This is a genomic window from Fulvimonas yonginensis (assembly GCF_037137055.1).
GTDB classification, from domain to species: Bacteria; Pseudomonadota; Gammaproteobacteria; order Xanthomonadales; family Rhodanobacteraceae; genus Frateuria_A; species Frateuria_A yonginensis.
Map to the genome: position 1 here is coordinate 225,970 of NZ_JBBBNY010000002.1, position 54,040 is coordinate 280,009.

The following is a 54,040-nucleotide window of genomic DNA, read 5'->3' on the forward strand; positions in this document are numbered from 1 at the left end:
GTCGAGCTGAGCTCGCTGCTGTTCGAGATGGAGCTGTCGATCGGGGATTTCCTGCGGCTGCGCCCGGGCGACGTGATCCCGGTGCAGTTGCCCGAGCTGTGCACGGTGTTCGCCGAGGACGTGCCGGTGTTCCGCGGCCGCTACGGCCAGGCCAACGGCCGCGCCGCGATCCAGTTCCAGACCCAGGTCGGCCGCCGCGAGATGCGCGCGCCCGGCGATTTCACAGAGAAGAAGAGCGCATGACTGCCAACGATGCCGCGGTCGCCGACCGCATCGAACCCGACGCCCTGACCGGCCTGGCCGCCGACGCCGGCGACGTCAACCTGGACATGATCCTCGACGTGCCGGTGACGCTGGCGATGGAGGTCGGGCGCACCCGCATCAGCATCCGCAACCTGCTGCAGCTGAACCAGGGCTCGGTGGTGGAGCTGGACCGCGCCGCCGGCGAGCCGCTGGACGTGTTCGTCAACGGCACGCTGGTCGCGCACGGCGAGGTGGTGGTGATCAACGAGAAGTTCGGCATCCGCCTGACCGACGTGGTCAGTCCGGCCGAACGGGTGCGGAAGCTGCGCTGATGGGAGGGAACGGGGAACGGGGAACGGGGAACGTGCAGCGCTGGGCCTGCGCCCTGGCGCCTGTCGCCTCCTCGCCCGACATCAACGTCGGCGGCGAGCTGCTGCGGGTGCTGCTCAGCCTCGCGGCGGTGATCGCGCTGATCTTCGTCGCCGGCTGGATGAGCCGCCGCCTGCAGGCGCGCACCCCGCCGGGCGGCCGGCGCATCCGCTGCGTGGAAACCCTGGCCGTGGGTGCGCGCGAGCGCGTGCTGCTGCTCGACGCCGACGGCAAGCGCCTGCTGGTCGGCGTGGGGCAGGGCGGCCTGCGCACGCTGCACGTCTACGAAGGCGCGGCTCCGGCCGACGCCGCCCCTCCGTCCGACGCACCGGCGGCCCCCAACTTCGCGCAACTGCTGTCGCGCTGGAAACGCAATCCGTGAAAGTCCGTCCGTTCCGCCGCTGGCGGCCGCTGCTCGTACTGGTGCTGATGCTGCTGCCGCTGTTCGTCTTCGCCGCGCCGCAGGCGGCTTCCGCACCGGCCGCGCCGGCGCTCGCCATGCCGGCCAGTCCCGCCTCGCCCGGCGGCATCCCGGTGCTGACCGTGCACGACGCGCCCGGTGGCGCGAAGAACTGGACGCTGTCGCTGCAGCTGCTGGGCCTGATGACGGTCCTCACGCTGCTGCCGGCGATCCTGCTGATGATGACCTCGTTCACCCGCATCATCATCGTGCTCGGCTTCCTGCGCCAGGCGCTGGGCACGCAATCGACGCCGCCCAACCAGGTGCTGCTCGGGCTGGCGCTGTTCCTCACCCTGTTCGTGATGGGGCCGGTGTTCAACAAGGCCTACGGCGATGGCGTCAAGCCGTACATGGACGGCCAGATGACCGCCGAGCAGGCGCTGCCTGCCGCCAGTGCGCCGTTCAAGCGCTTCATGCTCGACCAGACCCGCGACGCCGACCTGCAGCTCTTTACCCAGCTGGCCAGGGAGAAGCCCTACGCCGGCAAGGACGAGGTGCCCTTCCGCGTGGCGATGCCGGCGTTCCTCACCTCGGAGCTGAAGACCGCGTTCCAGATGGGCTTCCTGCTGTTCATTCCGTTCCTGATCATCGACCTGGTGGTGGCCAGCGTGCTGATGTCGATGGGCATGATGATGGTCTCGCCGATGATCATTTCGCTGCCGTTCAAGATCATGCTGTTCGTGCTGGTCGATGGCTGGACGCTGCTGATCGGCACGCTGGCCGGGAGTTTCTACACGTGAACGGCGGCACCGCTTCTGCACCCTCTCCCCGCCGGGGAGATGCGCACATTTTCCGTTCCTCCGGCACGCGCCGCCCATGACTCCTGAATCCGTCATCGAGTTCGGCCAGCACGCGCTCTACGTGGCGATGCTGATCGCCGCGCCGCTGCTGCTGACCGCGCTCGCGGTGGGCCTGTTGGTCGGCGTGATCCAGGCGGCCACGCAGATCAACGAGATGACGCTCTCGTTCATCCCCAAGCTGATCGCGATGGCGGTGGTGGCGCTGGTGACCGGGCCGTGGATGCTGCGCACGTTGGTACAGTTCACGCGACAGCTGATCGAGGGCTTGCCGGGGGCGGTGAAGTGACGCTCGACCTGGCTGCCATCGAGGCCTGGTTCGGCGGCCTGCTGTGGGCGCTCGGCCGCGTCGGCGGCCTGTGCCTGGTCGCGCCGGTGCTGGGTGCGCCGATGATCCCGGCCCGCATCCGCGTGGGGCTGGTGTTGCTGCTGACGTTGGTGCTGGCGCCACTGGCGCCGGCCGCGGTCGATCCGTTGAGTGCCGACGGCGTGGCGACCATGGCCGGCCAGGTCGTGGTCGGGGCCGCGGTCGGCTTCGTGCTCAAGCTGGTGTTCGAGGCGGTGGCCTTCGGCGGCGAGCTGGTGGGGCAGGGCATGAGCCTTGGCTTCGCCGAGGTGGTCAATCCGGCCGGCGGCGGCAGTACCCCGGTGCTCAGCCAGTTCTACACGGTGCTGGTGACGCTGCTGTTCCTCGCGCTGGACGGCCACCTGAAGCTGATCGCTCTGCTGGCCGACAGCTTCCACACGCTGCCGCCGGGGCCCTCGGCCCTGGGCACGGAAGGGCTGCATGCGGTGGTGCTGTTCGCCACCCATCTGTTCGCCGGCGCCGTGCGCGTGGCGCTGCCGGCGGTGACCGCGCTGCTGGTGGTGAACGTGGGCTTCGCCGCGATCAGCCGTGCCGCGCCTTCGATGAACCTTTTCGCGGTGGGCTTTCCGATCACCCTGTGCCTGGGCTCGATCGCACTGTGGCTCGGGCTGCGTGCGCTGCCGGGCGCGTTCGACACGCTCCGGGAGAGCGCCTGGTCGCTGATGCGCGAGCTGCTGGGAGCCTGAGCCCATGGCCGGGAACGACGACCAGGAACGCACCGAACAACCTTCCGAAAAACGCCTTCGCGAAGCGCGCGAAAAGGGCGACGTCCCGCGATCGCGCGACCTGTCCGGCGCGCTGGTGGTGATGGCCGGCGTGGCGGCCCTGCTTTCCGGCAGCACGCGGGCGATGGCGCATGCGCGCGCGATCTACCACCTGGGCCTGGATTACCCCCGCGAGGCACTGTTCTCCGATGCCCTGCCGGCGCGCGCACTGGGTTTGGCGTTGCGCGAGGCATTGCTGCTGTTCGCGCCGGTGGCCCTCGCCACGCTGCTGGCCACCTTCGCCGCCCCGATGCTGCTGGGCGGAATCCGATTCAGCGGGCAGGCGCTGCAGCCGAAGTTCGACCGGCTCGATCCGGTGGCCGGCCTCGGCCGCCTGTTCTCCATGCGCGGCCTGGTGGAACTGGGCAAGGCGTTGCTCAAGCTGCTGTTCATCGGCACGGCGCTGGCGATGCTGCTCAAGCATTCGGTGGACGAGCTGCAGGCCCTAGGCCGCGCCGACGTGGCGCTCGGCGTGGCGCGTTCGCTGTCGCTGATGGGGCGCTCGGCGCTGCTGTTCGGCGCGCTTCTGGCGCTGATCGGCGGCGCCGACGCGCTGTACCAGAAATTCGACCACGCCAAGCGCCTGCGCATGACCCGGCAGGAACTGAAGGACGAGGCCAAGGAGACCGAGGGCAATCCCGAGCTCAAGGGTCGCATCCGCCAGGTGCAGTTCGAGATGTCGCGCCGGCGCATGATGCAGGAGCTGCCCAGGGCCGACGTGGTGGTGACCAACCCCACCCACTTCGCGGTCGCGCTCAAGTACGACGAGCACGGCGCCGGCGCGCCGCGCGTGATCGCCAAGGGCGTGGACGTGCTGGCCCAGCAGATCCGCCTGGTGGCGGGCAGCCACCGCATTCCGATGGTCGAGGCCCCGCCGCTGGCACGCGCCTTGTATGCCACCACCTCGCTGGGCCGGGAGATCCCGGTCGCCCTGTACGTGGCGGTGGCGCAGGTGCTGGCCTACGTCTACCAGTTGAAGCAGGCGACGGCACGCGGCGACACGCCGCCGCCGGCGCCGCAGCCCGAGGTCGATCCCGACCTGATGGGTCCCTACAAGCTCTGACGAGGAATGCAGATGGCCGCCGTGGGCGCAATGGAGAACCTCAAGCAGCTCGGGCGCCGCGGCGCCGGTGCGCCGGTGGTCATGCTGGCCATGCTGGCGATGGTGATGCTGCCGCTGCCGCCGTTCCTGCTGGACATGCTGTTCAGCTTCAACATCGCGCTGTCGCTGGTCATTCTGCTGGCGGTGATCTACGTCATGCGGCCGCTGGAGTTCGCCGCTTTTCCGACGGTGGTGCTGATGGCGACGCTTTTACGTCTCGCCCTGAACATCGCCTCGACCCGCGTGGTGCTGCTGCACGGCCATGACGGCCCGGGGGCGGCCGGCAAGGTGATCGAGGCGTTCGGCGAGTTCGTGATCGGCGGCAACTTCGCGGTCGGCCTGGTGGTGTTCGCGATCCTGACCATCATCAACTTCGTGGTCGTGACCAAGGGCGCCACCCGCGTGTCTGAAGTGACCGCCCGCTTCACCCTGGACGCGATGCCCGGCAAGCAGATGGCGATCGACGCCGATCTCAACGCCGGCCTGCTGACCCAGGAGCAGGCCCGCGAGCGCCGCCAGGAGGTACGCGAGGAAGCGGACTTCTACGGCTCGATGGACGGTGCCTCGAAGTTCGTCCGTGGCGACGCCACCGCCGGCATCCTGATCCTGTTCATCAACATCGTCGGCGGCTTCTTCGTCGGCATGTTCCAGCATGGCCTGGGCGCCGGCGAATCGGCCAGGACCTACACCCTGCTGACGATCGGCGACGGCCTGGTCGCGCAGGTGCCCGCGCTGATGCTGTCGATCGCCACGGCGGTGATCGTCACCCGCGTGTCCAAGGCGCAGGACATGGGCAAGCAGGTGATCGGCCAGGTGTTCGGCCAGCCGCGCGCGCTGGCCGTGGCCGGCGCGGTGCTGGGCGTGATGGGCCTGATCCCGGGCATGCCGAACATCGCCTTCCTGCTGCTTGGCGGCTGCTGCGGCGGTGCCGCCTGGCTGATGCTCAAGCGCGAGCGCGAGACCCGCGAGAAGCTCGCCGAGACGGTGGCTGAGCCGGCGGTGGCCGCGCCGGTGCCGGCCGAGCGCGTGGAACTCAACTGGGACGACGTGGCCAGCGTCGACCCGCTGGGCCTGGAGGTGGGCTACCGGCTGATCCCGCTGGTGGACACCCACCAGGGTGGCGAGCTGATGGGCCGCATCAAGTCGGTGCGGCGCAAGCTGTCGCAGGAGTTCGGCTTCCTGGTGCCCTCGGTGCACATCCGCGACAACCTGGACCTGGGGCCCAACACCTACCGCATCACCCTGATGGGCGTGCCGATGGGCGAGGCCGAGGTGCACAACGAGCGCCTCCTGGCGATCAACCCCGGCCGCGTGCACGGCCCGCTGCAGGGCATCCAGACGCAGGACCCGGCGTTCGGCCTGGAGGCGGTGTGGATCGAGCAGGGCCAGCGCGAGATGGCGCAGAGCCTGGGCTACACCGTGGTCGACCCGGCCACCGTGGTCGCCACGCATCTCTCGCACATCGTGCAGAGCCACGCGCACGAACTGATCAGCCACCAGGACGTGCAGCAGCTGCTGGACCGTCTGGCGCAGACCGCGCCGAAGCTGGTCGAGGACCTGGTGCCCAAGCGCCTGGCGCTGGGCGTGGTGGTCAAGGTGCTGCAGAACCTGCTGGCCGAGCGGGTGCCGATCCGCAACATGCGCACGATCGTCGAATCCTTGGCGGAGCACGCCGGGCAGAGTCAGGATCCCGGCGTCCTCACCGCCGCCGTGCGCGTGGCCCTGGGCCGGCAGATCGTGCAGGAGATCACCGGCCTGGGTACCGAGGTGCCGGTCATCACGCTGGCGCCGGAACTGGAGCAGATCCTGATGAACTCGCTGTCCGGCGGCGGCGTGGCCGGCGCCGCGGTCGAGCCGGGCCTGGCCGACCGCCTGCAGCAGAGCGTGGCCGACGCCGCGCGCCGCCAGGAAATGAGCGGCGAACCGGCGGTGTTGCTGGTGCCGCCGCAGCTGCGTCCGTGGCTCGCGCGCTTCACCCGCCACGTGGCACAGAACCTGCACGTGCTCGCTTACAACGAGGTGCCTGACAACCGCAGGGTGCGGCTGGTGCAGGCGCTCGGACGGTAAGGCGAGGAGACGGGTTATGGCGTTGTCGAAGCGGGAACGGGAAACGGGGAACGGGGAACGTGCAGTTCGCCGGGCGCGCGCGGGCGCCCGCCTGGCTTGCCTCGGGGATGACGTTCGCCGTGCCCTGTTCGCCGTACCCCGCGTGCGGAGCACGCGCGCATGAAGATCAAGCGTTTCGTGGCGCCGGACATGCGCCAGGCGATGCGCCAGGTGCGCGAGGAGCAGGGCCCGGATGCGGTGATCCTGTCCACCCGCCGGCTGGACGAAGGCATCGAGATCATCGCCGCGGTCGACTACGACGAGGCGCTGGTGCGCGAGGCGGCCCGGCACGGCGTGGCGCCGGCCGCGGCCCCCGCCGCATTGCCGCCCGAACTGCCGCCGCGTGCGGCGGGTCCGGCCGTGCCGCCGCCCCCGCCGTTGCCGCGCGAGCCGCGCGTCGAAACGCCGGCGGCCGCCAATCGTCCGTCGCTCGCGACGCCCGAGGGCGGGGTTGCCGCCGCACCGCGTCCCTCTGCGGCAAGCCCGGGGCGGAGTCCGCCCGCGGCGGTGCCGGGGGAGGGCGAGCAGGAACAGGCACGCCCCCGGCTGCGCGCTGCGCCTGCCGCCGCCGAGCCGGACACCGCGGCCGAGCCCCCGGTGCATCCGCTGATCGAGCGCGCCGCGCAGGACACCGTGCGCATGCGCGCCGAGCTTTCCAGCCTGCGCGAGATGCTGCAGGTGCAGCTCTCCAGCCTGGCCTGGAACGACATGGAACGGCGCCAGCCGCTGCACGCCCGCGTGCTGCGCGAACTGACCCGGCTGGGCATCGAGGCCGACGTGGCCCGCGCGCTGGCCGAGGAGCTGCCGGCGCAGATGACGCCCGAGCAGGCCCGCTACCTGCCGCTGGGCATGCTCAGCCGCGGCCTGGCGGTGAGCGGGCGGGGCCGGTCCGACGAAGGCGGCGTGACCGCGCTGGTCGGGCCGACCGGGGTGGGCAAGACCACCACGCTGGCCAAGCTCGCGGCGCGCGCGGTGGTGCGCCACGGCGCCTCGCAGGTGGCGCTGGTCAGCACCGACCACTACCGCATCGGCGCCGCCGCGCAGCTGGAACACTACGGCCGCCTGCTCGGCGTGCGCGTGTACCCGGCCTACGACGCGCAGAGCCTGCGCCAGGTGCTGGACCTGCTGAAGGGTTGCCATACGGTGCTGGTCGATACCGCCGGCCTGGCCGGCAACGACCCGCGGCTGAAGGAACAACTCGAGGTGCTGGGCGACGCCGGCGGGCTGCGCGCCTGCCTGGTGCTCGCCGCCAATGCGCAGGCGCAGTCGCTGGAGGAGGCGGTGCGCGCCTACCTTCCGCTGAAGCCGCATGCGGCGATCCTGACCAAACTCGACGAGGCGCCGAGCCTCGGCGGGGCGCTGTCGGTGCTGATCCGCCACCGGCTGGCGCTGGACTACACCACCGACGGCCAGCGCGTGCCCGAGGACATCGCAGCGGCCGATGCGCGGCTGCTGGTCTGCCGTGCGGCGCAGGTGCTCAAGGCCGGCGCGCCGGCGGCGGACGAGGCGCTGCTGGCCGAGCGCTTCGGCGCCATGGCGGTGCAGGCATGAGCGGAAGTCTTGCAATGAACCAGGCGTGGGGTTTGAAGGGCATGTTCAACGCGACGACGGGTGGGCGCGACGGCGCGCCCCCCGCACCGCACCGGCCGCACCAGGCGGCCCAGCTCGGCGCCGCGCGCCGCCGTTGCCGCGCGATCGCGGTGGCCGGCGGCAAGGGCGGCGTGGGCAAGACCACCGTGGCGGTCAACCTGGGCATGACGCTGGCCATGACCGGCCGCGACGTGATGCTGCTGGATGCCGACATGGGCCTGGCCAACGTGGACGTGCTGCTGGGCCTGGCGCCCTCGCGCCACCTGGGTCACCTGCTCGACGGCACCGCCACGCTGGAGGAACTGGTGCTGGAGGCCCCGCACGGGCTGAAGGTGATCCCCGGCGGCTCCGGCGCGCGGCGCCTGGCACAGCTGGGCAACGGCGAGCACGCCGCGGTGATCCGCGCCTTCGACGAGCTGCCCCGGCCGCCGGACTACCTGCTGGTCGACACCGCCGCCGGGCTGTCCGACAACGTCGCCATGTTCGCCGCGGCGGCCGACGACGTGGTGCTGGTGGTGTGCGACGAGCCGGCCTCGCTCACCGACGCCTACGCCCTGATCAAGGTGCTGTCGCGCGATTTCGGCGTGCGCCGGTTCCGCTTCGTGGCCAACCTGGTACGCAACGCCGGCGAGGCCCGCGCCCTGCACCAGAAGCTCGCCAAGGTGAGCGACCGCTTCCTGGACGTGGTGCTGGATTTCATGGGTTTCGTGCCGCAGGACGAGCGCCTGCGCCAGGCCATCCGCCGGCAGAGCGCGGTGGTGGACCTGTGGCCGGCGGCGCGGTCGTCGCAGGCATTCAAGCAATTGGCCGGTGCGGTCGATACATGGGAGGAACCCGCGCGCGCCGGCCTGGACCGTATCGCCTTCTTCGGCGGTCAGGCCGTACCGGCAGCGGGGTGGTGAGATGAGCGTGGCATCGGAATATCTCCAACTGCAGCGACAGAGCGCAGAAGAGTTGGTGCGTCAGCACGCGCCACTGGTGCGGCGTATTGCCTATCACCTGATGGGCCGGCTGCCGCCGAGCGTGGACGTCGGCGACCTGATCCAGTCCGGCATGATCGGCCTGCTCGAGGCCGCCCGGCACTACGCCACCGACCGCGCCGCCAGCTTCGAGACCTACGCCGGCATCCGCATCCGCGGCGCCATGCTGGACGAGCTGCGCAAGACCGACTGGACCCCGCGCTCGGTGCACCGCAAGGTGCGCGAGGTGGCCGAGGTGGTGCGCCAGATCGAGATCGAGACCGGCGCCGACGCCGAGGACGCCGAGGTGATCAAGCGCCTGGGCGTGAGCGCGGAGGAGTACCACCAGATCCTCGCCGACGCCGCCAGCGCGCGCCTGCTCAGCCTCACCGCGCCGGACGACGGCGACGGCGCGGCCGCCTTCGACGTGGCCGACCAGACCAGTCTGGGGCCGCAGGAAAGCATCGAGCAGGACGGGCTGCGCCAGGCGCTGATCGACGGCATCTCCAGCCTGCCCGAGCGCGAGCAGCTGGTGATGTCGCTCTACTACGAGCAGGAACTCAACCTGAAGGAAATCGGCGCGGTGCTCGGCGTGACCGAGTCGCGCGTGTGCCAGATCCACGGCCAGGCGATCGTGCGCCTGCGCGCGCGCCTGGGCGACTGGCGCGAGGGCGAGGCTGCGCCGGAGCGCAAGAACAACAAGAAGGGGCGGGCGACGGCCGGCGAGGGCGCACGGCGCTGATCCGCGGCATCCGGATCCCGCCCCGCCACCCGCACCTCATCCCCCGCCCCCAGACGGAGAAAAGCGTTGGACAAGAACATGAAAATCCTGGTGGTCGACGATTTCTCCACCATGCGGCGCATCGTGCGCAACCAGCTGGTGGAGCTGGGTTTCACCAACACGTTGATCCAGGAGGCGGACGACGGCAACAGCGCGCTGACCATGCTGCGCGCGCAGCCGTTCGACCTGGTGGTCACGGACTGGAACATGCCCAACATGACCGGCATCGACCTGCTGCGCACGATCCGCGCCGAGGCGTCGCTGAAAGGGCTGCCGGTGCTGATGGTCACCGCGGAGAACAACCGCGACCAGATCATCGCGGCCGCCCAGGCCGGCGTGAACGGCTACATCGTCAAGCCGTTCAACGCCGCCACCCTGAAGGAAAAGCTGACCAAGATCTTCGAGCGCATCGCCGCGGCAGGGGCAGGGGCATGAGTGCCGCTGCCCTTCCCCTGGTCAGCGCCGAGCAGCTGCCGCCGGAACTGCACGATCTGCTCAACAGTGCCGATGGCGCCGCCTTCGAGCAGGCGCTGGACGCGTTGGTGCGCCAGCGCGAGCAGCACCTGTTCCGCGCGCTGGGCCAGCTCGCGCGCGACCTGCACGACGCGGTACGCCGGCTCGGCAACGATCTGGCGCAGGAGGGCGTGCCCGGCCGCGTGGCCGACGTGCGCAAGCACCTCAACGACGTGCTGGAGATGAGCGCGCAGGCAGCCCATCGCAGCATCGACTTCGCCGAACGGATGAGCCCGGAAGCGGATGCGCTGGCGCAGAACGCCGAGCGCGTGCTCGACGCCGTCGCCGCCGATGCCCCGGCCGCGGCGCTGGCGCGTCAGGCCGGCAGCTTCGCTGCGAGCTGCCGCGACGGCCTCAACGACATGGTGATGGCGCAGTCCTGGCAGGACCTGTCGGGCCAGCGCATCAAGAAGGTGGTCAACTTCATCGAAAGCGTGGAATCCTCGCTACTGGAGCTGGTGCACCTGACCGGCGCGCTGTCCGGACGGGAGCCGCCGCCGGTGGTGGAGAAGATCTCCGGCCAGGACGAGGCGGACCGCCTGCTCAGCGAATTCGGCTTCTGACGGGCGAGGAGAGCCTGCCCATGGATCCCTCGCTGGACAGCGAACTGCGCGACGATTTCCTGGTCGAGGCCGGGGAACTGGTCGAACGGCTGGCCGAGCAGCTGGTCGAGCTGGAAGCGAGCCCGCGGGATGCGGAGCTGCTCAATGCCGTGTTCCGTGCCTTCCATACGGTCAAGGGCGGCGCCGGCTTCCTCGCGCTCGAGCCGATGGTGCAGCTGTGCCACCACGCCGAGGACCTGCTCAACGCCGCCCGCAATGGCGCGCTGGTGCTCGATTCGGCGCAGATGGACGCGTTGCTGGAGGCGCTGGACCTGCTCAACGCGATGATGGAGGCGCTGCGCCGCGGCACGGCCATGGCGATCCCTCCGCCGGCCCTGCTCGGGCGGCTGATGCCCGGCCCCCGGCCTGCGCCCGCACCCGTCGCCGCACCTGCGCCCGCGCCGGCACCCGCCGCGGGCGGCAGCATCGACGACAGCGAGTTCGAGGCCCTGCTGGACACGCTCTACGGCAACGCCGCCCCGGGCACCGTGGCCCCGGCGCCGCTGCCGGCCACCTCCGCCACCATCGACGACGACGAATTCGAGGCGCTGCTGGACAACCTGCACGGCAAGGGCGGCGCACCCGGCGCTTCGGCCGGCAACGGCATCGGCGAGGACGAGTTCGAGGCGTTGCTCGACAGCCTGCACGGCAAGGGCGGTGCCCCCGGGGCCGGACCGGCGGCGCCCGCGCCACCGTCGCCGCCCGCGCCCGCTCCGGCGCGTGCACCGGCCGCGGAGACCAGCGTGCGCGTCGACACCGGTCGACTGGATGCGCTGGTGCATCGCGCCGGCGAGCTGGTGCTGGTGCGCAACCGCTTGCAGAGCCTGGCGCAGCGCAGCGGCGACGAGGCGCTGGCGCAGGCGGCCGGCGAGCTCGACCGCGTCGCCGACGAACTGCAGGGCGCGGTGCTGTCGATGCGCATGCAGCCGGTCGGCCGGCTGTTCCAGCGCTTCCCGCGCATCGTGCGCGACCTCGCGCGCCAGCTCGGCAAGGAGGTGGAGCTGGTGCAGGAAGGCGAGGGCACCGACCTGGACCGCAGCCTGGTCGAGGCACTCGCCGATCCGCTGATCCACCTGTTGCGCAACGCACTCGACCACGGACTGGAAATGCCCGAGGAACGCGTCAAGGCCGGCAAGCCGCGCAAGGGTACGGTGCGCCTCGCCGCCGCCCAGCGCGGCGAGCGCATCGTGATCTCGGTGACCGACGACGGTCGCGGCATGAACCCGGAGGTGCTCAAGCGCAAGGCGGTGGAGAAGGGCGTGATCGACGCGGCGCAGGCCGGGCGCCTGAGCGAGAGCGAGTGCTACGAGCTGATCTTCCGCCCCGGGTTCTCCACCGCCGCGCAGATCTCCGACATATCCGGCCGCGGCGTGGGCATGGACGTGGTCAAGACCCGCGTGGCGGAGCTCGGCGGCACCCTGCAGGTGCGTTCGAGGCTCGGCCAGGGCAGCGAGCTGGAACTGACCGTGCCGCTGACGCTGGCGATCCTGCGCGTGCTGATGGTGCGCGTGGGCGACCGGTTGTTCGCGCTGCCGCTGGCCAACGTGGAGGAGGTGTTCGAGCTGGCCGCGGGGCAGGACCGCATGCTCGACGGCCGCCTGGTCGCGGCGCACCGCGGCCGCGCGCTGCCGCTGGGCGACCTGGCTGGCTGGGCCGGCGTGCCCGGCACCGCCGCGCGCCACGTGGTGGTGCTGCACATCGGCCACCTGCGCCTGGGCTGCCTGGTGCACGAGGTGATCGGCCGCGAGGACGTGATGGTCAAGCCGCTCGGCCCGCTGTTCGAAGGCGTGCCGGGGGTGGCCGGCGCCACCGTGACCGGCGACGGCCGCCTGGCGCTGGTGCTCGACCTGGCCGGCCTGGCCGACGACGGCGGCCAGCTGCTGCCGTCCCTGCGCGCGGCGGGCTGACATGGATCTGGTGAGCCTGCTCGGCACCATCCTGGCCTTCCTGGTCATCATCGTCGGCACCATCCTCAAGGGCTCGACGCTGGAGGCGCTGCTCAATCCGGCGGCCTTCGTGATCGTGTTCTGCGGCACCGCCGCGGCGCTGCTGGTGCAGACGCCCGGCCCCGTGCTCAAGCGCGCGCTGGCGATGCTGCCGATGGTCTACCGCCCGCCGGTGCACCGCCCGTCCGAGCTGATCGAGCGGATCGTCGGCTGGAGCGAGATCTCGCGCCGCCAGGGCCTGCTCGGGCTGGAGCCGCAGATCGACGGCGAGAGCGACGGCTTCGTGCGCAAGGGCCTGCAGCTGCTGGTCGACGGCAGCGAGCCGGATGCCTTGCGCGGCGTGCTGGAAGTGGAGCTGGAGGCGCGCGAGCACAACGAACTGGTGGCCGCCAAGGTGTTCGAGAACGCCGGCGTGTACTCGCCCACGATGGGCATCATCGGCGCGGTGATGGGCCTGATGGCGGTGATGCAGAACCTGGCCGACCCGAGCAAGCTCGGCCACGGCATCGCCGCGGCCTTCGTCGCCACCATCTACGGCGTGGCGCTGGCCAACCTGCTGATGCTGCCGATGTCCGCGCGACTGAAGAGCCTGGTGCGCCGGCAGACGCAGATGCGCGAGATCTTCATCGAAGGGCTGGTGTCGATCGCGCAGGGTGACAACCCGCGGCAGATCGAAGCCAAGCTGCAGGGCTACCTGCCATGAAGCGCAGGCACCACGAGGACCACGTCAACCACGAGGCCTGGGCCATCCCCTACGCCGACCTGATGACGCTGCTGCTGGCGTTCTTCGTGGTGATGTATGCGGTCTCGGTGGTGAACGAGGGCAAGTACCGCGTGATGTCCGAGTCGATCATCGAGGCGTTCAACGGGTCCAGCCACGTGATCGCGCCGCTGCCCCCCGAGCGCGCCCGGCCGCACAACGTCGACCCCGCGATCGCCACGCCGCCCGGCCAGCCCGGCGCCGCCGCCGCGCCGGTGGCAGTGCCGTTGCCGCTGCGCCCGGCGCCGGTGCGCACGGTCGCGCAGCGCGCCCCGCACGAGACGATGGACGCGCAGGCCCGTCGCCAGGCCGACCTCACCCGCATCCAGAACGAGGTGCAGCAGGCCCTGCAGCCGCTGATCGACCGCAAGCTGGTGGTCGTGCGGCGCAACCCGAACTGGCTGGAGATCGAGATCCGCACCGACATCCTGTTCCCCAGCGGCGTGGCGCAGCTCTCGCGGCCCGCCGACGCGGTGCTGAGCCGCCTGGCCGGCATCCTGGCGCCGTTCGGCAACCCGCTGCGCATCGAGGGCTACACCGACGACAAGCCGATCAGCACGGCGGTGTTCCCGTCCAACTGGGAGCTCTCCGCAGCACGCGCCGCCAGCGTCGCGCGGCTGTTCACCGAGCACGGGGTCAGTCCGGCGCGGCTGGGCATCATCGGCTGGGGCCAGTTCCGGCCGGCCGCGGACAACGCCACCGCGGAGGGACGCAACCGCAACCGCCGCGTGCTGGTGGTCGTGCTGAGCGACCATGCCACGCCGACACGCTATTCCGACGACGCCGAGCACGTGAGCCCACTGGCCGATACCACGGCGACGCCCCCATCCGCGACGGGCGCCGACCCCACGCGGCCGGCCATCGGCCTGCGCCAGCCGGCGGCGCGGGCACAGGCCCATGCGGCCGCGCCGGGCTCCGACGCGCCGCTGATCGTCACCCCGGAGCGCGGCAAATGACGCGCGCCCCTTGCCACGGAGCATCCCGATGAACGCGGCCCCACCGGCCCAGGCCGGCCAGCACTGGCTCACCTTCCATCTCGACGGGCAGGCCTATGCCGCACCGCTGGCGCAGGTGAGCGAGGTGATCCGGTTCGGCGAGGTGACGCCGGTGCCGGGCGCCGCGCCCGACCTGCTCGGCGTGCGCCATTTGCGCGGGCGCGTCGTGCCGGTCCTCGACGGCCGCCGCCGGCTCGGCCTGCCGCCGCAGGACGCCGACGGCGAGGGCGTGCGCGTGGTGATCCTCAGCCACGGCAGCCATTGGGTGGGCCTGCGCGTGGACGGCGTCGGCGAGCTGTTGCTGCCCGGCGACGATACCGCCGCGGCGCCGCCCCCGCCCGGTCGCGCCGCGCGCAGCGACGATCCGGTCACCGGCGTGCTGCCGTGGAAGGGCGGCTTCGTCGCCCTGCTGGACGTGCGGCGCCTGTGCCGGCTGCCGGCCGACGAGGCGGCGTAGCCCGGCGCTATTCCGGCTCCTTGGGCACCGGCCCGTAGCCGGCGGCCTGCAGCTCCTCGCGCGCGGTCAGTGCCGACAGCGCCAGGGTCATCCCGGGACGGATGTTGGAGGCGACGAAGTTCTGGTGGCCCAGCGCCTGGCCGCAGACGATCATCGACACGTTGGCCTGGCGCAGTTGCCTGATCAGGGACGCGTTCGGGTTGGGATGGCCGAATTTCTGCTCGTAGGCCTGGTCGGACAGCGCCAGGTCAACGCCCTTGCCGTAGAACAGCACGACCAGGTGCACCTTGTCGTTGGGCACGCCGGCGAGGGCATACAGGTTGAGCAGCTTGGCGGCCGTGTGCAGGCGCGTGTTGACGCCGTCGCGGGTCGGCTGGTCGCTGTCGACGTCGACGTACAGGCGGTGGTCCGCGGTGACCGAGGGCATCAGGGCGTGCGGGCCTACCGGGAGCACGCCGCCGGCGCCGTGGATGCGCGGATAGGTCAGGCGCGGGTCGGGATGCGTCTGCGTGCCGAGGAGGGCGACGGCGGCACCGCACGCCAGCAGTAGTGCCAGCGCGATACCGGCCCAGGCCAGCACGCGGCGTGGATTGGAGGGTGCGAGCTCGGCGTCAGGCGGCATCGTGGTCGCTTTGTCATAGGACATGGTGCGCTCTCCATCGGGCCGGAGCCCGGGCGTACAGCGGGTTCGAGTGTAGGAACGGCACGTGAAGCACCTGGACAGGAATCGTGACCGGGTCTGCGGCTGTGACGGCGATCACGGTTCGCCCCCCGGTTCCACCGCGGGCTGTGCGCCGAGCAGCCGTCCGTTCACGCGCCGCCCGTACAGCGACATCGGCGTGTCGTGGTAGGCCTTGCGCGTGGCAGCCAGGTCGCCGTTGTAGCGTGGGTCCTGCGGACGCTCGTGCGCGTCCATGAACATCGCCACGTCCCAGGCTTCCTGGTCGCTCAGCAGGCCGCCGCGGCCGAGCGGCATGTTGGCCTTGATGAAGGCCGCGGCCTTGTCCAGCTCGTGCATGCCGGCGCCCCAGTTGAAGGAGTCCGGCCCCCACAGCGGCGGGAACACGTAGCGTCCGCCTGCCTTCTGGCCCAGCCCGTCGGCGCCGTGGCACAGCGCGCAGTCGCGTTCGAACACCGCCTGGCCGCGCGCGTAGTCCGGCGCCCTGGCCGGATCGGGCACGCGCGGGTAGCCGGCACCCGCCAGCTTCGCGCCCAGCGGCGCACCCTGCGCCATCCAGTACGAGTAGGTCTCCAGCGCCACGATCACCTTGTCGTCCAGCGGTGGCGCCTTGCCGTTCATGCTGTACATGAAACAGCCCTGCAGGCGCTCGCCGTAGCTGTTCACGTGGCCGTTCTTCTTGCGGTACTGCGGGTACATGCCGTAGGCGCCCCACAGCGGCGCCGAGTCGGCCAGGCGGCCCGCGTCCAGATGGCAATCGGCGCAATCCAGCCCATTGCCCACGTAGGCGGGCGCGTTGCGCCGCGTGTGCAGGAAGATCTCGCGGCCCTGGCGCACCATGTCGCCGTAGGGCCCGTCCGGGATGGCGGATTCGGGCGGCGGCGCGAATGCGGGCGTGGCCTTGGCGGACGTGGCCTTCGCCGGCGCCGGTGCCTGGGCGGCGGCCGCATCGAGCGGGGTGCGGCCGGTGCAGGCGGCCAGCGCCAGGGCGCCGGCGAGCAGGGCGGGCAGGCGCAGGCTCATGGGGTGTTTCCTTGCGGGCGCTGCGCGGCGAACCAGTGCGCCACGGCGGAGACGTCCTGCGCGCTCAGCGCGCGACTCAGGTGCTGCATCAGCTGCAACGGGTCGTTGCGCCGGCGGCCCTGCTGCCAGGCCTGCAACTGGGCCTCGAGGTACGCGGCCGGCTGGCCCGCCAGGGGCGGGAAGTTCGCGCCCACGCCGATGCCCCCCGGCCCGTGGCACTGCTCGCACGCCGGCACGCGCTGCGACCAGCGCCCGCGGGTGGCGAGCGTCGCGCCCACGCCGTCGTCCGCGGGCACGGGACCGGAGGGTGGGGGCGGTACCGGCAGGCGGCTGTAGTACGTAGCCACCGCAGTGCGCTCGGTCGCGCCCAGGGCGCGGGCGATCGGCTGCATCACCGGATGTTCGCGGGTGCCTGCGGCATAGTCGGTCAGCTGCTTCTCGAGGTAGCCCGCCGCCAGCCCGGCCAGCCGCGGGAACCCCGCCGCCGGCTGGCCGCCGCCGTCGGCGCCGTGGCAGGACTGGCACGCGGGCGCCCCGCGGCCGTTGCCCTCGCGCACCAGCGCCGGCGCGTCGGCGGCGTGCACCAGCCACGGCCACGCCAGCACGAGCACCGTGCCGAGAACGTGCATCGTCCGCCTGCTACGCACCTTCGCCTCCCCTCGCTGGTCCGTCCGCCCGGCAAGCCCCTGCCGCCAGAAGCTCAAGAAATAGCGACGTCGGCGTGGAGGAAACGTCAGCGTGCCCGACCGTGGCGTGACCGTGCGATAGCGCTCAGGCGGGTGCGTCGGCAGCGTCGTAGACGCTGGCCAGCACGGCGGCCGCGGCGGCGTACAGCAGCACGGGAACGTCCTCGCGCAGGCGCAGCGCGGCGAGCACGGCGGCGATCTGCGGTTCGTGATGCAGCGGCAGGCCCAGCGCGCGGGCGCGGGCGAGCAACAGTTCCAGCGCCTCGGGCGGCAGCGGCGGGGACTTGCCCTCGGGGCCGGCCAGACGCAGGGTCACGCGCCGCTGGGGCGGCGGCAGGCTCGCGCTCATGCGGTGGCCTTCAGCAGCAGCGCGCCGGCCTGGCCGTTGCCGTGCGGCAGACCGGTCTGGCAGGTGAGCTGGTCCAGTTGCAGGCCGCTGGCAGCCAGCCGCTGGCGCAGCGGAGTGAACTGGCGCTCCAGCCGTTCGGCGCTGGCGCTGCGCTCGGCCCACAGGCGTACGTTCAGGCGCAGGTCGCGCAGTTGCAGCTCGCCCTGCAGGGGGCCGAGCGCGGGCAGGTCGAGCGCGAAGCCGAGGGTCCACTGCGGGCTGCCGGTCTCGCCGTCCTGGCCGTACTCCAGGTGGATCTGCAGCACGTCCCGGCCGTGCGCGCCCTGCAGGGGGATCTCGATCATCCAGGCCTGGCCCGCGGCGGCGTCGAGCTGGGCGATCTCGAGGCGGGCCAGTGCCGCGTGCACGTCGCTTTTGAGGCGCCCGAGCAGGCGGTCGACGTCCTCGGCGTCCGGCGACTCGCCGGCCCGCGGCGCGGCGGCCGTCGCGCGCGGTTGCGCCTGCAGGCCGCGCTGGCGCAGCGGCGGTGGCGTGTCGGCCCCGGCGGGGGGCGCAGCCTGCGCCAGCCGCGGCTGGCGATCGAGCAGCGCGGCCAGGCGCAGCAGCGTGCCCTTCCAGTCCTCCTCGCGCAGCGGCAGGGGGTTGGTCTGCGGCCGGGCCAGCTGCGATTCCAGGAACAGCCCGCTGCGGACGACCGCCTCGCGCAGGCCTTCGGCATGGGTGATGTCCTGCGGCGTGCGCACGCCCTGGTCGAGCTGGGCGAGCGCGGCACGGATGTCCGGCGGTAGCTGCCGCAGCACCGGCCGCTGCGCCAGCGCGCCGAGCGTGGCGAGCAGGGACGCGTAGCCGTTCTGCTGTGGCAGGCGCTCGCGCAGGGCACGCTGCACCAGCGGATCGCCGGCGCCCTGCGCCAGGATCTCCAGCAGCGGCGGGTTGCCCATGGCCAGTACGCGCACCTGGAACTGCGAGGGCAGGGGGACGCCGAGCGGATCGGTTTCCACGGTAAGCGCACCGATCTGCAGCACCATGCGGCCCTGTTCGCCCATGCCCAGTGACCGTGCCGGCAGCACGCTGCCCACGCGCCAGCTTTCCGCGGCGGCACCCGTGGCGGCACCCGCCCACGTCATGGCGGCCAGACTGGTGGGTTGGATGATCACATGGCTCTCCTGCCTGCCGGACGGGGCAGGGCCGGTTCCGTGCAGTCGCCAAAGGCATCGGCCGCGGCAGCGATAACTTGAGCTGCCGATGCCGGGAACGAGCTTGCCCGCGATGCCCTCGGCTCTCCCAAAGGCAGAAAAGCGTCGCGAGCAAGCTCGCTTTCACAAGGTCATTGACGCTAAAGCCCCCAACCCTGCCGCCGATAAAGCCCATGCAGGGGCCCGGTACGAGCGGAGGCAGGCATGGGCAGTAAACGAGGACGCGGCGAGCCGACGGTGCTGGAGATCGGCTTGCCGGCCGATTGCCGGATGGCGGCGCAGACGGCGCTGCTGGCCGATCTGCTCGGCGCGCTGGACGCGCCGGCGGCGCGCATCGACGGACGCGCGGTCGAGCGCGTGGACACGGCGGCGCTGCAGCTGCTGACGCTGTTCCGCCGCGAGGCGCTGGCGCGCGGCTGCGCCGTGAGCTGGCAGGGCGCCAGCACGACCTTGCGCGAGGCGGCCGATACGCTGGGCCTGGCCCAGGCACTGGATTTGCCGGCCCTGATGCCGGCGTAAGCAGACGACAGAGGAAAGACGATGGCAAAGATTCTTGCGGTGGATGATTCGGCATCGATGCGCGGCATGGTGGCCTACACCCTGCGCGGCGCCGGCCACGAGGTGACCGAGGCGGAGAACGGACAGCTGGCGCTGGACGCGGCGAACGCGGGCGCCTTCGACCTGGTGCTGGCCGACGTCAACATGCCGGTCATGGACGGCATCAGCATGGTGCGCGAGCTGCGCGCCCGCCCGGCCTACAAGGGCGTGCCGATCCTGATGCTGACCACCGAGTCGCACACGGACAAGAAGATGGAAGGCAAGGCCGCCGGCGCCACCGGCTGGCTGGTCAAGCCGTTCGATCCGGAGCAACTGCTGGCCACGGTCAAGCGCGTGCTCGGCTGAGCCGGAGAGAAGCACTGATGAGTACGGGCGGCCTGGCGCAGTTCCAACAAGTGTTCATCGAGGAGAGCCTGGAAGGGCTCGACACGATGGAGTCCTCGCTGCTCGCGCTGGACGAGGGTGGTGACGCGGAACTGGTACATACCATCTTCCGCGCGGCGCACTCCATCAAGGGCGGCGCGGCCACCTTCGGCTTCCCGGACATGGCCTCGTTCACCCACGAGGCCGAGTCGCTGCTGGACGAGGTGCGCAGCGGCAAGCGCGCAATCGACAAGCCGATCATCGAGCTGCTGCTGCGCTCGGTGGACTGCCTGCGCGCCATGTTCGCGCGCGCCCAGGCGGGCGCGCCGCTCAACGACGCCACCGCCGACGGCCTGCGCAACGAGCTGGCCGCGATGATGGGCCGGCCCGCCCCGGCGGCTCCCGCGCGGCGCGCCGGCGACCAGGCCGAGGCCTGGGTCGTCCGGTTCCGGCCGCACGCCGGCATGCTGGCCGGCGGCAACGATCCGCTGCGCCTGATCCGCGAACTGGCCGGGCTCGGCGAGCTGGCGGTGGAGGCCGACCTCTCGCGCCTGCCGGCGCTGGACAGGCTGGACCCGACCGAGTGCCACCTGGGCTGGACGATCGAACTGAAGGCGCCGGCCCGGCGCGAGGACATCGCCGCGGTCTTCGACTGGGTCGTGGACGAATGCGACCTGGACATCGCGCCACGGCCGGGCGCCGAGGTCGCGCCGGTCGCCGCCCCGGCGCCCGCGGCGCCCCCGCCGGCGCCGGCCAGCCTCGCCGAGGCCGCCGTTGCCCGCGGCAGCCGCGAGGCCAGCGCCGAATCGAGTTCGGTCCGCGTGGCGATCGACAAGATCGACGGCCTGATCAACCTGGTCGGCGAACTGGTGATCACCCAGGCCATGCTCGACACCTTCCGCGAGGAGTTCGACCCCTCGCGGCTGGCTTTGCTGCAGCAGGGCCTGACCCAGCTTGCCCGGCACGCGCGCGAGCTGCAGGAAAGCGTGATGGGCATCCGCATGCTGCCGATCGCCTCGGTGTTCAACCGCTTCCCGCGGCTGGTGCGCGACCTGAGCCAGAAGCTCGGCAAGCAGGTCAGGCTCGAACTGCACGGCGAGCAGACCGAGCTGGACAAGACGGTGCTGGAGAAGATCGGCGACCCGATGGTGCACCTGGTGCGCAACGCCATCGACCACGGCCTGGAGATGCCCGACCGGCGCCGCGCCGCCGGCAAGCCGGAGACCGGCACCTTGCGGCTGGAGGCCTACCATCGCGGCGGCAACATCGTGGTGGAAGTGTCCGACGACGGCGCCGGCCTCAACCGCGAGGCGATCGTGCGCAAGGCGATCGAGCGCGGGCTGATCGCCAGCGGCGACGGGCTGAGCGACGAGGCGGTCGCCGAGCTGATCTTCCAGCCGGGCTTCTCGACGGCGGCAGTCACCACCGACCTGTCTGGCCGTGGCGTCGGCATGGACGTGGTCCGCCGCAACGTGGCCGACCTGGGCGGCTTGGTGACCATCCGCAGCAGGCCGGGGCAGGGCAGCACCTTCACCATCACCCTGCCGCTCACCCTCGCGATCATCGACGGCCTCACCGCCGCGGTGGGCGAGGAGCGCTACATCGTGCCGCTGGTATCGATCGTGGAGTCGGTGCAGCTCAAGCCGGAGGCGATCAAGACCGTGGCCGGCGGCGGCGAGCTGTTCCGCTTCCGCGGCGAATACCTCCCGGTGCTGCGCCTGCACGAGCTGTTCGGCTGTGCCGGGGCCACGCGCGAGATCGAGCGGGGCCTGGTCATCGTGGTCGAGGGCGAGGGCGCGCGGGTCGGCCTGTTCGTCGACGGGCTGGCCGGCCAGCAGCAGGCGGTGGTCAAGTCGCTGGAGGCGAACTACCGCCGCGTGCAGGGCGTCTCCGGCGCCACCATCCTGGCCGACGGTTCGGTCGCGCTGATCATCGACATCCCCGGCCTGGTGCGCCTGCACAGCCGCCGCCAGGCGGCGTGACCGGACGCGCGGATCGGGACGTTTCCGCGCCTGGCGACGGGGCCGCTGCGTGCGGCCCCGCGCGCTTTCCGCGCCTGCACAAGCCCGCCGCGCCGGCGCGTCGTACCCGCTCAAGAACGGTTCGCCGCGGCCGATAGCCACCTTGGACCGGTATCTCACCGCGGAACATCCATGACCCACCCAGCGAACCCCGTCGCCCCTGCCGCGGATGCGGCTGCGGCGGCGCAGTACCTCACCGTCAATCTCGCCCACGAGGAGTACGCGATCGACATCCTGGCCGTGCGCGAGATCCGCGGCTGGACGCCGGTCACCCGCATCCCGCAGGCGCCGCCGTACGTGCTCGGCGTGCTCAACCTGCGCGGCGCGATCGTACCGGTGCTGGACCTGCGCCTGCGCTTCGGCCTCACCCGCGAGGCCTACACGGCGACCACGGTCACCGTGGTGGTGACGGTGGCCGGGCGGCTGTTCGGGGTGGTGGTCGACGCGGTTTCCGACGTGCTGGACGTGCAGCCGGACCAGGTGCGCCCGGTACCCGACATGGGCACCGCCGTGGATACCGAATATCTGAAGGGATTGACTGCCGTCGAGGAGCGCATGGTGCTGCTGCTCGACGTGGACAAGCTGTTGCAGCCGCAGGACGCGCAGATGCTGGACGCCGCCTTGCCCGCGGCCGCCGACGTGAAAGCCGTGGCCTGACAGGAACCACCCATGAAAATGCCGAAGTTGAAATTCAAGATCCCCTCCCTCACCGTGCGCGGCCGCCTGCGGCTGGTGCTCGGCATGCTGATGCTGATGCTGGTGGGTGGTGCCGTGATCGGCATCGGCTCCATGCAGCTGCAGAACGAGGGCATGCGCACGATGTACCAGGACGAGCTGGTGCCGGCGCAGACCGCCCAGCGCATGCGCGCGACGTCGCTGATGCAGTTCATCGTGCTGGGCGAGGCCGCCCGGCTGGTCAAGCAGCCGACGCAGCTGCAGCAGAAGATGGGCGAGTACGCGGAGCTGGAGAAGAACTTCCTGGCCCTGAAGAAGGACTTCGACGCCGCGCCCAAGAGCGAGGTGGTGGCGGCGCAGTACAAGAAGTACCTGGCCGACGAGGACGACTACGTCAGTGGCCTGAAGGACATGACCGATGCGCTCAACCAGCATGACGAAGCCGCCGACGACGTGCTCGACATGCAGGTGCGGCCGCTGATGATGATGCGGCTGGAAGTGCTGGACAAGCTGGTGAACATGCAGCGGGCCGAGGCGCTGCAGGCGTACCAGGCGCAGGTGTCCCGCTTCAAGCTGATCCGCGCGGTCAGCATCGCGGCGCTCGCCGCGGGGCTGCTGCTCGCCGCCTGGATGGCGCTGTCGCTCAGCCGCTCGATCCTGGGCACGCTCACCTACGCCGGCCGCGTCGCCCGCGAGATCGCGCAGGGCAAGCTCGGCCACGCGATCAAGGTCAAGCGCAACGACGAGCTCGGCCAGCTGCTGGATGCGTTCCGCAGCATGGACGAGCGTCTCTCGGCCATCGTCGGCGAGGTGCGCCACGGTTCCGGCGCGGTGAGCACCGCCGCGCAGCAGATCGCGCGCGGCAACGACGACCTGTCGCAGCGTACGCAGGAGCAGGCCTCCAGCCTGGAGGAAACCGCCTCCTCGATGGAACAGATGACCTCCACGGTCAAGCAGAACGCCGAGAACGCCAGTCACGCCAACCAGCTGGCCCGCGGCGCCCGCGAACAGGCCGAGCGTGGCGGCGAGGTGGCGGCACAGGCGGTGATCGCGATGAAGGAGATCAACGCCTCCAGCCGCAAGATCTCCGACATCGTCAGCCTGATCGACGAGATCGCCTTCCAGACCAACCTGCTGTCGCTCAACGCGGCGGTCGAGGCGGCGCGTGCCGGCGAGCAGGGCCGCGGTTTCGCGGTGGTCGCCACCGAGGTGCGCAACCTGGCCCAGCGCTCGGCCGGTGCCGCCAAGGAGATCAAGGCGCTGATCAACGACAGCGCCGAGAAGGTCAAGGCAGGCTCCGAGCTCGTGGACCAGTCCGGCAAGGCGCTGGCCGAGATCGTGGACAGCGTGAAGAAGGTCACCGACATCGTGGCCGAGATCGCCGCGGCCAGCCAGGAGCAGTCCGCCGGCATCGACCAGGTGAACCATGCGGTGTCGCAGATGGACGAGATGACCCAGCAGAACGCCGCCCTGGTCGAGGAGGCCGCCGCCGCTGCGCGTGCCATGCAGGAGCAGGCCGGCGAGCTGGCCCGCCAGGTCGCGTTCTTCCGCCTCGAGGGCGATGCCGCGCAGGCCGCGCCACTGGCGCCGCGCGCCAGCAACGTGGTGGCCGAGGCCGAGGCGGTGTTCGCCGCCGTGCGCAACACGCCGCCGGCGCGCACCGTGCGCATGGCCGAGCCGGCCGTCGCCGAAGCCGACGCCGGCGTCTGGAAGGAGTTCTGAGCATGAACGCGGTCGCCGACCACGATACGGCGATGGTCGCCGGGCCCGTGCTCGGCGACGGCGACTTCCAGTTCCTGCGCGGTTTCGTCTACCAGTATTGCGGCATCGCGCTGAGCGAACAGAAGCGCCAGCTGGTACAGGGCCGCCTGGCGCGGCGCCTGCGCGCGCTGGGCATGCGCGGTTTCGGCGAATACTGCGAGCTGCTGCGGCGCGATCCGGGCAGCGAGCTGGACGAGCTGTCCAGCGCGATCAGCACCAACGTCACCGCGTTCTTCCGCGAGGCGCATCATTTCGACCTGCTCGCCGGCGAGCTGCTGCCGCGCTGGCTGGAGCAGAAGCGCGAGGGTGGCCGCCTCCGCATCTGGTCAGCCGGCTGCTCCAGCGGGGAGGAGCCTTATTCGATCGCCATGGTGCTGGCCGAGGCGCTGGAGCGCTGCGGCCGCACCGTGGACGCGAAGATCCTCGCCACCGACCTGTCGCCTGCCGCGCTGGCGGCGGCACGCAAGGGCGTCTATCCGCTGGAGCGGCTCGAGGGTGTCAGCCCGGAGCGACGCCGGCGCTGGTTCCTGCGCGGCGAGGGCGAGTACGCGGGCCTGGCCTGCGTGCACCCGCGGTTGCGCGAACTCACCGCCATCCTGCCGCTCAACCTGCTGCACGAGTGGCCCATGCAGGGGCCGTTCGACGCGATCTTCTGCCGCAACGTGGTGATCTATTTCGATCAGCCGACCAAGCAGAAGCTGTTCCGGCGCTATGCCCGGCTGCTGCCCGATGGCGGCCATCTGTTCCTCGGCCACTCCGAGTCCATGCACGGTCTTTCCGACGAGTTCGAATTGATCGGCCGTACCGTCTACCGGAAAAAACCCGCATGACCACCGTTGTCGCGAGGCTGCCCGCCATCGCACCCGCGTTGCCCGGTTTCGAGCACCTGCGCCGGTTCTGGGATCCTACCCACCAGTGCGTCACCGCCAAGGTGCTGCCCGGCGAGTTCTACGTGAGCACGCAGGAGGAGATGATCTCCACCGTGCTCGGCTCGTGCATCGCCGCCTGCATCCGCGACAAGCGCCGGCGCGTGGGCGGCATGAACCATTTCATGCTGCCCGAGCCGGTCGGCGAGCGCGACGCGTGGTCCTCCGCGGTGGGGCGCGCCGCGCGCTACGGCTCGGACGCGATGGAACAGCTGATCAACGCGATCCTCAAGGCCGGCGGCCAGCGCGAGGACCTGGAAGTGAAGGTGTTCGGCGGCGGACGCGTGCTGGCGCAGATGACCGACGTGGGCCGGCGCAACATCGAGTTCATCCAGCGCTACCTCGCGACCGAGAAGCTCGAGCTGGTGGCCTCGGACCTGGGCGACGTGTACCCGCGCCAGGTGCAGTACTTCCCGGCCACCGGCAAGGTGCGGGTGCGCCAGCTGCGCGGTACGCGCGACGCGGCGCTGGTGGACGGCGAGCGGTCCTACCTCAAGCGTTTGGCAAACGATCCGATAAAGGGAGAGGTGGAGCTCTTCTGACCCGGTGGCACCGGGCCGTGGGGGCGTGGCGTCCGCCGTACCGGCGGCGGCGTCCCTGGCGCAGGCGGATCAGCGCCCTCACGACCCGGTGCCACCGCTCCACCTTCACAAGGCAAGCTTCGAGACATACGGCATGGAAAAAGTGCGTGTTCTGGTGGTCGACGATTCCGCACTGGTGCGCAAGCTCCTGTCGACCATGCTTGCCTCCGATCCGCAGATCGACGTGGTCGGTACCGCGCCCGACCCGCTGGTGGCGCGCGAGAAGATCAAGCAGCTCAACCCGGACGTGCTCACGCTCGACGTGGAAATGCCGAGGATGGACGGGCTGACCTTCCTGGAAAACCTGATGCGGCTGCGGCCGATGCCGGTGGTGATGGTGTCCTCGCTGACCGCGCAGGGCGCCGACGTCACCCTGCGTGCGCTCGAGCTGGGCGCGGTGGACTTCTTCACCAAGCCGTCCAGCGACCTGGCCGGCACCTTCGCCGACAGTGCGCAGGACATCTGCGCCAAGGTCAAGGCGGCCGCCCGCGCCCGGCCGCGTGCGCGTACCGTCGTGCGCAAGCTGGAGGTGGCGCCACGGCTGAGCGCCGACGCGGTGCTGCCGCTGTCGCAATCGGCCGGCAGCCGCGGCGGCAGCCCGATCATCGCGATCGGAGCCTCCACCGGCGGCACCGAGGCGATCCGCGCGGTGCTCGAGGCGATGCCGCCCGACGCGCCGCCGATCGTGATCACCCAGCACATCCCTGCCGCCTTCAGCGGACCGTTCGCCGCGCGCATGGACAACTGCTCGGCGATGCGCGTGTGCGAGGCCCGCGACGGCCAGCCGATCCAGCCGGGCCACGCCTACATCGCGCCCGGCAGCCAGCACCTGCTGGTGATGTGGGACGGCGCCAAGCACGTCTGCCGCCTGCATGACGGTCCGCCGGTGAACCGGCACAAGCCCAGCGTCGACGTGCTGTTCCGCTCGATGGCTGCCAGCGTGGGCAAGGCGACGGTGGCGGCGCTGCTCACCGGCATGGGCGACGACGGCGCGCGCGGCCTGCTGGAACTGTCCCAGGCCGGGGCCGCCACGCTGGTGCAGGACGAGGACAGCTCGGTGGTGTGGGGCATGCCCGGCGCCGCCTGGAAACTCGGCGCCGCGAACGAGGCGCTGCCGCTGGACCAGATCGCCGCGCGCCTGCTCCGGCTCGCCCGTCTCCCCCTCGACAGCGCCCAGCGCGTTGCCGCCCACTGACGAGTCACGGAAGAAAGCCCATGGCTGCCATCCTCTCCTTCTTTCACATCCGCCATCTGGTCGGCTTCTCCGCCAGTGCGGCGGCGCTGCTGCTCAGCCTGATCTGGCACCCGGCCTGGCTCGCGCCGGTACTGGTGATCGCGCTGGCCGCCGCCTGGATCGTCGAGACCCGCCGCGGCGCCGCCTCCACCGAGGCCGCCGAGCCGGAGACCGTGGATCCCACGCCGGTGCGCGAGGCGCTGGAAGACGTGCGCAGCGCGCTGGTCGACGAGCTCGGCCACGCCACCCGCGAGCTGCACCAGGCGCTGGACCTGCTGCGCGACGCGGTGTCGGAACTCGGCGGCGGCTTCGACGGCCTGTCGCAGAAGACCGGCCTGCAGCAGTCGCTGCTCAAGCAGATCATCGACGTGCAGAACGGCGGGGTGTCGGTGCAGGATTTCGCCGCGCGCACGGGGGACCTGCTCGAGCACTTCGTCGGCATGGTCGTGCAGATGTCGCGCGAGAGCCTGCGCATCGTCTACCGCATCGACGGCATGGCGAAGGAAATGGATGCCGTGTTCGGCCTCCTCAAGAACGTGAACACCATCGCCGAGGAGACCAACCTGCTGGCGCTCAATGCCTCGATCGAGGCCGCGCGCGCGGGCGAGTCCGGCCGCGGCTTCGCGGTGGTCGCCGGCGAGATCCGCAACCTGGCCAGCCACTCCAACCAGTTCAACGAGCAGATCGGCAGCCACGTCGAGCGCGCCCGCGCCGCGATGGAGCAACTGCGCGGCCTGGTCGGCACCATGGCCTCGCAGGACCTCAACGTGGCACTGTCGGCCAAGGGCGGCATCGACGCGATGATGGCGCACGTCACCGAGAGCGACGCGCGTACCAGCGCGGTGGCCGACCAGGTGGTCGAAATCAACCGCGGCCTGGGCTCGGACGTCTCCACCACCATCCGCTCGCTGCAGTTCGAGGACATCCTGAGCCAGCTGCTGCACCAGACCCGCACCCGCCTGGTGGAGCTGCAGGAAATCACCGCCGACTGCACCCGCGACATCGAGGAGCTGGCCTGCAGCCGGATCGACGCCGAGACGCTGGAAGCCCGCGCCCAGCGCGTGCGCGCCCGCCTGGCCCTGCAGCGCGAGAAGGCCCGCCTGCGCTCGCGCGGCCCGGCGCTGCAGAGCTCGATGGACGCGGGCGAGATCGAGCTCTTCTGAGGACCGGCCATGAGCATCAATGTCCACCACGACAGCGACACCGACTGCCTGACCCTGCACCTGGGCGAACACTTCGACTTCAGCGTGCACCGGGATTTCCACGACGCCTGCCTGGCTTCCAGCGTGAAGGCGCGCAGCTACGTGATCGACCTGGGCGAGGTCACGCGCATGGACAGCTCCGCGCTGGGCATGCTGCTGCTGCTGCGCGAACACGCCGGCGCGGACCGGGCCGAGATCCGCATCGTCAATGCACGCGACGAGTTGCGCGGCACCTTGCGCGTGGCCGGCTTCGACAAGCTGTTCGTGCTGCACTGAGGCTTCGCTTTCCCCTGTCGGGGACGGGGTCGCCTTGCTCCGGTCGGGCGGCGGGGGCGCCGGCGCTGTGGCGTACCTTTTGCCGCCTCCCTCCCCCGCCGGGGAGAGGGAGGGGTGAGGTGCTCGCGGTTCTGGCTACCTTGTGCAGGGTCCGCCTTCGATTGCCGTTGCTGTACGACCCTCCCGTGACTGGCTCACACGCGAGGTTGTTGCCGCGACCACTTGCTGCGCCTGTGTGGAGCGAGCTCGCTCGCGATGTTCTTTTTCTTTGTGCTTCGCTGGCCTGCTTGCGGGGGGCGTTTTTGTGTGGGCTCTCCGCGATCGGGCTCGCCTGCGGCGGGCTTTCGATTGCCTGCCGGCGCTCGAGTGACTTCTCCTTGCTGGCCCAAGGAGAAGTCACCAGGAGAAACGGCCTGGGTGAGCCCGGGGCGAGGCAAAAGCTAGGGGCCGTCGGGGCCAGCAAGGTGCGCCCGGCTCTTAGAGGAGCTACAGCGGCTACACCGCGGGCGCTCGGGAACCGGGGCCAGGGTGGCGCCCTGCCGCGTGGAGGCTGAGGGTGGGCGAGGCGCAGCGAGCCGGTCCATCGCCTCGGTCATCGAGCGCTCGCGGAGTAGCGGCTGTAGCTCCTCTGGAAGCGACCGCCTCGCCCGGCAAGGCGCAGCGGGACCTAGCTCTTGTCCCGAGTTGCCCCAGGCCATTTCTCTTGGTGACTTCTCTGGGCCCGCAAGGAGAAGTGACCCGCTGGCCGGCAGGGCAGCGGAAGCCCACCGCAGGCGAGCCCGCTCGCGGCAAGGCCACGGGAGAACGACACACCCCTGCAAGCAGGCCTCTTGCAAACGCGCCAAGCCTCCTGCGAAGCACAAAGAAAAGAGCATCGCGAGCAAGCCCGCTCTACCGGCACGAGGCGGGCAACGGGTCCATGGGCGAGCCGGCCAGGGAGGCCGTGAAAGGCCGCCGCGCGTGAGCGCACGAACCACCACTGTCGCGAGCACCCGCCCCTCGCCTCTCCCCGGAGGAGGGACGGCGCAATCGGCCAGGGTGAGGCCAGCCAGGGCAAGGCTCGGCCAGCGCCAGGGCCGAGTCGGCCAGCTGGGCAGGCAGGGAGCGGCGAGGGCGAGACTCAGCCCAGGCGCCGCGCGATCGCGTAGAACACCAGGTTGCCCAGGCCGGTCGCGATCGCCAGCACGGCCACCAGGCCGGGCGTCAGGTCCTGCCAGCCGAAGGCCTGGATCAGCCCGAAGCCGGCGCCGAGCGCGACCAGCACCACACCCCAGTGCAGCGAGGAGTGCCGCCGGCGCAGCTCTTCGCTCTGCAGGACCGACCGCACCAATTCCTCTGAGCCGCCGACGGCGACCATCTGCCGGCGCACGCGTGCGTCCACGACGACCTTGATGGCGTAGGTGATGCAGACGAAGAGGGTGATCGGGATGAGGATCTCGAGATTCATGGCGACTCCGGGTGGGTGGGTTCGCCCCATGAGAGACGGGCAGGGGACCGGCGGTTGCATTCGGGGGCACTTGCAACCGTTTCGCCCGGACGCGTATCCCAGGAACGATGGATGCCTGCAGCCCGCCCAATCCGGACCGCGATCTGGTCGACGCCGTGCTCGGCGGTACGCCGGGGGCGTTCGAGCGCCTGGTCCACACCTATCAGGGCCTGTGCTGGCACATCGTCTACCGCATGGTGCGCGACCCGGAGGATGCGCGGGAGCTGTGCCAGGAGACCTTCCTGCGCGTGCACCAGTGCCTGCACCAGTACCGGCAGGAGAGCGCGCTGAAATCCTGGATCGCGCAGGTGGCCTATTCGATCGCGCTGCGCCACCTGCAGCGCAAGCGCATCCCGCTGGCCGAGGCGGAAACCGGCGACGGGCCGTCGCTGCTGGAGAACCTCGGCGACGGGTTCGACCTGGAAGAGACCTTCGGCGACGCGCAGGTGGCGCACCGCCTGCATGCGGCGATCGACGCGCTGCCGCCGGTGCAGCGCGCCGTGCTCACGCTCTACCATCTGGAAGAGGCCAGCATCCCCGAGATCGCCACGATCACCGGGCTGGCCACCGGCACCATCAAGAGCCATCTGTTCCGCGCACGCCTGCGCCTTCGCGAGATACTCGAAGGCCGGCTGGGAGTTGCCGTATGAACCGCGAACCCCGTCTTCCCGATACCGCTGGCGAGTTCGACCCGCTCGAGTGGGCCGCGCAGGAACGCGCACTGGCCGAGGAACGCGCCGGGCTGCCCCCGGTGGCCGGCGAGCCGCGGTTGCGCAGTTACCGGTTGATGGCACGCGTGCTGGCGCAGCCGCCGCAGGAGGAGCTGCCGGCGGATTTCGCGTGGTGCACGGCGCAGCGGGCCGAACGTGCGGCCGCCGCCAGGCGCTCGGCGGACGCACGCTTCGAACGCAACCTGCAGCTGCTGCTCGTGCTCGTGTTCGCCGCGACCGGATCCGGCGCGCTGATGGCCTACGCCGGCGCCTGGCTGCCCTCGTTCGACGGGGGCGCCGTCGCCGGCCTGCTGGCCAGACCGTGGCTGTGGGCGCTGGCGGCATGCCTGGGTCTGTCCCGGCTGTACGACCGCTGGTGGTGGCGCAACCTCCTCGGCTGAACGGGCCCGCAGCCGGCTAGCCCAGAGGTCATGCACGCGCCGTTGGCATTTCGCCGCTATCGTGAGCGCCTGTTTCTCGGCGGAGGGAATGACATGCAAGCGATGCGATGGATGGTGGCGGCCGCGCTGGTCTGCGGTTCGGCGGTGAGCGCGAGCGCCTTTGCGGCGGCGATGCAGCAGGCCAAGGCACCGGCCGGCCCTGCGGCGGGCGTGGACCTGGCCGGCATGGACCGTTCGGTACAACCGGGCGACGACTTCGACGCCTATGCCAACGGCACCTGGCGCAGGAACGTGGTGATCCCCGCCGACCGCGCCAGCACGGGCATCTTCCTGCAGGTCTTCCAGAAGGCCGAGAAGCGCAATGCGCAGATCATCCGCGAGGCTGGCGCCGGCCATCCGGCCGCCGGCAGCAACGAGCGCAAGATCGCGGACTACTACGCCGCCTTCATGAACGAGGCCGCGATCGAGAAGGCCGGCCTGTCGCCGCTCAAGCCCGAGCTGGACAAGATCGCCGCGATCCGCAGCCGTACCGACCTCTCGCGCGTGCTCGGCGGCCAGGTGCGCGCCGACGTCGATCCGATCAACGCCACCAACTGGGATACCGAGCACCTGTTCGGCGTGTTCGTCACGCAGGGTCTGGAGGATCCCGAGCACAACATGGCCTATCTGCTGCAGGGCGGCCTGGGCATGCCCAACCGCGACTACTACCTGCAGAACGACAAGGAGATGGCCGGCTTCCGCGACAAGTACCAGGCCTACGTCGCCGCCACCCTCCAGCGCGCGGGCGTCGCCGACGCGCAGGCCAAGGCGCGCGCGATCTTCGGGCTGGAAATGAAGATCGCCAAGGCGCAGGAGAGCCTGGTCGATAGCGAGGACGTGCACAAGGCCAACAACCCCTGGCCGATCGGCGACTACGCGAGCAGGGCGCCGGGCATCGACTGGGATGCGTTCTTCCAGGCCGCCGGCCTGTCCGGCCAGAAGGTGGTCGACGCCTGGCAGCCGGAGGCGATCCGCGGCCTGTCCGCACTGGTCGCCAGCGAACCGCTTCAGACCTGGAAGGACTACCTCACCTTCCACACCATCAACGAGAGCGCCGGCCTGCTGCCCAAGGCCTATGCCGACGCCAGCTTCGAGTTCTACGGCCACACGCTGACCGGGACGCCGAAGCAGCGCGACCGATGGAAGCGCGCCATCAGCGCGGTCAACAATGACCTCGGCGACGCGGTCGGCCAGATCTACGTCAGGAAGTACTTCCCCGCCTCGTCCAAGGCGGAAGTGCAGCAGATGGTCAAGAACATCCTGGCCGCGTTCGACGAGCGGGTCGATTCGCTGGACTGGATGACCCCGGCCACCAAGCGGAAGGCGAAGGCCAAGATCGAGTCGCTCAAGGTGGGCGTGGGCTATCCGGAAACCTGGCGCGACTACGGCGCGCTCGAGATCCGCCCGGACGACGCGCTGGGCAACCACCTGCGCGCGGTGGCCTACGAATACCGCCACCAGCTGGCCAAGCTGGGCCGGCCGGTCGACCGCGGCGAATGGTGGATGACTCCGCAGACGGTGAACGCGGTGAACCTGCCGCTGCAGAACGCGCTGAATTTCCCGGCGGCGATCCTCGAGGCGCCGTTCTTCAGTCCGGGTGCCGATCCGGCCGCCAACTACGGCTCCATCGGCGCGGTGATCGGCCACGAGATCAGCCACAGCTTCGACAACACCGGCGCCGAATTCGACGCGCAGGGCCGGCTGGCGAACTGGTGGACGCTGGAGGACGAGGCGCACTTCAAGGCCGCCGGGCAGAAGCTGGTGGCGCAGTACGACGCCTACGAACCGCTGCCCGGGCTGCACATCAACGGCCAGCAGACGCTGGGCGAGAACATTGCCGACGTCTCGGGCCTGACCATCGCCTGGATCGCCTACCACAAGTCGCTGGGCGGCAAGCCGGCGCCGGTGATCGACGGCCCGAGCGGCGACCAGCGCTTCTTCCTGGCCTATGCGCAGTCCTGGCGCACCAAGACCCGCCCGGCGGCGCTGCGCCAGCAGGTGATCACCGACGGGCACGCGCCGGGGCGCTTCCGTGCCCAGACCGTGCGCAACATCGATGCCTGGTACCAGGCGTTCGACCCGAAGCCGGGCCAGAAGCTCTACCTGGACCCGCAGCAGCGGGTGAAGATCTGGTAAGCCGCGGCGGCCCCCCGGGGCCGCCCGAGCGCTCGCCGGACAGCAAAAAGGCCCCGTCCGGGGCCTTTTTGCCGCGCGTCCGGTCCGAAGCGCTTACCAGGTACGCACGTCCGCCACACCGGCGGTGAAGCTCTGCATGTCCGAGGAGTAGCGGAACAGGCGGCCGAGGTCGAAGTCGACCGACTGGCCCGGGGCGATGTTGGCGGTGCCGGCCGGCCAGCCCTTCTTGCTCACCAGCACCTTGCCGCTGGCGTCCTTAGCCTCGATGGCGATCTGGGCGGCAGCGGCCTCGGCGCAGTGGTTCACCAGCTGGCCCTTCAGGCTCAGGCGCCCGGAGGCAGCGCTGATCTTGAAATCCTGTACGGTGAAGTCGGTCGGCGAGCAGGCGGCGTGGGCGGCCATGGGGACGGCGAGGAACAGGGCGGAGGCGAGCAGGATCTTCATGGCGGATTCCGTTGCGGCTAGGGGCGTCGACAGGAGGTGACGACCTAGGAATCGGCCACGGCCGGGAAATCTTTAGCCCTGCACGGCGACGGCGCGCGCCTCGCGGGCGTGTTCCAGGAACCACAGCCCCGCGAACAGCTTCGGATCGATCGAATAACCCTCGGCCGCCCGCGCGAACAGCCAGGCGCCGGCCTCGCGGCGCGGGACCTCGTGCACCAGGATGTTCTCGGTCTCGTCGCCGCCGCCGGCACCGACCCGGACCAGATCCCAGGCGCGCACGAAGGCGATCATCTCGGTGCTCATGCCAGACGAGGAGGGGCCTTCGTGGATGAACTCCACGCGGCCGCAGCGGTAGCCGGTTTCTTCCTCCAGCTCCCGCGCGGCGGCGTTCAGCACGCTTTCCTCGGGCTGGTCGGCCAGGTCGCCCACCAGCCCGGCCGGCATCTCGATGGTGTTCTTGAGGATGGAGACGCGGTACTGCTCGACGAACAGCACGCGGTCCTCCGGCGTGACCGCCACGATGATCACCGCGCCGCCCGGGTTGTTGCGTTCGGCGAACTCCCAGCGGCCACGCCGGCGCAGGCTCAGCCAGCGGCCTTCGTAGAGGGTCTCGACCGGGGCGCGGGCGTCGGGGGGGAGGGACATGGCGTCAGGGTTCATCCGGGCATGGTGCCGCGGGCGATCGCCGGACTCAACCGCCGTAGCCGCGTGGGCGTGTCGCGCCTGCCCCGGGGCCGGATCAACCCTCCGCCAGCGCCCGCAAACGGCTGCGCGTCAGCGGGCCGAACCGCAACCGATCGCAGAGTGCCTCCAGCCCGTCGCCGCGCCCGCGGCGTCGCAACGCATCGGCGGTGGGCGCCACCGGCGCATCGAGCGCGATGCGGGTGAGCCGCCGGTACAGCAGCGCCCGCTCCGCGTGCTCGCGCAGCCTCGCGGCGCAGGCGGCGGCGCCGCGCAGGCGCAGGAAGGGCACCTCGTCCACCCGCTCCAGCAGTGCATCCAGGCTGCCGAAATGGGCGAGCAGGGCAGCCGCCGTCTTGGCGCCGATGCCGGGCACGCCCGGGATGTTGTCCACGGCGTCGCCGCACAGCGCCAGGTAGTCGGCCACCTGGTGCGGGTGCACGCCGAGCTTGTCGTGCACGCCGGCCGGGCCCCAGCGCTGGTTGCGGGCGAAATCCCACTGCTCGTCGCGCTCACCCAGCAGCTGGCCGAAGTCCTTGTCCGCCGAGACGATGACGCTGGCCAGGCCGTGGCCGCGCAGGCTCCACAGCGTGCTGCCGATCAGGTCGTCGGCCTCGTAGCTGTGGTCGATCAGCACGCTGACGCCGAGCGCCTCGGTGATCGCCCGGCACAGCACGAACTGGCGCTCCAGTTCCGGCGGCGGCAGCTCGCGGTTGGCCTTGTAGGCGGGGTAGATGGCGTTGCGGAAGGAACTGTTGAGCGAGGCGTCGAACGCCACCGCCACGTGCTCGGCGCGGCTCTTTTCCAGCAGCTCGCACAGGAAACGGGTGAAGCCGTGCACCGCGTTGACCGGGTGGCCGTCGGCGTCGTGGAACTGGTCCGGCATCGAGTGCCAGGCGCGGAATACGTACAGGCTGCCGTCGACCAGGTGGACGGCGCCGGCGCTCACGGCGTCCATGGGCTGAGCACGTCCTCCACGCGCGGGCGTTCGCGGTCCGGCACCTCGATCTGCGGCGTGCCGATGTGCACGAAGCCGACCACCCGCTCGTTCGGCGCCAGCCGCAGCAGCGCCGCCACCTCCGCGTCGTACGCCGCCCAGCCGGTCAGCCATTGCCCGCCGTAGCCGAGCGCGTGCGCGCCGAGCAGCAGGTTGTACGCGACGCAGCCGGCGGCGATCTGCTGCTCGATCGGCGGCACCTTGCTGCCCTCGGTGGTTCGCGCGATCACCACCAGCACCAGCGGCGCGAAGTCGTAGCGGGTGCGTTCCTTCTCGCGCTTGGCGTCGGAGAGCTCCGGATCGCGTGCCAGTGCCCGCGCCGCCAGCCGTTCGCCGAACACCCGCTTGGCCTCGCCGCGCAGCTCGATCAACCGGAACGGCACCAGCTTGCCGTGGTCCGGCACCCGCACCGCCGCCTCGATCAGCGCGTGCAGCTCGGCGCCCTCGGGGCCCGGCGCACCGAGCTGGCGCGACGGGATCGAATGGCGCTGGAGGAGCAGATCGAGCGGAGCGGGCATGAAGGCAGCGGAAGCGGACAGGTCGTCGATGATAACCGTCCCGGGAGCGGCGCGCCGGCGAGCCGGCTGCTTTTCAGGTGGCGGCGGGCAGGCGGAACGAACCGGGCAGGAGGGCGCCGACCGTGGTTTCCTGCACCGCGCCGGCGAGGTTGCCCAGCAGCACCGGCATGTCCTCGTCGCACAGTTCGGCCATCACCTGGCGACAGGCGCCGCAGGGGCTGACCGGGCCGGGTGTGTCCGCGGTGACCGCCAGCGTGGCGAAGTCGCCCGGCCGGCAGCCTGCTGCCACGGCCGCGAACAGGGCGGTCCGCTCGGCGCAGTTGCACAGGCCGTAGGCGGCGTTCTCGACGTTGCAGCCGGTGAAGCGGCGGCCATCGCGGGTCAGCAGGGCGGCGCCGACGCGGAAGTTCGAATACGGCGCGTAGGCCTGCTCGCGCGCCTTGCGGGCCAGCTGCAGCAGCGGGTCGTTGGCGGGAAGCGGTAACGGTGTGGACATCGGGATCTCCTTCAAAGACCCCGTGCGCGCCGGAGCACGGCGCTGCCGGTGGGCCAGTCTACTGCGGGCGGCGCGGCGCCGGTCAAGCGGGCTCCGCCGGCCTGTGCCGACTGGGCTAGGATGTGCGCCGGGCCACGGGGGAGCCGTATGCCGACAACTGTGGGCGCATTGCGCGAGGTGGCCGCCGGCGAGCGGCGGGTGGCAATCACGCCGGAAGTGGCGAAGAAGCTCGCCGGCCACGGCGTACGCGTGCTGCTGGAGCACGGCGCCGGCGTGGCCGCCGGATTCCCCGACCGGGCCTACGCCGGTGCGGAGTTCGCGCCGGCCTCGCAGGTGCTCGCGCAGGCCGACCTGCTCGCCTGCGTGTTGCCGCCGGACGAGGCGGCGCTGGCCCAGTTGCGCGAGGGCGCAACGGTGGTCGGCCAACTGCGGCCGCACGGCGCGGCGGCGCGCATCGTCGCCCTGGGCAAGCGCAAGCTCACCGCCTTCGCGCTGGAACTGCTGCCGCGCACCACGCGCGCGCAGGCGATGGACGTGCTGAGTTCCCAGGCCGCGGTGGCCGGTTACCGCGCCATGCTGATCGCGGCCGAAGCCTGCCCGAAGTTCTTTCCCATGCTGACCACCGCGGCCGGCACCATCCGGCCCTCGCGCGTGCTGGTGATCGGCGCCGGCGTGGCCGGACTGCAGGCGATCGCGACCGCGCGCCGGCTCGGCGCGCAGACCGAGGGCTACGACGTGCGGCCGGAGACGCGCGAACAGGTGCAGTCGTTGGGTGCCCGGTTCCTCGACCTGGGGGTCAGCGCGGCCGGCAGCGGCGGCTACGCCCGCGAGCTTTCGGCGCAGGAGCGCGATGCGCAGCAGCGGGCGCTGGCCGAGCACCTGAAGACGGTGGACGTGATCGTGACCACTGCGGCGGTGCCCGGCCGCCCGGCGCCGAAGATCCTGTCCGCCGCCATGGTCGAAGGCATGAAACCCGGCGCGTTGATCGTCGACCTCGCCGCCGAGAGCGGCGGCAACTGCGAACTGACCCGGCCCGGGGAGCGCGTCGAGCATGCGGGGGTCGTGGTCCTGGGTCCGCTGAACCTCCCTGCCGGCGCGCCGCAGCACGCCTCGGAGATGTACGCGCGCAACGTCTACAACTTCATCGAGCCCATGCTGAAGGACGGAACGCTGGAACCGGACTTCCGCGACGAACTGGTCGAGCGCACCTGCGTGAGCCGCGGCGGCGAGCCGCACTTCCACAGCTGATGGCGGGGGCGCGGGCGTTCGCGTCCGGCCCGCCCACCGGGTTATCTTCGGCGCGTTTACCCTGGGAACCGGGAACATGACAGGCAGGCGGGCAGGGGCGAGGGAGCGGATGCATGCCGGCGGCGCTTGACCGCGAGGCGCCGGTCACGCGCGAGGATGCGCTGGCGGCGATCCGCGCATCGCTCGCCCGCGGGTCGGCCACGCCCACGCTGGGCACGGACGATCGCGAGAGCTACCTGCGCATGCAGGCCGAACGGTTGCTCGAGGCGCTGATCGAACCGGTGCCGGTGAAGGTCGTCGCGCAGACCTTCGACCATGGACTGCTGTGGCTGCTCGAGCGGCAGCCGGCTTTCGCCGTGGCCCGCGAGGGCAGGCAATGGCTGGGCTTCCTGCCGCGGGCCGGCGAGTTCTTCCTGGCCTGCGGCCGCGCCGAGGACGCGCTGATCGCGCTGGGTTTCCACTCGGACGACGTCCTGGCCGAGTGGCTGGGTTAGCGAGGCATCCTGCCCGCACCCGCTCAGTGCGAAGGCGGTGGCGGGCCGTGCGGCGGCCCCGGGGACGAGCCGGGCGGCGGGCGATCGAGCTCCTGCAGGCGCTGTTCGATGGACTGCGCGTGCCACTGGCGCAGCAGCCGTTCGCGCTGGTCCGGCGGCATGTGCTGGAAGCGCTCGTAGGCCTCGTGCAGGCGTTCGCGCTGGTCGGGCGGCAGGCGGTGGAACTTGCGCATGTTCTCCCGCGCGCGCTCACGCTCTTCCGGCGTCATCTGCTGCCAGCGCGCGATGCGCTGGCGGATTTCCTCACGCCGGTCGGGCGGCAGGGTGACCCAGCGCTCGGCGCGCTGCAGCATGTGCTGCTGCTTGCGCGGCGGCAGGCGGTCCCAGCGGTCGCGCAGCGGCGCCAGCACGTCGCGCTGGGCCGGGTCCAGGCTGCGCCAGGGGCGCGGCGGTGGCGGTGCGGATGCCGCGCCCGGCGGCGGTGGCGCGTGCTGCGCGTGCAGCGGCGCGAGGCCGGCCAGGGCGAGAAGCAGGCATGCGGTAACGGGTCGGATCATCGGTCAGTGCCGTGCGGCGGTGCGGTCGTTGGCCGCCAGCCAGCCGTAGAAATCGAGGTTCTGGTACAGCTGCGGATCGGCGCTGTCGGCGTCCGGCGGCAGGTCGGTGTCGGCGTCGAGCGCCGGGGCCTGCATGGCGCGTTGCGGCGCGGACGGCGCGTGCCGCAGCGGTTGCCAGATCATCAGCATGGCCAGCGCGAGCACCGCGAACGCCCCGGCGGGCAGCAGCAGGCGCGAGGGAAGGCGCAGCGGCGCGGTATGGCGCGCGGCCAGCGCGGCCCGGCGCGCCGCGCGCAGCCGCTCGGCGGTGGCCGGATCAAGTTGCCGGCTCGCCTCCTGGTACAGCGCGCGGGCGCGGCGGGCGAGCTTGTCGGGATCGGGCGTCATCGCCAGTCCTCCAGTTGGTCGCGCAGATGATGCATGGCACGCGACAGGTGGGTTTTCACGCTGCCTTCGGAGCAGCCCATGGCCTTGGCCGTGTCGGCCACGTCCAGGCCTTCGAGCATGCGCAGCAGGAACGCTTCGCGCTGCCGTTGCGGCAGGTTCCGCACGGCCGCGGAGATGTCGTTCCAGGCCTTGCTGTCCTGCAGCCGCTGCAGCGGGCCGGGCGCGTTGTCGGCGGGCTCCCAGGCAGGCAATTCCTCGCCCTCGTCGTCGCGGCCGCCGAGCCAGCCGACCACGATCGAGCGCACCTTGCGCCGCCGCTGCAGGTCGACGATGCGCCGGCGCAGGATGCCCCAGAACAGCGGCGTCCATTCCTGCGCGGGCTTGTCGCCGTAGTGCTTGACCAGCCGCAGCATGGCGTCCTGCACCGCGTCGAGCGCGTCCTCGCGGTGTCCCAGCTGCAGTTCGGCCAGGCGGAACGCGCGCCGTTCCACGTCGGCCAGGAACGCGTCCAGCGTGGCCGGCACGGCGCGCGCGTCCGTCGCCAGCAGCTCGCTGTCGAGGGTGCCGGCTAGGCTGTTCATGGGGTCGAGATCCGCGTCATCGGCAGGCAGGCCCGGTCGGGGGTCGATCGGATGCATCAACGCGGCAGGCTCGCACGGGTTGACGCCCGCCCGTATGATGGGTTCCGTCGAACGGGCGCGCGAACAGGGGATGGGGTCATGCTCGACGGGTTCCTGGCGCTGTACGTGTTCATGCTGGCGGCCTTTACCGGCTACGAGATCATCGCGCGGGTGCCGGTGATCCTGCACACGCCGCTGATGTCCGGTTCCAACTTCGTTCACGGCATCGTGCTGGTGGGGGCCATGATCGCGCTGGGCCATGCGCAGACGCCGCTGGAGATCGGCATCGGCTTCGCCGGGGTGCTGCTGGGCGCCGGCAACGCGGCGGGCGGCTACGTGGTCACCGAGCGGATGCTGGAGATGTTCAAGTCCAGCCGTCCGGGCGGGGAGGCGCGCTGATGGCCTGGCTGCCCGGGGCGATCAAGGCCTGCTATTTCCTCGCCGCACTGCTGTTCATCCTCGGACTCAAGCGCATGAGTTCGCCGCGTACGGCCCGCGGCGGCATCGTCTGGGCCGGCGTGGGCATGGCGCTCGCGGTGGCGGCGACCTTCGCGCTGCCGGGGCTCGCGCATCGGGGCCCGATGCTCGCGGCGGTACTGCTGGGCACCGCGGTGGCGTGGTGGTCCGGCCGGCGCGTGGCGATGACCGCGATGCCGCAGATGGTGGCGCTCTACAACGGCATGGGCGGCGGCGCGGCAGCGGCGATCGGTGGCGCCGAACTGGTGGGCTACGTCGGCACGGCGATCACGCTGCTCGACGGCGGCCGGTTCACCGCCGACGGCCAGGCACCCGGGACCACGCAGCTCGCGCTGGCCGTGCTGGGGGCGCTGATCGGCGCGGTGAGCTTCTCCGGCTCGCTGGTCGCCTTCGCCAAGCTGCAGGGCTGGCTGGACCGGCGCTTCGTGTTCCGCGGCCAGCGCGCGCTCAACCTGCTGGTGTTCGCGCTCGCGGTGGCGGCCGGCGTGGCGCTGGCGTCGGGCCTGCTGGCGCCGGGGCTGATCGCCGGGTTCTTCGCGCTGGCGCTGCTGTTCGGGCTGATGATGACGCTGCCGATCGGCGGCGCCGACATGCCGGTGGTGATCTCGCTGTACAACGCCTTCACTGGCCTGGCGGTGGCCTTCGAGGGCTTCGTGCTGGGCAACGAGGCGATGATCATCGCCGGCACGGTGGTGGGCGCGGCGGGCACCCTGCTGACCCAGCTGATGGCGAAGGCGATGAACCGCTCGCTGGGCAACGTGCTGTTCGGCAGTTTCGGGGGTGCCGGCGGCGGCACGCAGGGGATCGGCGGCGCACAGAAGCCGATCGAGGCCTCCGATGCGGCGGTAATGATGGCCTACGCCGAGCGGGTGGTGATCGTGCCCGGCTACGGCATGGCGGTGGCGCAGGCGCAGCACAAGGTGTGGGAGTTCGCGCGGTTGCTGATCGACCGTGGCGTGAAGGTGCGCTTCGCGATCCATCCGGTCGCCGGCCGCATGCCGGGCCACATGAACGTGCTGCTCGCCGAGGCGGGCGTGCCGTACGACCTGATCGCGGACATGGACGAGATCAACCCGGAGTTCCCCGGCACCGACGTGGCGCTGGTGATCGGCGCCAACGACGTGGTCAATCCGGTGGCCAAGACGGATCCGGCCTCGCCGATCTACGGCATGCCCATCCTCGACGTGGCGGCGGCCAGGCACGTCGTCGTGGTCAAGCGCGGCAAGGGTACCGGCTTCGCCGGCATCGAGAACGCGCTGTTCTATGCGGACAACGCGCGCATGCTCTACGGCGATGGGCAGGCGGTGGCGGCGGAACTGGTGGCGGCGCTCAAGGCGCTGGATGCCTGAGCGGGGCGGTGCGGTCAGATCGAGCGTCCAGCGCTCACGACTGCGGGCGAGGCTGCCGCCAGGCGATCCACGCCGCCAGCAGCGCCCCGGCGAACGCGAAGCCGATGTCGGCCGGGCGCAGCGCCAGCCGCGCCAGCGCGAGCAGCATCATGGGACCTGCCTCGCGCATGGCATCCAGCAGGCCGATGCCGAGTGTTCCGGCCACGCGCACGGCGGCGGTGAGCATCGCCACGTAGACCCCCGCAAGCACGGTGGCGCCGGCGGCGAGTGCGGCGGCCAGGCGGCCGGGAGAACGGATCCACGCGCGCACGGCCAGCCCCAGCAGCCAGCCGGCCGGCAGCGCCAGCGCGGGCAGCGGCCGTTGCAGCGCCATCGTGGGCAGCATCCACACGGCCCCGGCGGCCAGGCCGAGCATGGCCGTACTGAAGGCGGCGAACAGCGGGGAGATCAGGCGCACGGGCGGCGACCGCAAGGCAGGTGATCGGGACTCATGCGCTTCCTGGGCGAACGAAACCGACATGATAACCGGCCGCGTCCGCTGGGACGGCGCGCACCGTTCCTTGAGAATCGGCCACGCGGGCCTGATCTTGACCGGCGGGGCATGCCGCGGCGCGGCATAATAGAGCGTTCCCCCCGCGGCTCGCCGCGGCCTCGACGACAGCGGCAGGATCGGCATGAGCGGTTTCAGTCTGAGCAGCGAACCCTTCACCCTGGAGCGCGACTGCGAAGCGGTGATGGTGCCCCAGGGCGAGACCGTCATGCTGCCGGCCGGGCAGATCGGCTACATCACCCAGGCCCTGGGTGGCAGCTTCACCGTGTACGTCGAAGGGAACCTGTTCCGCGTCGCAGGAAAAGACGCCGACGCGCTGGGCAAGGAGCCGCCACCGCCGATCGAGCTGGCTGCCGACGCCAGCGACGAGGACGTGGAAAAGCTCGTCTGGCAGCAACTGCGCACGGTGTTCGATCCGGAGATCCCGATCAACGTGGTCGAGCTGGGGCTCGTGTACGACGTCGCGATCGAGCCGGCCGGCCAGGGCAACCGCAAGGTCTACGTCAAGATGACTCTGACCGCGCCCGGGTGCGGCATGGGCGACATTCTCGTGGACGACGTGCGCACCAAGCTGGAGCTGATCCCGACCGTCGCCGAAGCCGACGTGGATCTCGTGTTCGATCCGCCGTGGAACCATTCGATGATGTCGGACGCGGCGAAGCTCGAAACCGGCATGCTCTGATCGCGCGCTCCGCGCGGCGCAACCTTCTCCCTCCCTGACGAACCCGTGCGCCGTTGCGCGGCGCGCGCGCGTCGTCGCGCGTTGCCGTGACGCGGTTTTCGCGCGCGCGTAACACGCACGATCACACATCCGATGCCTAGGAAATTTTCACCCTTGACCCCCTCGCAACTTCTTTCTTATCGTCGACGAATCCGTTGGCGGGGAGGTTGACGGATGGTCCTGCGGCGGCGCCAGGGGAGTCCCGCGCCGCACTCGCATGATGAGCCCGCGTACTGCCCTCTCAGGGACGAAAAGGGGGAGAAGCAGCGCGTGTCGGTATGCAGCCAGGACCGCTAGGCAAGCCACTGGCGCCGTGCCTGCACGGCAACGTTACGCATGGGGTCCGCGCGACCGCATCAGGGTCGTTCGTCCCCACGAATCAGGGAGTACCGAAATGCCCAGCACTATCCGTCTCAAACTTCTGGCAGCGGCGATCGGCATGGCGACCGCGTCGGTCGCGGTCGCCGCCAACACCGAGCACGTGCATGTCCAGAACCTCGGCGCGGTGCCGGCCGGCAGTCTCGCGCAGCGCCTGAACCTGGGTGCCGACATGTCGCTGTCCGCACGCAGCACGGCGCACCTGCCCAATGGGCGGCAGGTGGTGCGCCAGCAGCAGATGTACCGCGGGGTACCGGTCTACGGCCGCAGCATCGCCGTGGTCCAGGACGCGCAAGGCAACGTGCTGCATGCCACCGGCGACGTCATGAAGCTGCCGGCCAACCTGGCCGCGCCGTTGTCGGTGACCCCGCGCCTGAGCGCGGCGCAGGCGATCGACGCGCTCAAGTCGCACGCGCACACGCTGCTGGCGAATGCGCCGGTCAGCAACCAGAAGGCGGATCTGTTCGTCTACCCGCAGGACAACGGTTCACCGCGTCTGGTGTACCGCACGTCCTATTTCGTCGGCGGCGACCATCCGAGCCGCCCGACCGCGATCATCGACGCCAACAGCGGCGCCGTGATCAAGAGCTGGGATGGCCTGACCGACGCCACCGCCAACGGCCCGGGCGGCAACCAGAAGACCGGCAGGTACTACTACGGCACCGACTACGCGGCGCTGGACGTTACCCAGTCGGGCAGCACCTGCTACCTGCAGAACGCCAACGTCAAGACCAACAACCTGCACCAGGGCACCGGCCCGGGCACGCTGGTCAGCTTCACCTGTCCCACCAGCGATACCGACGCCATCAACGGCGCGTATTCGCCGGTCAACGACGCGCACCACTTCGGCGGTGTCGTGCACGACATGTACCAGGCCTACACCGGCGCGCCGCCGCTGAACATGCAGCTGGTCATGAACGTGCACTACAAGAGCCAGTACGAGAACGCGTTCTGGAACGGCTCGGCGATGTATTTCGGCGACGGTGCCAGCACGTTCTATCCGCTGGTCTCGCTGGACGTGACCAGCCACGAGATCAGCCACGGCTACACCGAACAGAACTCCAACCTGGAGTACAGCGGCCAGTCGGGCGGCATGAACGAGGCGTACTCGGACATCGCCGGCGAGGCGGCCGAGTTCTATGACCGCGGCAGCAACGACTTCCTGGTCGGCCAGGAGATCTTCAAGGCCAGCGGCGCGCTGCGCTACATGTGCAACCCGCCGCAGGACGGCGGCTCGATCGACAACGCGTCCCAGTACTACAACGGCCTGGACGTGCACTACTCCTCGGGCGTTTACAACAAGGCGTTCTGCCTGCTCGCCAAGACCACCGGCTGGGACACCAAGAAGGCGTTCCAGGTGTTCGCGCTGGCCAACAAGTCCTACTGGACGGCCACCGAAACCTTCAACTCCGGCGCCTGTGGGGTGGAGTCGGCGGCCACCGATCTCGGCTACAGCGCTGCCGACGTCGCGGCCGCCTTCACCCAGGTGGGCGTGACCTGCCCGAGTGGCGGCGGTGGCGGTGGCGGCGGCACGACCGCGCTGCAGAACGGCGTGCCGGTGAGCGGCGTGTCCGGCGCGGCGGGCGCGGACAACGACTTCACCATCCAGGTGCCGGCCGGCGCCACCAACCTGGTGATGTCGATCTCCGGCGGCACCGGCGATGCCGACCTCTACACCAAGTTCGGCTCGGCCCCGACCACCAGCAGCTACGATTGCCGCCCCTACCTCACCGGCAACAATGAAAGCTGCTCGGTGTCCGCGCCGCAGGCCGGCACCTACTACATCAAGGTGCACGGTTACTCCTCGTACTCCGGCGTGACCGTGAAGGCGTCCTTCAGCACCGGCGGCGGTGGCGGTGGCGGCAGCAGCCAGCTGCTCGGCAACACCGGCTTCGAGACCGGCTCGGCCGCGCCCTGGAGCGCCAGCTCGGGCGTGATCGACAACAGCAGCAGCGAGCCGGCGCATACCGGTTCGTGGAAGGCCTGGCTGGACGGCTACGGCAGCAGCCATACCGACACGCTGTCGCAGCAGGTGAGCATCCCGAGCGGCAAGACCTCGGCGACGCTGCAGTACTACCTGCACATCGACACCGCCGAGACGACCACCTCGACCGCGTACGACAAGCTGTACGTGCGGGTGTACAACACCTCGGGCACGCTGCTGGGCACGCTGGCGACGTTCTCGAACCTGAACAAGGTCTCCGGCTATGCCGTGCACACGGCGAACATGTCCAGCTACATCGGGCAGACGGTGGTGCTGAAGTTCACCGGCACCGAGGACTCCTCGCTGCAGACCTCGTTCGTGCTCGACGACGTCACCCTGACCGTGCAGTAGGCGAGCGGCAGGGGGCCGTCACCCGGGCGGCCTTCTCCCGGCGGTGCATGCATCGCCCTCGCGACGCCCGGCACTTCGGTGCCGGGCGTTTTTGCGTCTACGGCATGTATCTGCAGGCCACCGCTCCGGCGCTGCATGTGCCCTGAAAGGCTCCGCGGGTGCGCCGCTCCGGCGATTTACATTTGTCTGTGGATATTCACGCAATTATTTGCACAGATAATCAGCAAGTAAATACGATTTTAATGACCGCGAGATGAATTTCTTGGATTAATTCCAATTGACCGCGTGATAATCGCGAACCTATGGTTCCGTTGGCCGGCGAAGAATCGCCGGTGTTCCCGCCTGGCGCCTGCGAGGGGGCGGCGCCAGCCCCGGACAACGACGCGGTACGCCTGCCGACGGAGCGGCTGGCGGCTGTCCGGCGCGGCGGAACGGGGGTAACTCAATGGAGCCGCATTGCTGCGGCATTGGCACGCATGGGGTCCAAACGGCCGCATCGAGGTCGTTTGCGCCCTGAAAAACCTATCGGGGATTTACATGGCAAATCATTTTCGTCTGAGGATGCTGGCGGTCGCCGTCGGCATGGCGGTCACCACGTGGGCGGGCGCCACCGGCAGCAACGCGATGGTCGCGACGCTGACCCACGCACCCAAGCTGCGCCAGGGTGAGGCGGTCGTCGGGCCGCTGAGCGCGACGCAGCCGTTGCATATCGAAGTGGCGCTCAAGCTGCGCAACCAGGCGCAGCTGCAGAGCTTCCTCGCCGCTGCGCGCTCGCCCAGCATGCTGATCGCGCAGCGCACGATGAGCCCGCAGCAGTTCGCCGCCGACCATGCGCCGACCGCCGCGCAGGCCGAGGCGGTGGCGAAGTACCTGCGCGACGCCGGCTTCACCAACGTGCAGGTCGCACCGAACCACCTGCTGGTTTCGGCCGACGGCACGGCCGACGTGGCCAGCGCCGCCTTCGGCACCGAGTTCGCCCAGGTGCGCGACCAGCACGGCCGCGCCGCCTTCATGAACACCACCGACGCGCACATGCCGGCGGCGCTGGCCGACAGCGTGCTGTCGATCATCGGCCTGCAGAACGTGCATCGGCCGCACACCTTCGTGCAGTACCGCCAGAGCGGCCTGACCACGCAGTCGGTGGCCGGCCACAACCCGGTGGACTTCTCGGCGATCTACGGCGGCACCGGAGTGCAGAACGCGGCCGGCGTCAACGTCGGCATCATCACCCAGGGCGCGATCAGCCAGACGATCACCGACCTGAACACCTTCACCTCGCGCAACGGCCTGCCGACGGTCACCACGCAGACCATCAACACCAATGGCACCAGCTCCGATACCAGCGGCCTGGGCGAGTGGAACCTCGACAGTCAGGACATCGTGGGCGCTGCCGGCGGCCAAGTCGGCAAGATCACCTTCTACAACATCCCGACGCTCTCCAACGCCAACCTCACCGCCGACATCAACCGCATCGTGTCGGACAACCAGGCGAAGATCATCAACGTCTCGCTGGGCGAGTGCGAGACCTACACGCAGCAGGATGGTTCGGCCGCGGCCGATGACCAGGCCTTCCAGCAGGCCACCGCGCAAGGCCAGACCTTCTCGGTGTCTTCCGGCGACTCCGGCGCCGACGAATGCGGCGACGGCGGCATCACCCCCAGCTATCCGGCGAGTTCCCCCTACGTCGTCGCGGTGGGCGGCACCACGCTCAACACCTCCGGCACCAGCTGGACCGGCGAGACGGTGTGGAACGGCACGGGCGGCAGCCCGAGCACTTTCGAAGCCAAGCCGAGCTGGCAGGGCACGGTGGTGTCCGGCACCAAGCGCGGCGTGCCCGACATCGCCTTCGACGCGGACCCGAACAGCGGTGCGCTGGTCATCGTCAACGGCGGCACCCAGCAGATCGGTGGCACCAGCCTGGCCGCACCCATCTTCTCGGGCATCTGGGCGCGCATGCTGGCGGCCAAGGGCACCAGTCTGGGCTTTGCCGCGCCGCTGATCTACCAGCTGCCCTCGACCGCCTTCCACGACGTCACCTCGGGCAGCAACGGCGGTGAGTCCGCGACGGCAGGTTGGGACTACACCACCGGCTTCGGCAGCATGATCATCAACAACGTGCTCAGCAGCCTGGGTGGTGGCGGCGGCGGTGGCGGTGGCGGCAGCAGCCAGCTGCTCGGCAACACCGGCTTCGAGACCGGCTCGGCCGCGCCCTGGAGCGCCAGCTCGGGCGTGATCGACAACAGCAGCAGCGAGCCGGCGCATACCGGTTCGTGGAAGGCCTGGCTGGACGGCTACGGCAGCAGCCATACCGACACGCTGTCGCAGCAGGTGAGCATCCCGAGCGGCAAGACCTCGGCGACGCTGCAGTACTACCTGCACATCGACACCGCCGAGACGACCACCTCGACCGCGTACGACAAGCTGTACGTGCGGGTGTACAACACCTCGGGCACGCTGCTGGGCACGCTGGCGACGTTCTCGAACCTGAACAAGGTCTCCGGCTATGCCGTGCACACGGCGAACATGTCCAGCTACATCGGGCAGACGGTGGTGCTGAAGTTCACCGGCACCGAGGACTCCTCGCTGCAGACCTCGTTCGTGCTCGACGACGTCACCCTGACCGTGCAGTAAGGCAAGAACGCCGAGGGGCCGCACGCGCGGCCCCTCGGACGAATCCGCCTGGGCAGGCCTCAGGCCTGTTCGAAGCGGTTGGCGTCGCGGTTCTTGCGCACCTTCGCCGGGTCCCAGACGCGTCCGTTCATGGTGATGTAGACGCCGTCGGGCAGGGTCTGCACGGCGGCCACCGCGCAGCCGATGTTGAACACCGCATCCGAGCCCTGGAACCGCGCCGGATTGAGCGCACCCGTCAACACGATCACCTTGCCCGGAATGGAGGCCAGTTCGCGCGCGGTCTCCACCATGGTGTCGGTGCCGTGGGTGACCAGCACGTGCCGGTGCGGCTGAGCCTCGATGGTCGAACGGATCAGCGCGCGGTCCTCCGCGGTCATGTGCAGGCTGTCCTTGCGCAGGATCGGGATCACGTCGAACCCGAACGCCACCCCGAGCTGGCCGAGGATCTCGCCGATCTGCGGCGCACCGATCTTGTAGTCCGACTTGTCGTCGAAGTAGATCTTGTCGATGGTGCCGCCGGTGGTGACGATGGTCAGATGCTGCATGGGGGCTCGGCCGGATGGGAGGCGCGTAGTTTAGCGGTTCGGGCGTCGCGGGGAGGCGCCGGCCGGCGATCCCGCCGAAGCCGGGCGGATGCCGAAGCGCGTCGTCACAGCAACAGCCGCGTATCGGCCGCATCCGCCCCCACCAGCCGATCCAGCCCATGCGCCACGAAGCGCCGCAGTGCCGCCCCCAGGCGCATGTCGCCGCGCTCGCGCGCGAAGGTGGACTGGCGGGCCAGCAGGGCTGCGGCGGCACAGCGGGCGAGGGTAATCGCCGACCCGCGCGCCGCGGCTTCCAGCGCGCCGCGTTCGCCGGCCAGCGCCTGCGCCTGACGCGTGGCCGCCTCGAGCGTGGCGTGGACGGCCGCCACCGCGTCCGGTTCATGGCTGTCCGCGACCCAGCCCGCGACGGCCGTGCGCAGCGCGGGCAGCCCCTCGTCGAGCGCGCGCAGGCTGTCCAGCGCAAGCACGTTGGTGGTGCCTTCCCAGATCGAGTAGACCTGCGCATCGCGCAGCAGCTGCGGCAGGCCGGTGTCCTCGATGTAACCGGCGCCACCGAAGCATTCCAGCGCCTCGGAGCACAGCGCCACCGCCAGCTTCCCGGTCCACAGCTTGGCCAGCGGCGTGAGCAGGCGCAGCAACGCGGGTTCGTGCGGGGCGGCCTGGGCCTGCTCCACGCGGCCGAGCAGCTGCACCACTTCGAAAGCGAGCGCGAAGGCGCCCTCGAACTCCGCGCGCATGCCGGCCAGGGTCTGCGCATGCAGCGGCTGTTCGATCAACGGCCGGCCGAAGGCCTCGCGCCGCGCCGCGTAGTCGCAGGCCAGCGCCAGCGCACGGGCCATGCTCGCGACCGCGCACACCGCGTTCCAGGTGCGGGTGACGTTGAGCATCGGCGCGACCTGGCGCACGCCATGGGCCAGCTCGCCCAGCGGCCAGGCGGGCAGCCCGTCGAGGTGGATCTCCGCGGTGGGGAGTTCGCGCGTGCCCAGCTTGTCCTTGAGCCGGTCGACCACCAGCTGCGGCTTGCGCCCGCTGCCGTCCATGGTCTCGACGTAGAACAGCGCGAGCGCCGCGGTGCCTTCGCCGGCGCCCTCGGGGCGCGCCAGCGCCAGCGCCGCTTCGCCGACCACTGCCGAGCTGAACCACTTGCGCCCGTACAGCCGCCACTGCCCGTCGGCGTCCCGCCGCGCGACGGTGCCGGTGCGGCCGACGTCCGAGCCGCCGGTCGTCTCGGTCATCCATTGGCCGCTCAGCCAGAACGCGGCCGGGTCGCGGCTGAGGAAATGCGGCAGCGCGCGCTCGATCAGCGCCCTGTTGCCGCAGGCCTCGAGCGCCGCGATGGCGCCATCGGTCATCGCCAGGGGGCAGGTGTAGAACTCGCTGGCCAGGTGGTAGAGGTAGACCCGCGCGAACTGCTCCAGTCGCGCATGCGCGTGCGGCGCGTGGCCGGCGGCCAGGATGCCGTAGCGGGTGGCCAGTTGCGGCCCCTCCTGCCAGGCGGCGGTCAGTTCGATGCGGTCCACCCGGCGGCCCCAGGCGTCCCAGCGGGTCAGCACCGGCGTCTTGGGCGTGCTGCGGCGGGCGCGCTCCCAGGCGAACTGCGCGTAGTCGCCCAGCGCATCGAGGTCGGCATCCAGCGCAGCGCGGCGATCGGCCGGCATCGCCCGGTCCAGCAGGGCCAGCAGCGTACGGTCGTTGCGGTAGGGATGGACCAGCTGCGGCGCGGGTTGCAGGAAATCCATGGCGCGCTCCGGTGGTTCGGTATGCGCGAGTATAGGCAGCCGGTCGCGAGCGGACGTCGTCGTTTCGCCAGCGCTCCGGGACGGTGGCGCCGCCGTCGCGCACCGCGTATGCCGGCTGCGCTCAGCCGGCCGGTTTCCTGCGCTTGACCCCCGCGCCCAGGGCCAGGATCAGCATCAGCGTCAGGCCGATCTCGGCCAGCGCCAGCCACTTCTCGGTCGGCGCGCTCCAGGCTTCGGCCACCCCGTGGCAGAAGAAGAACAGGCTGAGGATGCCCACCCACAGGAGCGCGCGGCGCAGGTCGGGGAGCGCGGCGAAAGGCAGCAACAGCGGTATCACGGTGACGCCCAGCACCAGCCAGGTGGGCAGGTGTTCCGGGCGGGCCAGCCAGCCGTGCCACAGCAGTTGCAGGCCGATCAGCGCGAACCAGGCGGCGCCTCCGATCCGGTAGGGCAAGGGCACGGCCGGGTTCATGCCGGCGTCGCCAGCTTGCGGGCGACCCCGGCCAGGCGACGGCCCAGCGCGCGGGCCAGCTCGCGCTCGTGCTCGCTGATCGGGTTGTCGCCCTTGAGGCCGGCCACGTGGCTGGCGCCGTAGGGCGTGCCGCCGCTGGCGGTGGCGTTGAGCGCCGGCTCGGTGTAGGGGATGCCGAGCAGCAGCATGCCGTGATGCAGCAACGGCAGCGCCATGGAGAGCAGGGTCGACTCCTGCCCGCCGTGCATGGTGCTGGTGGAGGTGAACACCGCCGCCGGCTTGCCGGCCAGGGTGCCGCTGGCCCATTCCGCGCCGGTCGCGTCCAGGAAATGCTTGAGCGGCGCGGCCATGTTGCCGAAACGGGTCGGGCTGCCCAGTGCGAGGCCGGCGCATTCGGCCAGATCCTCGCGGCGCACGTAGGGCGCGCCCTCGTCGGGCTCCGGCGGTTGCGCCACCTCGGTGACCGGCGCCACCGGCGGCACCTGGCGCAGTCGTGCCTCCAGGCCCGCCTCCTCCACGCCGCGCGCGACCAGTCGCGCGAGCTGGGCGGTATGGCCGCTGCGGCTGTAGTACAGAACCAGAATGGTGTGCGGCATGGCGTTCCGATCGGTTGGGCGTTCACCGGTGATCGGGTAGTGTAGCGGCCGCCTTCCGCTTGATGGTGCCGCCAATGGCCTGGCGTATCGATCGCGACCGCACGCTCAGCTTCAGCCGCTTCATCTGGCAGCGGTTCATCGACGACAAGTGCTTCGAGACGGCCGGCGCGCTGTCCTACACCACGCTGGTCTCGCTGGTGCCGCTGATGGTCGCGGTGCTGGCGATGTTCTCGGTGTTCCCGGTGTTCGCGCCGGCGCGCAACATGGTGCTCGACTTCGTGTTCAGCAACTTCGTGCCGGCCGCCGGCCAGAAGGTGCAGGCGACGCTGGAGCAGTTCGCCGCGAACGCCGAGGGCCTGACCGGCGCGAGCATCCTGGTGATGCTGTTCAGTGCGCTGTCGATGATGGTCAGCATCGAGGACCGGCTCAACCGCATCTGGCGCGTGCACCAGCCGCGTGCCTGGGGCTCGCGCCTGCTGCTGTACTGGGCGGCGTTGACGCTGGGACCGATCCTGGTCGTCGGCGGCATCGCGGTGACGTCCTACGTGACGGCGCTGCCGCTGCTGGCCGGCGCCTACACGCAGCTGGGCATCGGCCAGCGGCTGCTGGGCGTGTTGCCCTTCGCGGTGGCCTTCGTGACGCTCTGGCTGATGTACGGCACGGTGCCCAACTGCAAGGTGCGTCGTACCGACGCGGCGATCGGCGCGTTGCTGGCCGCGGTGCTGTTCGAGATCGCCCGCGTGAGCTTCACCCAGTTCGTCAGCCGCGGTTCCTACACGCAGATCTACGGCGCGCTGGCGACCATTCCGATCTTCCTGCTGTGGATCTACCTTTCCTGGGTGATCGCCATCCTCGGCGCCTCGGTGGCCGCCTCGCTGTCGGCCTACGAATACCACGCGCCGGCCCAGACGCTGCCCGAGGGCGCCGAGTTCCTCGGCCTGATGGTGGTGCTGCGGCATTTCGTCGAGGCGCAGCGGCAGGGCTGCAGCGTGGACCCGGCCACGGTGCGCCTGCAGGAGCCCTACCTGCGCAGCGCGGCGATCGCGGCCTATTTCGAGGACCTGCAGCGCGCCGACCTGATCCAGCGCGGCGAGGCCGGCGGCTGGCTGCTCAGCCGCAGCCTCGACAGCACCGACCTGTTGCGGGTGTATCGTCACACCGGCTACCGGCTGCCGTTGCGGCCCATGGAAGAAGCGGACGCCCTGGGCATCCAGCTGCCTGCGACGCTGATCGAACTGCTCGCCGAGGTGGCGCGCATGCTCGACGCCACCCTCGGCACGCGGCTGGACCAGGCCTTTCCTCCCTCCCCGAACGAACCGGAACACGCTACCCCATGAAGATTTCGAGCCTCCTCCTCCTCGCCGTGCTGTCGCTCGCCGCCGTCGCGCCCGTGCGGGCGGCGATGCCGGCGCAGCCAGCCCTGAAGGTCACCACGCTGGACGGCAAGCCGTACGACCTGGCCGCGCAGCGCGGACACTGGGTAATCGTCAACTTCTGGGCGACCTGGTGCGTGCCGTGCATCAAGGAGATGCCGGACATCTCGCGCTTCGTGGCCGAGCACGCCAACGTGCGCGCGATCGGCCTCGCCTACGAGGACAGCGACAGGGCGGACATCCAGGCCTTCCTCGCCAAGCATCCGGTCAGCTACCCGATCGCCCAGGTCACCCTGGACAACGCGCCGAAGGACTTCGACGAACCGCGCGGCCTGCCCACCACCTACCTGATCGCGCCCGACGGGCACGTCGCCAAACGTTTCGTGGGGCCGGTGACCCCGCAGTCGCTGGGCGCGGCCATCGGCGCAGGCCAATGACATGGCGGCCGCGCGCTTCCTGATCAGCGGACGCGTGCAGGGCGTGTTCTACCGCGCCGGCGCGCGCAACGAGGCGTTGCGCCTGGGCCTGACCGGCCACGCGCGCAACCTGCCCGACGGCTGCGTCGAGGTGGTCGCCCACGGCGAGCCCGCCGCGCTGGACGCGCTGGAGCGCTGGCTGTGGCAGGGGCCGCCCGCGGCGAAGGTGGACCGCGTCGAGCGCTCGACCTGCGCCGGGGAGGCGCCGCGCGGGTTCGTCACCGGCTGAGCGCCGGTCGCTAGAAATCCAGGTCGATCGGCGGGCGGCCGATGCGCTGGCGGGTGCCGATCGCCTGCAGGACGCGGTGGAAATCGTCGGCGAAGCCGGCCACGTCGAACAAGGGCGAGAGCGTGCGCCGCGCGAACACGCGTGCACGCAGGTCGGCCAGGGCCTCCCGGTCCCGGCCCAGCCGCACCGCCGTCGCCACGAACGCATCCGCGCCTTCGGCCACCAGCTCGGGCAGGTGGGCATGCGACAGCAAGCTGGCGGCGACGCGACCGGCGAAGGTCGCGCCGGCGCAGGTCAGCAGCGGGCAGCCGGCCGCGAGCGCATCGGCCGCCGTGGCATGGGCGCTGCAGGGCAGGGTATCCAGGCACAGGTCGGCCAGCGCGAAGCGGGCGAGGTGCTCGGCGTGCGGCAGCGGCGGCAGGAACACCAGCCGCTCCGGCGCCACGTCGTGCGCACTGGCAGCCGCGCGCAGGCGCGCGGCCGTGCCTTCGGTGCCGGCGCGCAGCCACAGCACGCTGTCGGGCACCTCGCGCAGGATCCGCATGAAGCGGGCGAACGTGTCCGGATTGAGTTTCGCGGTCGCGTTGAAGCAGGCGAACACCACGCCGGCGTCG

General features: G+C 70.8%; 60 protein-coding genes (2 of these 60 running past the window's edge). 40 read left to right on the top strand and 20 right to left on the bottom strand.

All coding sequences use genetic code 11. From position 1 onward, the window contains the following. The 17 genes from fliM to WAT24_RS04225 form a co-directional block, all read left to right on the top strand. A protein-coding gene (gene fliM / locus WAT24_RS04145) for a flagellar motor switch protein FliM (RefSeq protein ID WP_336806570.1) crosses the window boundary here: on the top strand, window positions 1–243 show its final stretch. The gene continues 771 nt to the left of window position 1, outside the view; 243 of the gene's 1,014 nt are visible here — the last part of the coding sequence; its start codon lies beyond the left edge, outside the window; its stop codon occupies window positions 241–243. After that, complete coding sequence (gene fliN, locus WAT24_RS04150) at window positions 240–575, top strand: flagellar motor switch protein FliN (protein WP_336806571.1); 336 nt, start codon at window positions 240–242, stop codon at window positions 573–575. The genes fliM and fliN overlap by 4 nt, the downstream gene beginning before the upstream one ends. 32 nt (window positions 576–607) lie before the next feature. Then, on the top strand, window positions 608–994 hold the full coding sequence (gene fliO / locus WAT24_RS04155; protein WP_336806572.1) for a flagellar biosynthetic protein FliO: 387 nt from the start codon (window positions 608–610) through the stop codon (window positions 992–994). 47 nt (window positions 995–1,041) lie between these two features. Continuing rightward, window positions 1,042–1,812, top strand: coding sequence for a flagellar type III secretion system pore protein FliP (gene fliP, locus WAT24_RS04160; RefSeq protein WP_336806870.1), 771 nt, complete (start codon window positions 1,042–1,044; stop codon window positions 1,810–1,812). 76 nt (window positions 1,813–1,888) lie between these two features. Next, the gene (gene fliQ, locus WAT24_RS04165; protein ID WP_336806573.1) at window positions 1,889–2,158 is read left to right on the top strand and encodes a flagellar biosynthesis protein FliQ; all 270 of its coding nucleotides are present in this window, start codon (window positions 1,889–1,891) and stop codon (window positions 2,156–2,158) included. Next, a complete protein-coding gene (fliR, locus tag WAT24_RS04170; protein ID WP_336806574.1) occupies window positions 2,155–2,922 on the top strand; it encodes a flagellar biosynthetic protein FliR in 768 nt (255 codons plus the stop codon). Before fliQ ends, fliR begins: the two co-directional genes overlap by 4 nt. 4 nt (window positions 2,923–2,926) lie before the next feature. After that, window positions 2,927–4,063, top strand: a complete 1,137-nt coding sequence (gene flhB, locus WAT24_RS04175) for a flagellar biosynthesis protein FlhB (protein WP_336806575.1) — start codon at window positions 2,927–2,929, stop codon at window positions 4,061–4,063. A gap of 12 nt (window positions 4,064–4,075) precedes the next feature. Further along, a complete protein-coding gene (flhA, locus tag WAT24_RS04180) occupies window positions 4,076–6,169 on the top strand; it encodes a flagellar biosynthesis protein FlhA (RefSeq protein ID WP_336806576.1) in 2,094 nt (697 codons plus the stop codon). Window positions 6,170–6,328: 159 nt separating this feature from the next. Continuing rightward, window positions 6,329–7,759 carry a flagellar biosynthesis GTPase FlhF gene (gene flhF, locus WAT24_RS04185; RefSeq protein ID WP_336806577.1) on the top strand — a complete coding sequence of 477 codons (1,431 nt, stop codon included), beginning with the start codon at window positions 6,329–6,331 and terminating at the stop codon, window positions 7,757–7,759. After that, on the top strand, window positions 7,756–8,700 hold the full coding sequence (locus WAT24_RS04190) for a MinD/ParA family protein (RefSeq protein WP_336806578.1): 945 nt from the start codon (window positions 7,756–7,758) through the stop codon (window positions 8,698–8,700). The genes flhF and WAT24_RS04190 overlap by 4 nt, the downstream gene beginning before the upstream one ends. A 1-nt stretch (window position 8,701) precedes the next feature. Next, entirely contained in the window at window positions 8,702–9,499 is a 798-nt protein-coding gene (locus WAT24_RS04195) for an RNA polymerase sigma factor FliA (RefSeq protein WP_336806579.1), read from the top strand. A gap of 66 nt (window positions 9,500–9,565) precedes the next feature. Further along, on the top strand, window positions 9,566–9,973 hold the full coding sequence (gene cheY, locus WAT24_RS04200) for a chemotaxis response regulator CheY (RefSeq protein WP_336806580.1): 408 nt from the start codon (window positions 9,566–9,568) through the stop codon (window positions 9,971–9,973). After that, the gene (locus tag WAT24_RS04205) at window positions 9,970–10,614 is read left to right on the top strand and encodes a protein phosphatase CheZ (RefSeq protein WP_336806581.1); all 645 of its coding nucleotides are present in this window, start codon (window positions 9,970–9,972) and stop codon (window positions 10,612–10,614) included. The genes cheY and WAT24_RS04205 overlap by 4 nt, the downstream gene beginning before the upstream one ends. A gap of 20 nt (window positions 10,615–10,634) precedes the next feature. After that, entirely contained in the window at window positions 10,635–12,560 is a 1,926-nt protein-coding gene (locus WAT24_RS04210; RefSeq protein ID WP_336806582.1) for a chemotaxis protein CheA, read from the top strand. Window position 12,561: 1 nt separating this feature from the next. After that, window positions 12,562–13,302 (top strand): flagellar motor protein, encoded by a 741-nt coding sequence (locus WAT24_RS04215; protein ID WP_336806583.1) that lies wholly within the window; start codon window positions 12,562–12,564, stop codon window positions 13,300–13,302. Then, a complete protein-coding gene (gene motD / locus WAT24_RS04220; protein WP_336806584.1) occupies window positions 13,299–14,315 on the top strand; it encodes a flagellar motor protein MotD in 1,017 nt (338 codons plus the stop codon). The genes WAT24_RS04215 and motD overlap by 4 nt, the downstream gene beginning before the upstream one ends. Before the next feature lie 28 nt (window positions 14,316–14,343). Then, window positions 14,344–14,811, top strand: coding sequence for a chemotaxis protein CheW (locus tag WAT24_RS04225; protein WP_336806585.1), 468 nt, complete (start codon window positions 14,344–14,346; stop codon window positions 14,809–14,811). Between the two features lie 7 nt (window positions 14,812–14,818). Here the strand turns inward: WAT24_RS04225 and WAT24_RS04230 are convergent, their stop codons facing one another. From WAT24_RS04230 to fliK, 5 genes are all read right to left on the bottom strand, one after another. Further along, entirely contained in the window at window positions 14,819–15,457 is a 639-nt protein-coding gene (locus tag WAT24_RS04230; RefSeq protein WP_336806586.1) for a DsrE family protein, read from the bottom strand. 111 nt (window positions 15,458–15,568) lie between these two features. Next, window positions 15,569–16,513: a c-type cytochrome gene (locus tag WAT24_RS04235; RefSeq protein WP_336806587.1), complete on the bottom strand. Its 945-nt coding sequence runs from the start codon at window positions 16,511–16,513 to the stop codon at window positions 15,569–15,571. Beyond that, window positions 16,510–17,142: a c-type cytochrome gene (locus WAT24_RS04240; protein ID WP_336806588.1), complete on the bottom strand. Its 633-nt coding sequence runs from the start codon at window positions 17,140–17,142 to the stop codon at window positions 16,510–16,512. The genes WAT24_RS04235 and WAT24_RS04240 overlap by 4 nt, the downstream gene beginning before the upstream one ends. A gap of 142 nt (window positions 17,143–17,284) precedes the next feature. Continuing rightward, entirely contained in the window at window positions 17,285–17,548 is a 264-nt protein-coding gene (locus WAT24_RS04245; protein ID WP_336806589.1) for a flagellar biosynthesis protein, read from the bottom strand. Next, on the bottom strand, window positions 17,545–18,705 hold the full coding sequence (gene fliK / locus WAT24_RS04250; protein ID WP_336806590.1) for a flagellar hook-length control protein FliK: 1,161 nt from the start codon (window positions 18,703–18,705) through the stop codon (window positions 17,545–17,547). The genes WAT24_RS04245 and fliK overlap by 4 nt, the downstream gene beginning before the upstream one ends. A 243-nt stretch (window positions 18,706–18,948) precedes the next feature. On the opposite strand from fliK, the gene WAT24_RS04255 reads away from it, so the two are divergent. The 10 genes from WAT24_RS04255 to WAT24_RS04300 all read left to right on the top strand — a co-directional run bounded on the left by WAT24_RS04255 (window position 18,949) and on the right by WAT24_RS04300 (window position 28,341). After that, window positions 18,949–19,263 carry an STAS domain-containing protein gene (locus WAT24_RS04255; protein WP_336806591.1) on the top strand — a complete coding sequence of 105 codons (315 nt, stop codon included), beginning with the start codon at window positions 18,949–18,951 and terminating at the stop codon, window positions 19,261–19,263. Between the two features lie 21 nt (window positions 19,264–19,284). Beyond that, a complete protein-coding gene (locus WAT24_RS04260) occupies window positions 19,285–19,647 on the top strand; it encodes a response regulator (protein ID WP_336806592.1) in 363 nt (120 codons plus the stop codon). Between the two features lie 17 nt (window positions 19,648–19,664). Then, window positions 19,665–21,647 carry a chemotaxis protein CheA gene (locus WAT24_RS04265; RefSeq protein WP_336806593.1) on the top strand — a complete coding sequence of 661 codons (1,983 nt, stop codon included), beginning with the start codon at window positions 19,665–19,667 and terminating at the stop codon, window positions 21,645–21,647. Between the two features lie 171 nt (window positions 21,648–21,818). Continuing rightward, window positions 21,819–22,343, top strand: a complete 525-nt coding sequence (locus tag WAT24_RS04270; protein ID WP_336806594.1) for a chemotaxis protein CheW — start codon at window positions 21,819–21,821, stop codon at window positions 22,341–22,343. Between the two features lie 12 nt (window positions 22,344–22,355). Further along, window positions 22,356–24,083: a methyl-accepting chemotaxis protein gene (locus WAT24_RS04275; protein ID WP_336806595.1), complete on the top strand. Its 1,728-nt coding sequence runs from the start codon at window positions 22,356–22,358 to the stop codon at window positions 24,081–24,083. Between the two features lie 2 nt (window positions 24,084–24,085). Then, window positions 24,086–24,952, top strand: a complete 867-nt coding sequence (locus tag WAT24_RS04280) for a CheR family methyltransferase (RefSeq protein ID WP_336806596.1) — start codon at window positions 24,086–24,088, stop codon at window positions 24,950–24,952. After that, entirely contained in the window at window positions 24,949–25,590 is a 642-nt protein-coding gene (gene cheD, locus WAT24_RS04285) for a chemoreceptor glutamine deamidase CheD (protein WP_336806597.1), read from the top strand. The genes WAT24_RS04280 and cheD overlap by 4 nt, the downstream gene beginning before the upstream one ends. A gap of 133 nt (window positions 25,591–25,723) precedes the next feature. Beyond that, complete coding sequence (locus WAT24_RS04290) at window positions 25,724–26,824, top strand: protein-glutamate methylesterase/protein-glutamine glutaminase (protein ID WP_336806598.1); 1,101 nt, start codon at window positions 25,724–25,726, stop codon at window positions 26,822–26,824. Window positions 26,825–26,844: 20 nt separating this feature from the next. Continuing rightward, window positions 26,845–28,026 carry a methyl-accepting chemotaxis protein gene (locus tag WAT24_RS04295; RefSeq protein WP_336806599.1) on the top strand — a complete coding sequence of 394 codons (1,182 nt, stop codon included), beginning with the start codon at window positions 26,845–26,847 and terminating at the stop codon, window positions 28,024–28,026. A 15-nt stretch (window positions 28,027–28,041) separates the two neighbouring features. Beyond that, window positions 28,042–28,341 carry an STAS domain-containing protein gene (locus WAT24_RS04300; RefSeq protein ID WP_336806871.1) on the top strand — a complete coding sequence of 100 codons (300 nt, stop codon included), beginning with the start codon at window positions 28,042–28,044 and terminating at the stop codon, window positions 28,339–28,341. A gap of 1,120 nt (window positions 28,342–29,461) precedes the next feature. Here WAT24_RS04300 and WAT24_RS04305 read toward each other — a convergent pair. Then, window positions 29,462–29,788, bottom strand: coding sequence for a DUF6249 domain-containing protein (locus tag WAT24_RS04305; protein ID WP_336806600.1), 327 nt, complete (start codon window positions 29,786–29,788; stop codon window positions 29,462–29,464). Between the two features lie 107 nt (window positions 29,789–29,895). On the opposite strand from WAT24_RS04305, the gene WAT24_RS04310 reads away from it, so the two are divergent. From WAT24_RS04310 to WAT24_RS04320, 3 genes are all read left to right on the top strand, one after another. Beyond that, window positions 29,896–30,477 (top strand): RNA polymerase sigma factor, encoded by a 582-nt coding sequence (locus WAT24_RS04310; protein WP_336806601.1) that lies wholly within the window; start codon window positions 29,896–29,898, stop codon window positions 30,475–30,477. Continuing rightward, window positions 30,474–30,938 (top strand): hypothetical protein, encoded by a 465-nt coding sequence (locus tag WAT24_RS04315; protein ID WP_336806602.1) that lies wholly within the window; start codon window positions 30,474–30,476, stop codon window positions 30,936–30,938. Before WAT24_RS04310 ends, WAT24_RS04315 begins: the two co-directional genes overlap by 4 nt. 93 nt (window positions 30,939–31,031) lie before the next feature. Next, complete coding sequence (locus tag WAT24_RS04320; protein WP_336806603.1) at window positions 31,032–33,113, top strand: M13 family metallopeptidase; 2,082 nt, start codon at window positions 31,032–31,034, stop codon at window positions 33,111–33,113. A 93-nt stretch (window positions 33,114–33,206) separates the two neighbouring features. On the opposite strand, the gene WAT24_RS04325 is transcribed toward WAT24_RS04320, so the two are convergent. From WAT24_RS04325 to cdd, 5 genes are all read right to left on the bottom strand, one after another. Then, window positions 33,207–33,557, bottom strand: coding sequence for a hypothetical protein (locus WAT24_RS04325; RefSeq protein WP_336806604.1), 351 nt, complete (start codon window positions 33,555–33,557; stop codon window positions 33,207–33,209). A gap of 72 nt (window positions 33,558–33,629) precedes the next feature. Continuing rightward, on the bottom strand, window positions 33,630–34,202 hold the full coding sequence (locus WAT24_RS04330) for an NUDIX hydrolase (protein WP_425605237.1): 573 nt from the start codon (window positions 34,200–34,202) through the stop codon (window positions 33,630–33,632). Window positions 34,203–34,296: 94 nt separating this feature from the next. Next, a complete protein-coding gene (locus WAT24_RS04335; RefSeq protein WP_336806606.1) occupies window positions 34,297–35,196 on the bottom strand; it encodes a 5'-3' exonuclease in 900 nt (299 codons plus the stop codon). Beyond that, window positions 35,184–35,753, bottom strand: coding sequence for a nitroreductase family protein (locus tag WAT24_RS04340; RefSeq protein ID WP_336806607.1), 570 nt, complete (start codon window positions 35,751–35,753; stop codon window positions 35,184–35,186). The genes WAT24_RS04335 and WAT24_RS04340 overlap by 13 nt, the downstream gene beginning before the upstream one ends. Window positions 35,754–35,826: 73 nt before the next feature. Beyond that, entirely contained in the window at window positions 35,827–36,249 is a 423-nt protein-coding gene (gene cdd / locus WAT24_RS04345) for a cytidine deaminase (RefSeq protein ID WP_336806608.1), read from the bottom strand. 147 nt (window positions 36,250–36,396) lie between these two features. Here cdd and WAT24_RS04350 point away from each other — a divergent pair, with 147 nt between their 5' ends. Together WAT24_RS04350 and WAT24_RS04355 are read left to right on the top strand one after the other, a co-directional pair. Continuing rightward, window positions 36,397–37,497, top strand: coding sequence for an NAD(P) transhydrogenase subunit alpha (locus WAT24_RS04350; RefSeq protein ID WP_336806609.1), 1,101 nt, complete (start codon window positions 36,397–36,399; stop codon window positions 37,495–37,497). Window positions 37,498–37,610: 113 nt separating this feature from the next. After that, window positions 37,611–37,991, top strand: a complete 381-nt coding sequence (locus WAT24_RS04355) for a hypothetical protein (protein WP_336806610.1) — start codon at window positions 37,611–37,613, stop codon at window positions 37,989–37,991. Between the two features lie 23 nt (window positions 37,992–38,014). Here WAT24_RS04355 and WAT24_RS04360 read toward each other — a convergent pair whose 3' ends face one another. From WAT24_RS04360 to WAT24_RS04370, 3 genes are read right to left on the bottom strand one after another with little or no spacing between them, the layout of a single operon-like run. Continuing rightward, entirely contained in the window at window positions 38,015–38,548 is a 534-nt protein-coding gene (locus WAT24_RS04360; protein WP_336806611.1) for a DUF3106 domain-containing protein, read from the bottom strand. 3 nt (window positions 38,549–38,551) lie between these two features. After that, a complete protein-coding gene (locus WAT24_RS04365; protein ID WP_336806612.1) occupies window positions 38,552–38,935 on the bottom strand; it encodes a hypothetical protein in 384 nt (127 codons plus the stop codon). Beyond that, the gene (locus tag WAT24_RS04370; protein WP_336806613.1) at window positions 38,932–39,516 is read right to left on the bottom strand and encodes an RNA polymerase sigma factor; all 585 of its coding nucleotides are present in this window, start codon (window positions 39,514–39,516) and stop codon (window positions 38,932–38,934) included. Before WAT24_RS04370 ends, WAT24_RS04365 begins: the two co-directional genes overlap by 4 nt. Before the next feature lie 138 nt (window positions 39,517–39,654). Between WAT24_RS04370 and WAT24_RS04375 the strand changes: the two genes are divergently transcribed. Beyond that, window positions 39,655–39,954 (top strand): NAD(P) transhydrogenase subunit alpha part 2, encoded by a 300-nt coding sequence (locus WAT24_RS04375; protein WP_336806614.1) that lies wholly within the window; start codon window positions 39,655–39,657, stop codon window positions 39,952–39,954. Further along, the gene (locus tag WAT24_RS04380; protein ID WP_336806615.1) at window positions 39,954–41,381 is read left to right on the top strand and encodes an NAD(P)(+) transhydrogenase (Re/Si-specific) subunit beta; all 1,428 of its coding nucleotides are present in this window, start codon (window positions 39,954–39,956) and stop codon (window positions 41,379–41,381) included. The genes WAT24_RS04375 and WAT24_RS04380 overlap by 1 nt, the downstream gene beginning before the upstream one ends. A 34-nt stretch (window positions 41,382–41,415) precedes the next feature. Here WAT24_RS04380 and WAT24_RS04385 read toward each other — a convergent pair whose 3' ends face one another. After that, on the bottom strand, window positions 41,416–41,838 hold the full coding sequence (locus WAT24_RS04385) for a hypothetical protein (RefSeq protein ID WP_336806616.1): 423 nt from the start codon (window positions 41,836–41,838) through the stop codon (window positions 41,416–41,418). 217 nt (window positions 41,839–42,055) lie between these two features. On the opposite strand from WAT24_RS04385, the gene sufT reads away from it, so the two are divergent. The 3 genes from sufT to WAT24_RS04400 all read left to right on the top strand — a co-directional run bounded on the left by sufT (window position 42,056) and on the right by WAT24_RS04400 (window position 47,996). Continuing rightward, on the top strand, window positions 42,056–42,613 hold the full coding sequence (sufT, locus tag WAT24_RS04390; RefSeq protein ID WP_336806617.1) for a putative Fe-S cluster assembly protein SufT: 558 nt from the start codon (window positions 42,056–42,058) through the stop codon (window positions 42,611–42,613). Between the two features lie 433 nt (window positions 42,614–43,046). Next, window positions 43,047–45,365 (top strand): M4 family metallopeptidase, encoded by a 2,319-nt coding sequence (locus WAT24_RS04395; RefSeq protein WP_336806618.1) that lies wholly within the window; start codon window positions 43,047–43,049, stop codon window positions 45,363–45,365. 537 nt (window positions 45,366–45,902) lie between these two features. After that, complete coding sequence (locus WAT24_RS04400; protein WP_336806619.1) at window positions 45,903–47,996, top strand: protease pro-enzyme activation domain-containing protein; 2,094 nt, start codon at window positions 45,903–45,905, stop codon at window positions 47,994–47,996. Window positions 47,997–48,055: 59 nt separating this feature from the next. Here the strand turns inward: WAT24_RS04400 and WAT24_RS04405 are convergent, their stop codons facing one another. The 4 genes from WAT24_RS04405 to wrbA form a co-directional block, all read right to left on the bottom strand. Next, window positions 48,056–48,541 (bottom strand): asparaginase domain-containing protein, encoded by a 486-nt coding sequence (locus tag WAT24_RS04405; protein ID WP_336806620.1) that lies wholly within the window; start codon window positions 48,539–48,541, stop codon window positions 48,056–48,058. 104 nt (window positions 48,542–48,645) lie between these two features. Next, window positions 48,646–50,280, bottom strand: coding sequence for an acyl-CoA dehydrogenase family protein (locus WAT24_RS04410; protein WP_336806621.1), 1,635 nt, complete (start codon window positions 50,278–50,280; stop codon window positions 48,646–48,648). 121 nt (window positions 50,281–50,401) lie between these two features. Then, window positions 50,402–50,752, bottom strand: a complete 351-nt coding sequence (locus WAT24_RS04415) for a DUF2069 domain-containing protein (protein ID WP_336806622.1) — start codon at window positions 50,750–50,752, stop codon at window positions 50,402–50,404. Then, window positions 50,749–51,348 (bottom strand): NAD(P)H:quinone oxidoreductase, encoded by a 600-nt coding sequence (gene wrbA, locus WAT24_RS04420; protein ID WP_336806623.1) that lies wholly within the window; start codon window positions 51,346–51,348, stop codon window positions 50,749–50,751. The genes WAT24_RS04415 and wrbA overlap by 4 nt, the downstream gene beginning before the upstream one ends. A gap of 74 nt (window positions 51,349–51,422) precedes the next feature. On the opposite strand from wrbA, the gene WAT24_RS04425 reads away from it, so the two are divergent. The 3 genes from WAT24_RS04425 to WAT24_RS04435 are packed head-to-tail and all read left to right on the top strand — an operon-like array spanning window position 51,423 to window position 53,426. Continuing rightward, entirely contained in the window at window positions 51,423–52,685 is a 1,263-nt protein-coding gene (locus WAT24_RS04425; protein ID WP_336806624.1) for a YihY family inner membrane protein, read from the top strand. Then, entirely contained in the window at window positions 52,682–53,158 is a 477-nt protein-coding gene (locus WAT24_RS04430) for a TlpA family protein disulfide reductase (protein WP_336806625.1), read from the top strand. The genes WAT24_RS04425 and WAT24_RS04430 overlap by 4 nt, the downstream gene beginning before the upstream one ends. Before the next feature lies 1 nt (window position 53,159). Next, window positions 53,160–53,426, top strand: coding sequence for an acylphosphatase (locus tag WAT24_RS04435; RefSeq protein ID WP_336806626.1), 267 nt, complete (start codon window positions 53,160–53,162; stop codon window positions 53,424–53,426). Between the two features lie 10 nt (window positions 53,427–53,436). Here WAT24_RS04435 and WAT24_RS04440 read toward each other — a convergent pair whose 3' ends face one another. Next, window positions 53,437–54,040, bottom strand: the 3' portion of a protein-coding gene (locus WAT24_RS04440) for an O-linked N-acetylglucosamine transferase, SPINDLY family protein (RefSeq protein WP_336806627.1). 1,502 nt of this gene lie beyond the right edge of the window; the window shows 604 of its 2,106 coding nt (coding positions 1,503–2,106); the start codon falls outside the window, past its right edge — the gene reads right to left on this strand; the stop codon is at window positions 53,437–53,439.

Excerpts from the sequence above, each read along its gene's own strand:
- flhB (WP_336806575.1), top strand. The coding sequence starts at position 2,927 with ATGGCCGGGAACGACGACCAGGAACGCACCGAACAACCTTCCGAAAAA.
- WAT24_RS04415 (WP_336806622.1), bottom strand. The coding sequence starts at position 50,752 with ATGAACCCGGCCGTGCCCTTGCCCTACCGGATCGGAGGCGCCGCCTGG.
- WAT24_RS04400 (WP_336806619.1), top strand. The coding sequence starts at position 45,903 with ATGGCAAATCATTTTCGTCTGAGGATGCTGGCGGTCGCCGTCGGCATG.
- WAT24_RS04240 (WP_336806588.1), bottom strand. The coding sequence starts at position 17,142 with ATGCACGTTCTCGGCACGGTGCTCGTGCTGGCGTGGCCGTGGCTGGTG.
- WAT24_RS04245 (WP_336806589.1), bottom strand. The coding sequence starts at position 17,548 with ATGAGCGCGAGCCTGCCGCCGCCCCAGCGGCGCGTGACCCTGCGTCTG.
- sufT (WP_336806617.1), top strand. The coding sequence starts at position 42,056 with ATGAGCGGTTTCAGTCTGAGCAGCGAACCCTTCACCCTGGAGCGCGAC.
- WAT24_RS04405 (WP_336806620.1), bottom strand. The coding sequence starts at position 48,541 with ATGCAGCATCTGACCATCGTCACCACCGGCGGCACCATCGACAAGATC.
- WAT24_RS04425 (WP_336806624.1), top strand. The coding sequence starts at position 51,423 with ATGGCCTGGCGTATCGATCGCGACCGCACGCTCAGCTTCAGCCGCTTC.
- WAT24_RS04325 (WP_336806604.1), bottom strand. The coding sequence starts at position 33,557 with ATGAAGATCCTGCTCGCCTCCGCCCTGTTCCTCGCCGTCCCCATGGCC.
- motD (WP_336806584.1), top strand. The coding sequence starts at position 13,299 with ATGAAGCGCAGGCACCACGAGGACCACGTCAACCACGAGGCCTGGGCC.
- WAT24_RS04270 (WP_336806594.1), top strand. The coding sequence starts at position 21,819 with ATGACCCACCCAGCGAACCCCGTCGCCCCTGCCGCGGATGCGGCTGCG.
- WAT24_RS04335 (WP_336806606.1), bottom strand. The coding sequence starts at position 35,196 with ATGGACGCCGTGAGCGCCGGCGCCGTCCACCTGGTCGACGGCAGCCTG.
- WAT24_RS04230 (WP_336806586.1), bottom strand. The coding sequence starts at position 15,457 with ATGTCCTATGACAAAGCGACCACGATGCCGCCTGACGCCGAGCTCGCA.
- WAT24_RS04370 (WP_336806613.1), bottom strand. The coding sequence starts at position 39,516 with ATGAACAGCCTAGCCGGCACCCTCGACAGCGAGCTGCTGGCGACGGAC.
- WAT24_RS04190 (WP_336806578.1), top strand. The coding sequence starts at position 7,756 with ATGAGCGGAAGTCTTGCAATGAACCAGGCGTGGGGTTTGAAGGGCATG.
- WAT24_RS04330 (WP_425605237.1), bottom strand. The coding sequence starts at position 34,202 with ATGTCCCTCCCCCCCGACGCCCGCGCCCCGGTCGAGACCCTCTACGAA.
- WAT24_RS04340 (WP_336806607.1), bottom strand. The coding sequence starts at position 35,753 with ATGCCCGCTCCGCTCGATCTGCTCCTCCAGCGCCATTCGATCCCGTCG.
- WAT24_RS04235 (WP_336806587.1), bottom strand. The coding sequence starts at position 16,513 with ATGAGCCTGCGCCTGCCCGCCCTGCTCGCCGGCGCCCTGGCGCTGGCC.
- flhA (WP_336806576.1), top strand. The coding sequence starts at position 4,076 with ATGGCCGCCGTGGGCGCAATGGAGAACCTCAAGCAGCTCGGGCGCCGC.
- wrbA (WP_336806623.1), bottom strand. The coding sequence starts at position 51,348 with ATGCCGCACACCATTCTGGTTCTGTACTACAGCCGCAGCGGCCATACC.
- WAT24_RS04255 (WP_336806591.1), top strand. The coding sequence starts at position 18,949 with ATGGGCAGTAAACGAGGACGCGGCGAGCCGACGGTGCTGGAGATCGGC.
- WAT24_RS04395 (WP_336806618.1), top strand. The coding sequence starts at position 43,047 with ATGCCCAGCACTATCCGTCTCAAACTTCTGGCAGCGGCGATCGGCATG.
- WAT24_RS04295 (WP_336806599.1), top strand. The coding sequence starts at position 26,845 with ATGGCTGCCATCCTCTCCTTCTTTCACATCCGCCATCTGGTCGGCTTC.
- WAT24_RS04275 (WP_336806595.1), top strand. The coding sequence starts at position 22,356 with ATGAAAATGCCGAAGTTGAAATTCAAGATCCCCTCCCTCACCGTGCGC.
- WAT24_RS04320 (WP_336806603.1), top strand. The coding sequence starts at position 31,032 with ATGCAAGCGATGCGATGGATGGTGGCGGCCGCGCTGGTCTGCGGTTCG.
- WAT24_RS04280 (WP_336806596.1), top strand. The coding sequence starts at position 24,086 with ATGAACGCGGTCGCCGACCACGATACGGCGATGGTCGCCGGGCCCGTG.
- WAT24_RS04205 (WP_336806581.1), top strand. The coding sequence starts at position 9,970 with ATGAGTGCCGCTGCCCTTCCCCTGGTCAGCGCCGAGCAGCTGCCGCCG.
- cdd (WP_336806608.1), bottom strand. The coding sequence starts at position 36,249 with ATGTCCACACCGTTACCGCTTCCCGCCAACGACCCGCTGCTGCAGCTG.
- WAT24_RS04315 (WP_336806602.1), top strand. The coding sequence starts at position 30,474 with ATGAACCGCGAACCCCGTCTTCCCGATACCGCTGGCGAGTTCGACCCG.
- flhF (WP_336806577.1), top strand. The coding sequence starts at position 6,329 with ATGAAGATCAAGCGTTTCGTGGCGCCGGACATGCGCCAGGCGATGCGC.
- WAT24_RS04360 (WP_336806611.1), bottom strand. The coding sequence starts at position 38,548 with ATGATCCGACCCGTTACCGCATGCCTGCTTCTCGCCCTGGCCGGCCTC.
- WAT24_RS04225 (WP_336806585.1), top strand. The coding sequence starts at position 14,344 with ATGAACGCGGCCCCACCGGCCCAGGCCGGCCAGCACTGGCTCACCTTC.
- WAT24_RS04265 (WP_336806593.1), top strand. The coding sequence starts at position 19,665 with ATGAGTACGGGCGGCCTGGCGCAGTTCCAACAAGTGTTCATCGAGGAG.
- WAT24_RS04410 (WP_336806621.1), bottom strand. The coding sequence starts at position 50,280 with ATGGATTTCCTGCAACCCGCGCCGCAGCTGGTCCATCCCTACCGCAAC.
- fliN (WP_336806571.1), top strand. The coding sequence starts at position 240 with ATGACTGCCAACGATGCCGCGGTCGCCGACCGCATCGAACCCGACGCC.
- cheD (WP_336806597.1), top strand. The coding sequence starts at position 24,949 with ATGACCACCGTTGTCGCGAGGCTGCCCGCCATCGCACCCGCGTTGCCC.
- WAT24_RS04350 (WP_336806609.1), top strand. The coding sequence starts at position 36,397 with ATGCCGACAACTGTGGGCGCATTGCGCGAGGTGGCCGCCGGCGAGCGG.
- fliP (WP_336806870.1), top strand. The coding sequence starts at position 1,042 with ATGCTGCTGCCGCTGTTCGTCTTCGCCGCGCCGCAGGCGGCTTCCGCA.
- WAT24_RS04435 (WP_336806626.1), top strand. The coding sequence starts at position 53,160 with ATGGCGGCCGCGCGCTTCCTGATCAGCGGACGCGTGCAGGGCGTGTTC.
- WAT24_RS04430 (WP_336806625.1), top strand. The coding sequence starts at position 52,682 with ATGAAGATTTCGAGCCTCCTCCTCCTCGCCGTGCTGTCGCTCGCCGCC.
- fliQ (WP_336806573.1), top strand. The coding sequence starts at position 1,889 with ATGACTCCTGAATCCGTCATCGAGTTCGGCCAGCACGCGCTCTACGTG.
- WAT24_RS04260 (WP_336806592.1), top strand. The coding sequence starts at position 19,285 with ATGGCAAAGATTCTTGCGGTGGATGATTCGGCATCGATGCGCGGCATG.
- WAT24_RS04210 (WP_336806582.1), top strand. The coding sequence starts at position 10,635 with ATGGATCCCTCGCTGGACAGCGAACTGCGCGACGATTTCCTGGTCGAG.
- WAT24_RS04365 (WP_336806612.1), bottom strand. The coding sequence starts at position 38,935 with ATGACGCCCGATCCCGACAAGCTCGCCCGCCGCGCCCGCGCGCTGTAC.
- WAT24_RS04215 (WP_336806583.1), top strand. The coding sequence starts at position 12,562 with ATGGATCTGGTGAGCCTGCTCGGCACCATCCTGGCCTTCCTGGTCATC.
- WAT24_RS04310 (WP_336806601.1), top strand. The coding sequence starts at position 29,896 with ATGGATGCCTGCAGCCCGCCCAATCCGGACCGCGATCTGGTCGACGCC.
- WAT24_RS04355 (WP_336806610.1), top strand. The coding sequence starts at position 37,611 with ATGCCGGCGGCGCTTGACCGCGAGGCGCCGGTCACGCGCGAGGATGCG.
- WAT24_RS04380 (WP_336806615.1), top strand. The coding sequence starts at position 39,954 with ATGGCCTGGCTGCCCGGGGCGATCAAGGCCTGCTATTTCCTCGCCGCA.
- WAT24_RS04195 (WP_336806579.1), top strand. The coding sequence starts at position 8,702 with ATGAGCGTGGCATCGGAATATCTCCAACTGCAGCGACAGAGCGCAGAA.
- WAT24_RS04305 (WP_336806600.1), bottom strand. The coding sequence starts at position 29,788 with ATGAATCTCGAGATCCTCATCCCGATCACCCTCTTCGTCTGCATCACC.
- WAT24_RS04290 (WP_336806598.1), top strand. The coding sequence starts at position 25,724 with ATGGAAAAAGTGCGTGTTCTGGTGGTCGACGATTCCGCACTGGTGCGC.
- WAT24_RS04375 (WP_336806614.1), top strand. The coding sequence starts at position 39,655 with ATGCTCGACGGGTTCCTGGCGCTGTACGTGTTCATGCTGGCGGCCTTT.